We start from the raw sequence: 47,379 nt of genomic DNA, 5'->3' as shown, positions 1-47,379 counted from the left end.
ATTGTATACATATTACTGTTTTTCTGATCGCAGATATTATAGAATAGGACAATAAAGGGGGAAAACTTATGAACTATTTAAAGAAATTTGTAGCTAACATGGCAATCATGGATGGTCGCACATCACGTCGTGAATTCTGGTTTACAATCTTATACATTTATCTCTTTGCAGCACTTTTTGGAGTCGCTGTTGGTTTAATTGGATTAATTGTTAAATTACCTACACTCTTGGGCGCAGCTATCATCGTGATTCAAGCAATCATTTTCATTGGGACAATCTCGATGCAAGTTCGTCGTCTACATGACACCAATAAATCTGCATGGTACCTACTCGTAAATATGATTCCAGTTATTGGACAATTCGTGTTTATCTTCTTCTTAGTAAGTCCTGGCGATGACCACATGAACAACTATGGTTACCCAAACAACTCACAAGAAGCAACATTCTAGTAAATTAAAAGGCACTCGACGAACGTCAAGTGCCTTTTTTATGCGTTATAGTAAATTTTCTTTGGTTCAATTGGAATGTTACGTGATTCGAGTAATTCTTCGACCGTAACGAATTTATACCCTTCAGCCGACAATTTTTCAAGCGCACATTTAGACCCTTCAACAGTACTTGAATACAAATCGTGCATAAGAACAATACCACCATCATGTGCATATTCTACCACTGTATCACAGACTGATTTTCCATCTTTGTAACGCCAGTCATTTGAATCAACCGACCAGTTAATAAATGTAACATTTGAATTTTCACGAACATACTCGTTTGCGTTTCCGTATGGTGGGCGTACCATAATTTGGCCATCATACCCTGAAGCATCTCGGATAGCCTGCTCCGCACTCGCAATTTCTTGTTGGATTTGCTCCGGCGTCGCTTTATTTAAGTTTGGATGTGAAAATGTATGACTTGCAATTTGATTTCCAGAATCTAGAATTTGTTTCACAATGTCTGGATAGCTTCCCACACGACTCCCAACAGTAAAGAACGTCGCTTTACCATTATAACTAGCAAACAAATCAATCAGCGCCGAAGTATTCTCACCATGAGGCCCATCATCATACGTAAATGCGATTAATTTCTCATTACCATCGATACCTTGATCAAGGTATGCAGATGGAACATCGGCTGCTGTCTTATCAGTTTCAAACGGTGGTTCATTAAAGAAATGGGCTGACTCTTTCAAGTCGTACTCAACTTTTCGATCATCTGAAAACAGACACATTTTCTGATCATTGAGGAGCCAATTTGTTTTCCCATCTAACGTTGATGATGCGATAACTTGATTACGAGGCATCACTGGTTCCAGAATTTTTCGATAATCACTCATAACTTTGCGATCACCTTTATCGACAAGTAAATCTATCGGACTGACTTCTTTGTCCAATTTCATGTCAAAAACGCGGCTTTCGACATTGGTTAAGGTTCCATCAAGTTGTTGATAAAAAGTTACACTTAGATATTTGTCTTTAAATGTTGAAACAGCATAGTCCTGAAGAAACTCGATGTCCGTACGGTCACTATCTTTGAATGTTTCTTGATTGCGTGTTTGGGTGTTTGTTAGTACATCATCCACAAATGTATCCGCTGACTTATATCCAGTCTTTGGATAATGGTATGCAAAATACCCCTGATCCATTGTTTGTAAGTCTTTTAAATGTGTTCCAACTTGCTTATTATCAGAATCCACGTTTTTGAGATGACTTGGATATTTAGGGAACAAACCACTTACAAAATAGATACCTAAGCCCACAACCAACAGGATTGATAATGCAAACGGAATCGCAAATTTATAATTTAATCTGTAACGTCTTCGCTTTGCCATTTATCATTACCTCTTCTTAACAATCGTATCATAATCGTCGTTGAATTCTAACCCCCAGCAATCGAATAAGTACTGGTTTTTTCAAGAGTTCACCATCTTTTCAAGAACTTCTGGCGCTTTGTTAGGTTTCTTCACATTATCTTTACAATATGACGAAATACCAAAATTACACATAATGTTATCGGTGGTAATTGGTTGATTTTTCATTTTCAAAAAGGTATTATGTTAGTAACAACTTCAAATAATAGATAAGTTGTTACTGCATCCGTCGTAGATGGCTTCATAATTTCCTTCTTAACCACTTATGAAGAACACACTACGATGTTACGCACTATCTCTCTTAAAAGAAATGGGTTCCCGTCCATTTCTTTTTTTGCGTTCAAATACCCAAAGTCAAAAATATGGGCTATACTATACGCATGACATTTACAGACAGATTAATAACATGGTATCGCGCGAATAAACGAGACTTACCGTTTCGTCGTGAGCGTGATCCCTATAAAATTTGGGTCAGTGAAATCATGGCTCAACAAACACAAATTGCAACGATGCTCCCTTACTATGAAAAATGGGTTGCCAAGTATCCTACTGTTCAAGATTTAGCAGCAGCTGATATTGATGAAATCCTCAAAATGTGGGAGGGATTGGGTTATTATCGTCGTGCCCGTAACTTACATGCAGGTGCACAGTTTGTTGTGGAACATTTTGATGGTGTTCTACCCGCAGATAAACAGGCCCTAATGAGCATTCCTGGCATTGGTGACTACACTTCAAGTGCGATTGCTTCAATTGCTTTTAGCTTGCCAGAAATAGTGATTGACGGCAACGTTAAGCGTGTAATGGCACGATATCTTAATTATACCGAGAACGTGAATGCGCGTGCAGCCCATAAGGTCTTTGATGCGTTCCTTAAAGAAGAGCTCATTAAGGATGGTGCGGATCCTAACGAATTTAATCAAGCATTAATGGAGTTAGGTGCCCTTGTATGTACTCCTAGCAACATAACCTGCGAAGGGTGTCCATTTGAGGAAATGTGTGCTTGTTGGCGTGGTGAAGTCGTTGGGCAAGTCCCATTTATTCCCAAAAGTAAGCCTGTGAAAGCGTATGATAAATCAGTCTTTATCCTCGTTAAAGATGGAAAATTGCTTATTTCGAATGAGCATGATGATGGTTTAATGGAAGGCCTCTTCCGTTTACCACAGGTTGATGGTCACCAAGATTTGGAACCTACCACAACACTTGTCCATAAGTTTTCTCATTTACATTGGAATATTGAAGCTTATCTTGTTGATACGTTAGACATTGGAGATCACAATTGGTTCTTTGTGCCACTTCAAGAAATCGTAGATACCTATCCTCTCGTGACGGCTCATCGCAAGATTCTACAAAATCAGAAGATATTATAAAAAGAGTTCACCAATGGTGAACTCTTTTCTAAATTATTTTTAAAGCTTCAAGTGCGTAAGCAATTCCCGATTCATCGTTGGAACGTGTTACAAAATGGGCCATATCTTTAACTGCATCGACTGCATTACCCATTGCGACAGCATGACCAACATAGGATAAGAACGACTTATCGTTATGTCCATCACCAAAACCAATCATCGTATCTGGATGGTACCCAAGAGGCTCTAATGCTTGTGCTAATGCGTTCCCTTTATCAATCCCCTGCGCTGTATATTCGAGGTAAAATGGTGCGGAGAAAACACAATTGAGTTTGCCTAAAAATGGCGCAACAAGCGCGTCGTGATGCTCTTGCAGATATTCTGGTGTCGCACTTACCAACACCTTACTTAACGTAAATGTTGCCACATCGCGTAAATCTTGAATTGGCTTCAGCTCTAGGTAGCACATTTCTGCTTCATGTTGAACCATATAGCCATTTTCATTATTCGTGTATAAATAGGTTCCATCATCAAACATCATACTGACGTCAAATTGTTCGAGGTGATCAATAATTGAAAGTACTTCTTCATGAGATAATGGTTGATGAAAGAGAACCTCATCAGTTGCCGGATTTAGAACCTTGCTTCCATTGTATGAAACAATCATGCCACCATAGTTCGCAATATCAAGTTCGGCCGCAAGTGGAAGCATACCACTTGTCGGTCTTCCCGATGCTAAAACAACACGTGTCCCATTTTGTTGAGCCCTAATCAAGGCTTTTTTTGTAGTCTCATCCAGTGTTCCATCAGACGAAATTAGTGTACCATCAATATCTGTAACGATTATTTTAATATGTTCCATAGATCCTCCACATAATGCATCTATTATAGCTTATTTTGCATATAAAAAAAATCATGGTTTCCCATGATTATTTACTTGATAAATATGTAAGCAAATAGGTTCCACTTAAACCCAAAGAGCCAACACCGAGGGCTAGGAGACCCCATTTCGATGCATCTTGAGAAACACCCGTCAATGCATAATATGTTAGCAGCACGCCAAACAACGCATACAAGCCAATATTCATCATTAATGCTTGTGGTTTTAGATTATCATTCATTACAAATCGTTCTTTTGGTACAATTGTGAGTCCTTGCAAAAAGCGTTTACGATAAATGATTTCCATGATAATGAGTGTTGCCAGACCAAACACCAATGATGCCGGCGTATCAAAAAACAGTCCATTTACTACAACAGCAAGTGCTAAGGTAATCGCAAAACGGCTTTGAAATACCTTTGCAAGTGCCTCTTTATCCTTGGGGACAAGATATACATTCTTATTAAAAAAATCAATAAACATAGTTTCTTCTGTTTTTGCCATTCGATGATTCTCCGTCTCTATATACCTATTCTACCTTATATTTTATAGTGTAGCACCAATTCATTTGTCTTTTTCAGTTTGCTTTTTGCATCTTTAACCAATTTGGTTGAGGCACACCCATTCCAATCCTATAATGAAGATGATAAAAAATATAAGAAACGGAGATTTGTATATGTTTAAACAAGATAAAGCCCATTGGGAAGCACTTGCTGGTTTCCATACAGCAAATGAAATTGCACAACAACCAGAAACATGGTTGAAGACTTTAGACATTGTGACTTCTAAACGTTCCGAAATTGAAGCGTTTATTAACCAAGTTACGGGTCAAGAAGATTTTGATGTTATTTTTACAGGAGCTGGAACTAGTGAATTTGTTGGAAACTCACTTGCACCAATCCTTCAAGCAGCTTATGGACGCAACTTTAAATCAGTTGCAACTACAAACATTGTAGTGACTCCTGAAGTGTATGTTCATCCAACACGACCTACATTACTTGTATCATTTGGACGTTCAGGAAACTCACCAGAATCCATTGCTGCAGTTGATGTTGTTAACGAAGTCAATAAAAATGCAAAACACTTAGTCATTACATGTAACCACGAAGGTAAATTAGCATTGCGTGATGATGAAAACATCTACTCAATCAAATTGCCAAAAGAAACCAATGACCAATCATTCGCAATGACCAGCAGCTTCTCAAATATGTTCCTTGCAGCTTACTTATCATTCAACATTGATAAATTAGAGAGCTACACCGATGCAGTTAACGAAGTTGTTCGTGTTGGAAAACATATCGAATCCGATCGTTTCCAAATTGTTAAAGATACAGTTGATAGTTTTGATTTTGACCGTATCGTTTATCTTGGAGATGCAGACCTTAACGGTTTTGCCCAAGAGAGTGCATTAAAAATGCTAGAACTTACAGCTGGTGAAACAGTAACAATGCATAACTCACCACTTGGTTTCCGTCATGGACCAAAATCAATCGTTAATGACAAAACTTTAACTGTTATCTACATGAAAGAAGCAGAATATGTTCGTAAATATCAAATCGACTTAATTCGTGAAATGAGCGGACAACGTGCGGGCAACAAAATTATGGTTGTCGATACACGCCACGATTCACAAATTAAAGACTTAGTTGATGTCTACGAAGTCATCGAATATAATGAAACTATGAATATGGATCTTGTTGGTTTAAATATGGTGATGTATGCTCAAATCTTCTCACTATACCAATCAATCAAGTTGAATAAATCACCAGACAACCCATGGCCATCAGGACTTGTAAACCGTGTTGTTCAAGGAGTTATCATTTATCCATATCATAATGGAGGCGCAAAATAATGATCGGTATCGTTGTCACAGGACACGGCGAATTTGCATCTGGTTTAACATCAGCAGTCGAATTAATCGCTGGACGTCAAGAACAATATGAGGTTGTAACATTCAACCAAGATAAAACACCGGAAACTTTATCTGAAGACTTAAAGGCAGCTATCGAACGTGTTAATACGGGCGAAGGGGTCTTAGTATTCACAGATTTAAAAGGGGGTACACCCTTTAAAGAATCCGCAATGTTATCTGCTTCATTCAGTAACATTGAAGTCTTAACAGGAACAAACTTAGCGATGTTATTAGAAGCAAGTCTAATGCGTATGGGAGATGTTGAAGTTCAAACGTTCTCACGTTCATTAGTTGAAACTGGAGCATCACAAGTTGATTTCTTTGAATTAGTTTTAGAAACATCAGAAGATGATTTTGATGGAGATGGTATCTAGGGAGGCTAACTATGACACCAATGTCAGTAGTTTTATATTCAAGCTTAACAGTTGGAGTGCTCTTAGTTTCATTCGCAATCATTTACTATATTACAACTGCGCGTAAGATTAAGCAGCAACACAGCCGTATGCCTGATATTCTTAATGAATTAAAACCAGGAGTAGAAATTGTATTCGCTGGAGGATTTGTCGGGAAACTTGTAAGTACCGATGATGAAAAAATCTTTGCAAAAGTACGTCTCAGTGATAATACTGTCGTTGAAATTGCAATGTATAGCATTACTAATATTTTAGATCGTTAATAAAAAGGCTGGAGTCTTCACGACTTCAGCTTTTTTTCTGCTCTGATTTATTTTCTTCTGTAATTGATTCGATGGATTCTTTATATATAGATTGTGAGAATTCACTGGGTGCTAAACCAAAGCGTTTTTTGAATTTTCGCGAAAAATAATGGATCGAACTAAATCCAAGTTTTAACGCAATTTCTGTAATTGGATAGCGTTCTTCTAGAATCATGTGCTGGGCTTTCGCCATTTTTAACTCGTTAATATACTGTTTGGGTGGCATATTGAGATTCTTCTTAAAAATGCCTTGTAACGTTGAGCGACTAATTGAAAACTGATCACAGATATCTTCAACCGAGATTGGTTCGAAAATATTATTATGAATGTAGGTACTAATTTCGTTCATCAACTCATTTTCAAAATTTTCTTGAATTGGATTGTTGGTCGTGACTTTTGTTTGATCTTGATTCTCAAGTTGAATCAGAAGAATTACTAATTCTTGGAGATAAGAAACCATCAGATCGCGTGAATAGGGAACATTATGCGATTCCATAATAGTCGAGTGACGAATGAATTTATCAGTCAATTGGTACAACTCTGGAGTACAGTCAATGATTCGATCTTTAAGATGCGCCATATCCTTTGTACGAATATTCATATCAAACATAATTGTGAGATAGGATGACGATTTATCGCCTCGAATATATTGTTTATGAAATTGACCTGGAAAATAAAGCATGATTTGTTGGCTGGATAGAATGTGCTCAACTCCATCCACTTCAACTCCTAACTCTCCCGTATCCACATACGTTAATTCCCAGAAATAATGGGATTCGCCATCAAAGTGATAGTCTTTCCCTTTTACACTATAATAATATGAATAAATATCCGTAACAGCAAACTTTGGCCGAATCGGCTCATATGCCAATTGGTTGGGCAAGTCGATCCGCTTCAGCTCTTGAGCCATCGGTGTTTGATACGAGAAATCCACAACGACACTTTGCGTTAAGGGAATAACCGTATACGGTGTGTTCTCTTTCAACATAATTGGACGGTGGATAACAAATTGTTCGCGGCTTCCAAACTCTTCCTGAACTACCAAAATCGCAATACCTTCTAATAACTCGATACGAATTGGCACTTCACTAACTTCTAGATAGTCTGGATTCTTTCCTTCAATAATCCTACGATGTGATACATATTCTGACGGTTCTTCAGCAATCGAACCAAATTTAAGAAACTGTGGACTTGTTGTCTTTAAATACATAATTCACCTACCTAAACTTCTCTCTATGGCTCTATTATACAACATTGTGCTTTTTCATTAAATAATTACTGCCGATTAATCAAAAGTGCAAAGGATATGTAAAATAATGCAAATAAAAATGTACCTATCTATTGTAATATTACACTATAAGAGCGCTTACATCTCTTATGGGTATGAAAGGAGAGCATGAATTATGCCAAATATCGTTTTAACTCGAATTGACAATCGTCTCATCCACGGACAAGTCGCAACACAATGGTCAGGAGTTATTGGTGCTAACTTACTGTTAGTTGCTAATGATGAAGTTTCAACCAACAAAATGCGTCAAGGTCTCATGGACATGGCAGCACCAGGATACGCACAAACACGTTACTGGTCACTCCAAAAGACAATTGACACAATTCACAAAGCATCCGATCGTCAAATGATTTTCATCATTTGCGAATCACCTCAAGATGTCTTAACACTTGTTGAGGGCGGTGTACCTATTAAAAAGGTAAACATCGGAAACATGCACATGGCGGAGGGGAAACGCCAAGTAGCAACTGTTGTCGCTGTTGATGACAAAGATGTTGCTGCATTCAAACGTCTCCAAGAACTTGGAGTTGAGCTTGAAATTCGACGCGTTCCTCAAGAAGGTACAGAAGACGTCGCAAAATTATTTAAATAATACTCAAGGAGGAAAAGATTATGGATTTTGGAATTATTCCAATCATTCTCGTAATGATCGTTACATTTATCGCAGCGATCGACCAATTTAGTTTCCTAGAATCCCTCTACCAACCAATCGTATTATGTACAATTGTTGGTGCTATTCTCGGAGACATTAAGGCCGGAATGGTTGTTGGTGGTACTTACCAATTGATTTCAATCGGTAGTATGCCAGTTGGTGGAGCACAACCACCTAACGTAATTATCGGTGGTATCATGGCTACTGTGTTTGCGATTTCATCAAACATGGCACCTGATGCAGCTGTTGGTTTAGCTGTTCCATTTGCTTTATTTGGACAATATGCTGTTACATTGACATTTACATTAATGTCACCAATGATGGCATTAGCTGATAAAGCGGCTGAAGAAGCAAACCCAGCAGGAATTACACGCGTTAACATTATCTCAATGGCAATCTTAGGATCACTCTTCGCATTTATCGTTTTACTTGGAATGTTATCAGGACAAGTTATCGGTAAACAATTAGCAGAAGCTTCCTATAACCTTAGCTGGTTAATGGCTGGTCTTGATGTTGCTGGTGGTATGATGAAATATGTTGGTTTCGGTATCTTGATGAAGATTATGCTATCTGGCGAACTATGGGGATTCTTCTTCCTTGGTTTCGCATTTGCTACAATCGTCAACATGGTTCCTGGACTTTCAGGAGCAGCATTGCTTATCCTTTCAATGATCGGTGGCGCTATTGCTATCTATGACTTCCAACAAAATACAAAACTACGTAAATTAACACAAAATGCAACATTCGGTGGAGGTGAAGAAGATGGAATCTAATGTAACACACTACAAAGATTTAACTCCAGCACAACCGCTGGACAAGAAAACTCTTAACAAAATGGTTTGGCGTTCACTCTTCTTGCAAGCATCATTTAACTATGAGCGTATGCAAGCAGCTGGATGGCTCTATGGTATTCTTCCTGGATTAGAAAAAATCCATACAAACAAAGAAGACCTCTCAGCATCTATGACGCATAACCTTGAGTTCTTCAACACTCACCCATTCTTAGTTACATTTGTTATGGGTATTGTTCTTAACTTAGAACAAAACAAAGCTGATATCCCAACAATCCGTGCCGTACGTGTTGCTGCAATGGGTCCTCTTGGAGGTATTGGTGATGCTCTATTCTGGATGACACTTGTTCCTATTACAGCTGGTATCACAGCTAACATGGCAATTGGTGGACAGATTATGGGTCCTATCTTGTTCTTATTAATCTTTAACGCGGTACAATTTGCACTTCGTTTCTGGTTAATGAACATGTCATACCGTCTTGGTGCACAAGCAATCGATGTCTTTACAGAAAATGCTAAAGAATTTACACGAGCAGCTGGTATCCTTGGGGTATTCATTGTTGGTGCGATGGTTTCTATCTTCGGTGGAACACAAATTCGTATCTCAGTAGTTGATGGTGACATGGTAACAAACGTTCAAAAAATTATGGACGGAATCTTACCAAAACTCTTACCATTACTCTTAACAATGTTAATGTACTTCTTACTTAAGAAACGTAACTGGACTCCTACAAAATGTATCGTACTCTTATTAGTTATCGGAATTGGTGGAACTGCAACAGGTATCTTAGCTGGTGATTCAAAAGCTATCAACCCTGAAACAAACGAAGCAATCCCTGGTGGCTATAACCCACTTCTAAAATGGTATGACTACGGTGTAGAGAAACCTAAAAACTAAAAACATAGTATTTCAGAAACTCTCCTTTCAAAAATACTAAAAAATAAGAAAGCTACAGATTGATGATCTGTAGCTTTTCTTTGTCGTTATTAAGGTGTTTGGATGAGATTCCAAGTTACCGTTGCGTTGTATGTTCCAACACGGGCATCGCGCGTATCAAGGTTTAGTGTGACTTTGTCATTAGACTTGGAGTCTTGTGCAAGCCATGTTGTAATCCATGTACCCATACCGTGGTCTGCTTGTGCGCCCATGATATCAACATAGTCACTATCTTTACCTGATGTAAGTTCGATCTTGTTTGATGTGATGGGTGCATTTTTATCGACGCTATCACCTGTCTTTACTGCACCATTTTCAAGTGTTAGCTTTGCATTGGGAAGCGTGTGTGTTCCGTTTGTAAATTCACCAAGACTTGCCTGAAGGTTCCAACCTTGACCTGTTCCACGAACATCCGTTACTTGGACGAATGGTTTTTGAGTCGTTGAGTTCATGGTTGTGACTTTACGGTTTAGTTTCTGTTCACCAAATGAAATATTGGGTACATAGTCAATGGTAAGGAATCCAACATTTCCAGTTCCTTCACCACCATCCCCAGGTTCTAATGGCTTCGTTGGATCGGTTGGATCAACAGGCTTGACTGGTTCAGTAGGTGTTTCTGCTACGAATTCTACACCAACATTCGAGGTTGCTCTAGTTGCTTCATTGCCGTCTGCAAAAACTGCAGTCGGGACCATCATTGCCATAATTAGTGCGGGAATCAATAATTTCTTTTTCATTTCATTTTCTCCTTATATGTTTATATTTGTTATTTAAATCTAGTTTAATTATAGATATTTGTGATATCTTTTGTGGCTTTTGTTACAAATACACTTGCATTTGTAATGAAACAACAATTTTTCACAAGTTGATTGTACCTAGTTAAATGTTAAGATCCATTCTAACTCTGCTGTATAACCTGCGTTAGCGTAAATTCCATTTGCTCCAGTGAGTTCAAGCAAGACACCAAGGTCTTGATCAAATTGAAGTTCTGTCACGGCATCATATTGATCTGGTGTTTCATAGACAACAATTGGCTTGTTTGTGATGGCATTGCCGTTATGACTTGAATTGTTTTTGAAGATTAGACTGTTATTGAGTGTCGATCCACGACCTGCGGTATCTGTCATTTCTTGTTTTGCTCTGACTTCCAATTTCCAACCTGTTCGCTCATAGCGCGTATCTTCAACTCGAAGTGTCATTGCTTCATCGCGATGATGAGTACCTGCAGCATTTTTAATGTCAATGCTACCGAATTGGATTGAACTTGGATAGTTTACGAGATCGACACTTCCATAAATGGTGTAGTCTAATACTTCGACTATTTGAAAACGACCATCGGTAATTGTGATTGTATGGTAATCGACACTAAGGGGTTGGTCAAGTTTACTGAAATATTGGCCATCAGCATCTGCAGTTCCCTGTAGTTGCTCTGTTTTATTGTAGTTCAAAACAATTTCCGCATTAGGATTTGTTTTAATATTGAGGACCGATAAATCATCGTTAGCCTGATTGCTAAATGCGATATGTCCTATCGCGTAGATTGCATGTTCCGTAAATGTTCCGGCTTTAATGTCCATTAGACCATTCTCGTTTTCAAACGTATTTGTGTATATTTTGATTGAACCATCTTTATTTATACTGAATTTTAAGGTTCCCATACGATTATCAGAATTGTAAATTTTGTAATCGGGTGTTCCTGTTGCATTAACTTCATTCCATACGTTGATTTGTTGACTGTTGATTTCAATAATTGGTGTTTTTGCTTTATTAATGAGGTCCACTTTATGATTTGCTTCTGCCACAAACCAACTTGGTTTCATGCCTTCATCTGCAATCGTGATGCTGTTCGCAACATCAAAGATACCGACATATTCCATATCATTCAGGTACAGCTCAATTCTAGCATTGACAAACTCTACATCCTTTGCGGTAATCATATAATAACGTGATGATGTTGGTACTTTTCCTTCCGCATCCACAAGAATATCTGAGTCATTCACCGTAAATTTTTTCCCAACGAGAACACTTCCAATTCGAGGATTATCCGAGTCTGCAAGAATTGTGCTTCTATTTATCGTTAGGTTTGAAGCTGTATTGATGGCATTTCTATCAATTTTATCTGCATTTAGTTCGAGTGTCGAATCATTAATAACTATATCTTTTCGAGCTGCAATAATATTACCTGTTGCTGTACCGACATTCGCAACAATTGTGGAATTTTCGATAAGAATACCCGTATCATATGGAGTTGTTGATTCTGTTTGGTCAATGATCCCCCCCGATACATACACACTGTCAATCATTACTTGTGACTCATTTGTAATTTGGACTCTGTTTTTAGCAACTATGGGTTGCCATGATATTCCACCTTTTATATTCACATTCGCGTGATTCATAGCAAATTCGTCCGCGCTAATAATTGCTGATGTTCTCGTAGTCTCATCTATGATGACATTTAATGATGCATTTTCAATCGTAAGTGCTTTGACATTCACGATTGTCAACGCACTTGCGCCCTCATTAACTATCACTTCAATGTCGAGGTTCGCACCTCGTTTCATCACGATTGAATTTGCATAAATTGCACGATAGTCTGTCTGAATTGTCGTTTGAGAATATTCTTCAAAGATTAGATTCGAATCCGCAGTATTAAACGTTGTACTATTGTTATTTGATAGCCCTCTTATGAGTGTTTCTCCTCTAAAGATAATCGTTTTCGATCGAATCAATTCTTGTCCATATCGTGATGCCATCGTTGCCGAAACATTATGCAAGATGCTTGTTCCTTTTGTATTTTGAGCAAGTGTTGTCCCGTAAAAGTTTACATTTTCATAGATAAATGTCGTGTTCTCATAGGATGAATACATTAGTCCATATTTACCATTTGATGTTATGGTCATATTTTTGAAATGCATCGTTGTCTCTTTATTATCTCGTGCTTTAATCGCAAGATTAAAAAAGTCGTCGTTAGCAGGTGCTGTTAAAGAGTGATTCTCATTTGTTACTGGATCTTTACCATCAAGAATAAAACTATATCCTGATGGTACCGTTAACGCTTTAGTAATCAGAAAGTCATCGTTCATGATGTAAGTATCGTAGATTCCATTACCACGATTCGTAACATATGCATGAAATTCATCATACGAGCTCACAATTACTTCATTCTCTTTAAGAACTCGCGTTTCTGAAGTCACTTCTAAATCCTCAATTAATACTGATTCTTCGTTAGGTGTTTCCGCTACTGATATCTCGATTTCCGTTGTTTTATCTTCGAAATTCTCTTTCAATGCTTCTTCAGTTTCACTCGGTTCTTTTTTTCCCACATCACTTTGTGTTACATTCTCTGTCAGAACATCACCACTATTAACTGTTGTTGTGTATTTTTTTGTTTCTTCAGCATTGATCGAAGTTGTAGTACCACCCATAAACATAACTGACACTACTAATGCTGTGCTTAATACAAATAAAGTTACTTTTTTTAGTGATGTTCTCATTATATATCTCCTTTTATATATGATTGTTTTTATCCTTACGTCGCTTCCATACTAATAGAATAATGATAAATAGCATGATTCCCATAATACTTAGTAAGAGCCAAGTAAGCATATTCGAATTTTGGTTAAAGTTCACGACATTCTGGTTTGTATTGGCCGATGCTTCTTCTGACACCACCAACGTATCGCTAAAATGCCAACTAGAAGTTTCATGCTTAATTTCTAAGTCCATTGCATACGTACCAGGTTCGATTGTTTGTTGCTCACTGGTGTATACGACTTTAAAGTTGGTATTGGGTGATATTGAACCATTTTGCTTATTCACACTTGCTACCACTTTATCTGTTTTTGTATCACGAATTGTTCCATTCAAGGTAACACCGTTCATTAAAATTGGTTGATCATTTTGGATTACTGAGACAAAACGTGCATTGAGATCTATTACTTCAGTCTCTGTTTTAATGTAATTGAGATTACTCATTTCAGTACTGTCATGCATCCGGGTCTGAACACCTAATGTATAAGCAACACGATTATTTAATGTTACGCCTTGCGCTCCTGTTTCTTTCTTATCAGAATCTGTATCTGCGATAACTGTAATCCCACCCAAGCGAATACCATCGAAGTCAACACCGTCTGTATCTATATCGATGTGTACAATTTCCGTTGCGTGTGGGGCGACTTCGACTGATTCTTCGCGAACTTTCGTAAAGCTTGTGAGCGGTGTTGTCAGTGAGGCATCTGCTTCCTTGATAGTACTAAATTGTTTTGATGCATTATTGTTTGTAGTCGCATCTGCGAGTAATACTGTCGCAACCATTGTTTCGTTCCCTTGATTGATGACTTCGAGTTCAAGTGTCTGTTTCATGTTTGGTTCGAGTTTAAGGTCAAAGTAGCCAACATTTTGATTTATTTGATTATCAGGGATAATAGGATTAATTGAGAATTTCTCATAGGCATCTGCACGGACTGTGCTTATATTTCCCACCATAATCATTAATGCTATGATAAATGTTACTACTGTTTTATTTTTCTTCATGTCGCTTTCCGTTCCCTTCCGATTGCCGTTGTTTATATTTTGTTAATATATAAACCTTTTGTTTTTAATTTCGATTGCACGCAAATAATATCAATTTGAGGGATTTTATGTATGAAATGTCACAAAACAACATTAATATGTAATAAATACCAATATTTTTGCGATGTAAGCGTAAATCATTATTTTCCAAATAATTCAAACGAAAAGTTTATAAACGGAACCAAAACCAGACTTTGCACATAAAAAAGACTCCCTTGCGGAAGTCTTTTTAACTTTAAGAATCTATTATGCTTCTAATTCATCAACATGCGTTGCGAACTGATAGTCATCTAAGTAAAGTTTGACATAGTCTTTAATCAATGACAATGGATCATTGGATACTTTACCATCTTTGATACGACGGTATTGGTAAGGCATATATTGTGATAATAATGTCATTGGAATTGGTGTTGCTTCTAAATTAGCAACAAGTTTACTGATAGCAGCTTGCACTTCAGGTGTTGGCAAGTAGTAACGTGCACGGTCGGAATAGCTATATTTACGTTTGATTGCAAGTTCTGCATCCGTTCCGTGGTAATGTTTTTGCCAGTTTCCAGGACTTGCTAACATTGTTTCTTCAAGAACATCAATAAAGCGTGAAGGATCTGTTGTAATTTGATCTTCAATATGTGAGAGGGCAAATAATGCTTCGCGTAACGCAAAGGTCAATGCCGGTCCAACTTTGAGAATGGCGATTCCATCTTCAACCATTTCACGTAAATGTTCTGGTGTTTGGTAATCGGTTGAGTGACCTTCAAATACAAAGTTATCAAACTCATCACGTAATGTTGCGGTTAAAACTTTCGCATTTTCACGGTTGTATTGGAAAAGGTCTTCGTCACCAAATTCAACTCCAGGTTGAACAACAATACCGATTACAGCATCAAATACTTTTTCGACACCATATTCTGTGAATGTTTCTTTAAAGACACGGTATGTTTCTTTAAAGTCTTCTGGACTTGTAACTGCTAATGTTTCTTCTTTTTCTTGCGCACCCCCTGGGATTGGAACTTCACTACCAATAATGAAGGCTGGGAAGATTGCGTCTGGGTTTTCTTTTAAAAGTTCATCATACGCTTCTAGTGATGCTTTAGCCATGATTGCTGAACGACGTGCAATCGTTTCGTTTGATAGCATCTCTGTTGTGCTGTCATCAGCGACACGCATTGATGTATCCAAATGGATTTTTGTAAAACCGGCACGTACATAATCATAAACAAGTTCGACTGCATTTTTCATAGCTTCGTCTTCGTTTAAATCTGTCCATGTCAGCGGACCTAAGTGGTCTCCACCTAAAATAATACGTGACTTATCATAACCTACTTTATCAGCCAAACCGTAAACAAATTCACGATAATCTGCAGGTTTCATTCCTGTATAACCACCAAATTGGTTAACTTGGTTCGCTGTTGCTTCAATAACTACTGATGAGTTGTGTTCTTTTGCGAATTCTAATGTAGCTTCAAGTACAAGATCGCTCGCAGTACATGCTGAATAAACCCCAACTGGGCGTTTATTGCTTAATAAAAACAATGGATTTTTTTTCATACTTTCACCTCGTACTTTAATTTTAGCACAGTTCAATTTGCACTATGTTGTGGTAAATAATAGGGTTGTTGCATTTTTCGACATAAAATACGATTTTGTCATTAAAAATTCAAAAGTATGAATTTTTTTTACTACTTCGGATAATGCTTTTCATTCAGTGACATGATATATATAAGTTAGAAATGGAGTGATACGATGTTATGGATTAAAAATGTTTTATTGGAAAAGGGATATGTTGAGTATCCTTCCCTCGGCTATAAAACTGACACAGAACTTAGTGTCTTAGGTATTGAGCACGGAAAAATCGTTACTATTTCTGATACATTGCCAGATAATGCTACAGAAATTTTTGATGCCCAAGGGTATCTCGCAATTCCCAGTCTTGTCGACAATCACATCCACTTGGATAAAGGCCATCTGGGTGGTCCTTGGCAAGCTGTGGTACCGATGCAAACTGTCGCAGATCGAATTCATGAAGAAGAAGGATTTTTAGAATCGTTTTTAGTGAATACACCACAACGTGCACAAGAATTGATTGATCTTGTGAGTAGTTATGGCGCTACTTTTCTAAGGGTACATGTTAATGTTGATCCAGTCGTTGGACTGAAAAATCTGCAGTGCATTCGTGACGTGTTAGAAAGCAATGCACATCGCATGGACTTTGAACTTGTCGCTTTCCCACAACACGGCACACTTGCAACTGAAAATGACAAATGGTTAACACACGCCATGCAACAACCCGGTGTTAATGTAATCGGTGGTCTCGACCCCGCCACAATTGATCGTGATATTGACGCATCTTTGACGGTATTGTTTGAGCTTGCGCAAACATATCACAAAGAGATTGACATCCACCTTCATGACCACGGTACTCTCGGTATCTTCGAGATTGAGAGAATTGTTGATTATACTGAAAAGTATGGATTAGAAGGTCGTGTCCAAATTAGTCATGCTTATGCGTTAGGGGATGTTTCTTTAGACATGGTTGCAAAGATTGCCCAACGTCTCGCTACATTCGACATCGCAATTAACACTACGGTTCCGATTGATACGTCTGTACCACATATTCCAACACTTCAAAAGGCTGGCGTCCGCGTTCATGTCATTAATGATAATATCAACGATCATTGGAGCCCTTTTGGGACGGGTGATCTCCTCCAACGTGCAAGTCGTGCAGCTGAACGTTTCAATTTGACTGATGAAATATCACTATCACAATCACTAGGACTTGTGACCAAGGGAATAACCCCGCTCACGCCTTCTGGCGATAGAGTTTGGCCCAAAATTGGGGACTGTGCGAATATTCTCTTCGTGAAGGCTGAATCTTCGGCACATGCGATCGCACGTGTTCCCCGAGAGCGTGTCTTGATGTTCAAAGGTGCATTTATGACGCCACATTTCAGAAAATAGTCGTCGTATAAAAGAGTATCTACGGATACTTTTTTTGTGGTCACATCGGCAAGAAAAAACCTCTAATGTGGCACCATTAGAGGTTTATGTTTTTATAAGGAATTAAGACATGTTAGCAACAAAAGTAATAGGATTTTATTTTAATGCCTCAAGGATAAAGTTCATCATAAATAATGCGGTTGAAATGTAGACAATTGGATGGACTTTACGTGCACGACCTTTCGCTACTTCAACAATGATATAAGCCATAAATCCAAAGGCTAAACCGTTTGAAATACTGTATGTAAGTACTGTCATAACAACTGTAAAGAATGCAGGTACTGCAGTTTCAAAGTCACTCCATTGAACATCACCAAAGGAAGCACTCATGAGGATCCCAACAACAATCAATGCAGGCGCAGTCGCCGCTGCAGGTATTAATGAAACGACAGGTGCAAGGAAAATACTGAGACCAAAACAGATTGCAGTAACGACCGATGTAAACCCGGTACGTCCACCTGCTTCAATTCCAGCTGAACTTTCGACAAAAGTTGTCGTATTTGAGGTACCAAAGATAGCTCCAACTGATGTTGCGATGGCATCTGCAAACATCGCTTTATCCATTTTTGAAGAAAAACCTTTCCCCTCTTCAAGCGCACGTTCATCTTCAGCAGTAAAGATGCCTGAACGGCGACCCGTACCAATGAAAGTACCAATTGTATCAAAAGTATCCGTTAAGCTAAATGCAAATACAATCGGGAATACTGTCATTAAACTATGGTTTGTAAAGAGGCTGACAATCCCTTCATTTCCCAACGCTTTACCAAAGATGCTTCCAAACTCTGTAAAGATTTCTCCAAAACTCACAGTTTGTGCTGCACCGCCAAGATTAACAACGCCCATTGGGATACCAATTAATGTTGTAAGTACAATTCCAATAAGCATCGCTCCCTTTACTTTGCGAAGCATTAATACAAGGATCAAGACCAATCCAATTAATGCCAACAAGATATTTGGGTCACTAAAATTCGATAATGCAGGAACCCCTGCTCCGAAGTTTACAAAGTTGATGTTCAATAGACCAATATAGGCAATAAACAATCCAATACCAGCTCCGATTGCTTGTTGCAATGTTTCTGGAATCGCTTTAATGATATGTTTCCGAATGCGAGTGACAGTAATCAAGATATTAATGACACCACATACAAACACAAGCGCTAATGCTTCATAAGGTGTAAACCCCCCAATGATAACAACAGTGTAGGTGAAGAACGCGTTAAGTCCCATACCTGGTGCTTGTGCATAAGGCACGTTCGCAAACAACCCCATAACCATGGTCCCTGTAATTGCTGCGAGGATTGTTGCAATGTAAACACCATTGATCGGTAATCCAGCTTCGGATAAGATCTGTGGGTTTACAAATAAAATGTAGGCCATCGTAAAGAAGGTTGTAATCCCTGCTAATACTTCTGTACCTACGGTTGTATTATTGTCTTTGAGTTTAAAGAATTTTTCCATTTATTCTTTCTCCCTTTCGTCTCAAATGATTAAAAAACCAAATAAAAAAGATCGGGAGAAAACGATCTTGAGAGTTTTCACCACGATTGTCGATACATTTACGGTGTATCGGTAGAGACTACCCGACCATATTTCGGGTATTAAATTCGGCTAATTAATACACTTACAGTATATGAACACAACTATTGATTGTCAAGTGAACCTTTGCGAATGATAGAAAAAACTGCCGCAGCAGTTTAATCGAGATACAAAATGTAGAAGTGCGTTGTGATTCCAACGGCCGGAACATTTTCGAGGACCGCGTACTGTGTAAACCCTAGTTTTTCGTAGAATTCAGGCCCTTGAAAGTTCAGTGTTGATACCGTAATCGATTTGCAGTTATGGGCTTTCGCATAATCAATCGCTGATTTCACTAATTTTGATCCGATCCCTTGGCCGCGGTAGCCCTCCTTAACTGCAAGCATGCTTATTTTAAGCCGCTGATAAAATATTTTTCCAGTAATCCCACCAATGTATTCGTTGTCGATCGAATAGACATTTGAGAGCGCTTCGTATTTTTGTGATGGAAAGACGGACAATGCGGCATTATGCTCATCAAGTAGGACATTTAGTAGTGCTGAATTTGTATCATAATCTATAGACTTAATCATAGTAACCACCCCTTATATAACTATTGTAGGCAATCTTTTCGTTAATTTCTATGCTTTACGCATAGATTTCACATGAATTTTTATACGATAAAAAGAGCGCTTTCGCGCCCTCTCATTATGCTAATTCGTTTTTTGATGTTCCTGTATTAATGAACTCTTGTAAGTTTTCATATGAGTACTCCACCATATTGCTAACGGCTTCATCTGTATATGATCCAACATGTGGTGTTACAAGTACACGTGGGTATAAGTTCATGATACGTGTCATCAGCGCATCAACCTCAGTTCCACGTAAATCTTTATTAAAGTAAGCTGTTTCGTTTGCGAGGACATCTGTACCAAATGCTTGAACTTTTCCTGATTCAACAGCATCTAAAATTGCATCGATATCTTGGAGTTCACCACGTGACGTATTGATTAAAATTACACCATCTTTCATTTTAGAAATTAAGGCTGCATTTAAGAATTCGTCATTTGAACCTTTGAAGTAAGGCATATGCATTGAGATGATGTCTGATTCTTTAAGAAGTGTTTCAAGGTCTACTTGTGTACATGTATCACCTAAGTAATCTTTCTCCACAACATCATATCCGATTACGTTTGCGCCAACCCCTTTGAAGATTGTTGCTGCCGTAAATCCAATTTTACCAAGACCGATGATTCCGACTGTTGATTTACGGATTTCTTTACTAAACATAAAGTCGTCGATTTTGAAATTTCCTTGTTGCGTGTTATTTGTTGTATACGATGTATGGCGTGCAAGTGTCAATGCCATGGTTAATGCAAGTTCAGCAATCGCATTGGGTGAATAGAAAGGCACATATGCAACTTTCAATCCGAATTCTTTCGCTGCTTCTAAATCAACATGGTTGTATCCAACTGTACGTGTTAAGACATACTTAACGCCATAGTTCTTATAGATTTCTAAGTTTTTACGATTTCCTGGGCAATTTCCACGAAGCATAACTGCATCACAACCTTCTGCAAGGTGAACAGATTCATCGTTTAACATTGCTTCAGTTAGTACTAAGTCATAACCAAATTTTTCATTCAATGATTCAAAGAATGGTTTTTCTACTGGGCGTACCCCATAACATAAGAGTTTCATAATTTTATCCTTTCAAAATTAAATAATACCTGCTGTACCAAGAGCTGTTAAGATAATTAACCAAACAATAATAGCAACGATAGATAAGACGGTCGCAACGAGCGATGCATTGGATGCAAAGAGTGCTTCTTTATCAAAGTTGATTGCATAGCTAACACAAACAGTTGCTGGTGGTGTTGCTAACATAATGATAATTCCTGTAATTGCGACAGAGTCTAAAGGCAAGAATCCGATTTTTTTGAAGATGATCATCATGACTAATAAGATTGCTGGGATAATGACAAGTTTTACTGCTGAATAAATCCAAACTGCTTTGTCTTTCACAGCATCTTTTAATGAAATTTTTGCAAGTGTCATCCCGATTGCCAACCATGCTAATGGTGATGATAGTGATGCTAAGTAACCGACTGATTTCATGAACCATGGCAATGTTTTATCCAAACGTAAGAATGCACCAGTCCATGCTTTATCACCAGTACCAATTGTTACTTGAGGTAAACTACCTTGGAACATCCAAATTGCAAATCCAATAAATGTTGCAAGAATGATTGGGTTCAAAATGATTTGTTTTAAGTTTTTCTTTTCGAGTTTTAATCCAGAGAAGAGAATAAATCCATATGAGTATAAGAAGACACGGTAAGCAATGTTAAATAGGTTTGCGTAAAGTGTTCCTTCTGTACCTAAGAATGCTGAAATAATAGGAATTCCGAAGAATGTTGTTGATCCAAAAATTGTGATTCCACGAATGGCATCTAATTTGTCCCCTTTATAGATGAACATGTAACCAAATGTGATGATGATTAAGATCACGTATGCGACAAAGCCGAAGATAAATGTATTGAGTCCGACTGTAAATGTCTCAGGTTTAATTTCTGTCATAAATGCTTGGAATGCTAACGCTGGTAACGCAACATTTAGTAAGACTGCTGTTAATGCTTTAGACGCTTGGTCTGTAACTTTATTTGATTTTTTCAAGTAGTATCCTAAAAGGATAATTGAAATTGTTGAAAAAATCGCCCCTAGAAATGCTTGATCCGAAAGGACCTGTTTCATAATTTCCATATTCTATTTCCTCCATTGTTCTCATCACAACTTCAAGTTCCGCTTTGAAGTGCTTCGAGATATTAATCATAAGAGATAAATAGGTATATATATAGGGTGTTTTATCGATTTTTATCATTTTATGTCATTTTCAGTGCATGAGTGGTATCCATATTATATAGTATGTGAAATATTTAACTAAGGTAACAAGTGCAACCCTTTACAAAAAAAGATACTATTTTACAGTATCTTTCATCATTAATGGTTTCAACAAACGCAAGCTGTTAAGGATAACAAGGATTGTGCTTCCTTCGTGCCCAACGACGCCAAGCGGCAATGAAATATCGCCCATAAAGTTAGCTGACACAAGCAGTAATATCACACTAAACGAGAAAACAATATTTTGAATAACAATACGACGGAGTCGTTGTGACAAGGTATATGCGTAGCGAATGTTCTCGATGTTATTGTGAACAAGAATGATATCTGCAGCCTCAATCGCAATGTCAGTTCCACCACCCATCGCAATTCCAATCGTTGCATTCGCAAGAGCTGGCGCATCATTAATCCCATCACCAACCATCGCAACATCACCATATTCCTCAATTAAAGCATTGATAATATCTGCTTTTTGGTTTGGAAGTGTTCGCGCTATAACACGTTGGACTCCTACCGCTTCTGCTATCTTGTTTGCAGTTTCTTGGTTATCACCGGTAATCATGACGGTTTGAATATTTTGTGCGTTCAACCAAGAAATTAATGCGATTGCATCTGGACGCAAAGTATCTATTAATCCGATAATACCAACAATTGTTGTTCCTTCTTGAATATAGACTAACGTTTTCCCTTCCGCCATCCAAGCGGCTTCTAAAGCAGTCATTGTTTCGTTAAGAGGTTCTGTCGATTCATTACGCCCAACTTTGTACTGTTTGCCCTGAAATGATCCGCGAACTCCAAAACCTGGAAGTTCCTCAATATCCTGTACATCAACAGCGCCTGTATGCATTTCTTTGACGATAGCTTGTGCAAGTGGGTGGGTCGAATGACGCTCTAACGCAACGACGATGCCACGTAACATTTCATCGTTTAGATGAACATCTGTGACGCGCATTTCGCCTTCTGTTAACGTTCCAGTCTTATCAAAAGCAATCGCTTTTAAGTCCATGAGATTTTCGAAATGAATACCTCCCTTAACTAAAATACCATGTTTTGCACCATTTGAGATTGCAGCAAGGGTTGCTGGTGTGACCGAGGCAATCAATGCACATGGTGAAGCAACGACGAGTAAAATCATGCCTCGATAAAAGGCAGCTTCAAACGGCACATTCATCAACAATGTCGGAATTGCAATAAACAATGCAACAACCACTAAAACCCCTGCAGCATAATAACTTTCAATTTTATCAATGAAACGAGCTGTTTTTGACGGATAATTTTGCGCATCATCAACCATTTTAACGATTTTCTGAAGCATTGTATTCCCTGGTTCTTCGTCGACTTCAATCGTAATTGGACTCGACACATTCAATGTTCCACCGAATACACGATCTCCAACTGTTTTATTACGAGGAACTGATTCTCCTGTAATCGCCGCTTCTTCGAGTGCGGTTTCTCCGCTTACAATTTTTCCATCAATCGGCACACCTGCACCACGAGCAACAATGACTTTATCGCCAATTTTAAGCGTTTCTACTTGAACCGTACGTGTACTTCCATCTTCGAGTAATTGTTGCGCCGTTTCTGGTTGCATCGCCATTAGCGAATTGATTTCACGTTTGCTCTGATCCAATGTCATTGCTTCAAGAGCACCCGATACCGCAAAAATAAAAATCAGTACCGCACCTTCGGAGTAATAACCGATCAAGCAGGCCCCTAATGCGGATAAAATCATCAACAGTTCAACGTTTAAATGTTTATTTTCTAGTGTATCTTGAATCCCTTCAAGTGTTTGTTTGTATCCCCCGATTACAATCGCTAACACAAAAAATACAGGACTGTTGGTTACGAATCCTAGTACTAGGAGTATTCCACATGTAATCGTATCCCAAAATTCTTTAATATAATTCATACATCTACCTTCTCTCATAATTGATATTGATAATGATTATCACTATATGTAGATTGTATCACACGATCTTTTGCTTTTGAAGTGCGAACCATTAATTATTCAACTTCACAAAGTATTTACTTCATGGGTATGATAGTTTAACCCTCACTATGTATGAACCATTAATTTTTGCATTAATGAATTGCCGATTTGATTTTTCTTCAGCATTCCGAACAAAAAAAAGATAGGAATCCTATGATCCCTATCTTCCAATGATTATGTCACTCTCTGGTGAATTTTCTTTGTGGAGCGACGAAATTTCGTCACACTCTGTTGGCGCTAATTCAAAATCAAAGACATCAAAGTTTTCGGCTTGACGATGAACGTTTGCTGATTTCGGAAAGACGACAAATCCTGTTTGAATTTGCCATCGCAACACGATTTGCGAAACAGACTTTCCATACTTCTGTGATAACGCAACAAGAATCGGTTCTTCTTCCAACGCACCGCGCAACAAAGGACGCCATGCTTCCATGATAATGCCATGGTCGTAATTATAAGCATACGCTTCAGCTTGAATCATATACGGATGCCGTTCCAACTGGTTGACCATCGGCATAACAACCGCATCTTCCATTAAAACTTCAAGTTGGTGATTACTAAAGTTAGAAACACCAATTGCCTTGACCTTACCTTGTTTGTATAAATGCTCCAATGCACGCCATGTTGCCTTCGAGAGTGGATGAGGCCAATGAATCAGGTACAAATCAAGATAATCTGTTTGTAGATTTGCAAGTGTGCGTTCAAACGCTTGCAGTGTTGCATCGTAACCTTGATCTGTTTCCCACACTTTGGAGGTCAAGAAGAACTCTGAGCGCGGGACACCACTATTTTTAACTGCGGTTCCAATTATGAATTCATTGTCGTAATAAGATGCTGTGTCGATATGGCGATAACCCGTCTGAATGGCATGCATAATTGCGGCTAGCCCATCTTCACCAGTTAATTTATAGGTTCCCAAACCAAGAACCGGAATAGAAACCCCATTATTTAAAGTTTGATAAAGCATGATACATCATCTCCTTTTTAAACGATCAAACCACGATTCTTTCTTCGTAAGTTTGCGAATATCGTCCATGTGATATCGTATCACGCGAGCACCTTGAATCATCGTAAATTGCCCACGACCGATCTCAAAGATACCAACTTTATCAAGGGGAATATTGATATGTACATCGGCTTGTTTTTGTACTAATTGATCTGCTTCAATCCGCATAATATCCATGACACGAGTCCCTAATCCAATCATTGAATCGAAATCTTTGAAGGGTTCATTCGAATGCATCGTAATCGCTATAGTGCGATCAACACCGTAGTCCTTAATCGGAACAAGGGGCAAATTCTGACGAACGCCACCATCGACAAGCATCATATCTTCAAACGGCGTTGCCGCAATGACGAACGGGAACGAACACGATGCTCGTACAGCCGTTGAAAGCTTGATGTTATCAATTACAAGCGTTTCGGGATCGGAATTTTGATAAAGTTCCGGATGAGACACAAACATTATCGTTCGTCCAGTGATAATATCAACAGCATTAATTGCAAGTGGAATTTTCGCGTCTTGAATCATATGGAGTCCAAGTTTCTCTAGATAGACATCCAGCACATCTTCTAAGTCTTGACCGTCGACAAGACCACCTACCAGTTTGTCTTTTGAAAATGGCAGGAGCTTCATGGATGGACGACTCATAATCTTCTTATCTTGAATTTCCTTCTCCAATTCTAAAGCCACATCTTTAACCGTTTCAATGTCTACACCACTGGCATACAATGCCGCAATAACAGAACCCATTGACGTTCCGGATATCGCATCGATTTCAACACCTTCACGATGTAAGGCTGCTAGTATCGGAAGTTGAGAAAATGCACGAATACCGCCCCCCGATAATGCAATTCCAATTTTTGTCATGTTTATCACCTCTGCTTTTAATTATACCGCATCTTCTATGATACAATTACAAAAAGGATGTGAAACTATGACACTTACACTTGAACTTGTATTACTCATTTTAATTGCATTGGGAATGCTCTTACTCCTAATCCGTAGCTATATTAAAACTGATAATACACAGAACCAACAGGAGCTTCTCAATCGTAATTTCAATAATCTAACGGATCGTTTGGACACAAAGATAAATGATTTGAATCAGAGAAATGTCGAGTTTGAGCGGACAATCACTTCAAGTTTAATACAATTTCATGACCGCACCTCAGCTACCATGGGAACTCAATTCGATAAGCTCCAAGAGTCTGTTGAAAAACGATTAATGCTCATGGATCGACGGATGTCTGAAAGTCTTGAAGAAGGATTTAAAAAGACCAATCAAACCTTCACGAACATTGTTGAGCGACTTAGCAAAATTGATGAGGCACAAAAGAAAATCGATGCTCTTTCATTTGAAATTGTCTCGTTACAAAATGTTCTTACTGATAAAAAGACACGCGGTGCTTTTGGTGAAGTGCAACTTGCCCACATTCTCGCATCAATCTTTGGCGAGAAAAACGACAAAATTTACCAACTTCAGTATACCTTCTCTACAGGTTCACGATCTGATGCTGTCTTGTTTGCACCTGAACCTTTAGGAACACTTGCGATTGATTCAAAATTTCCGTTAGAAAACTACCGCCGGATGGTCGACGTAAATATTAGCCCCGAGGCCCGCACGCTTGCCACCAAAACATTTGTGAGTGATGTGAAGGCACATATTGATGCAATTGCCAACAAATATATCATTCCTAACGAAACCTCCAACCAAGCTATTATGTTCGTCCCTGCAGAAGCAATCTTTGCGACCATCAATGCATATCACGAAGATATTATTGACTATTCTCAAAAACGACGGGTCTGGCTTGCTTCACCAACAACACTGATGAGCACCTTGACCACCATTCAAACAATTCTCATTAACCTTGAACGTGAGAAGTACGCAGCTGAAATCCACGACCACTTGCGGAAACTATCCGTTGAATTCGATCGCTATCGGAACCGTTGGAACAACTTATCACGACACATGGACACACTCCATTCCGATTTCAAACAACTCGATATTACCACCGAGAAAATCACCAAACGCTTTGATGACATTTCAAATGTGGATGTTCAAAATACGGAAGCCATTTCCAACGAATAGAAAAAAGCTTGCTTCAGTGATGAGGCAAGCTTTTCTTATGCAAAAATTGCAAATAATAAAACGACATATCCAATCATTACGATGGGTGCAACGATAAATTTAATCTTTGAGCGTTTTAATAACGCTTCATCTTTTTCATCCTTGCCTTTAAGACGATCACCGTATGCGGATATCATGACAGCAATACATGCCATGAAAATTAAATATCCTGCCGTCGACATATAATTATAAAAAGTAACGCGATCCATGTTTAAACCCTCTTATCTACATTGCAATCAACACACAGAATGAAATACCATTCATCAATGCGTGAAGCAGAATACTATAAACCATACTGTCTGTTTTAGCATAAACCCATGCCATCACCAGTCCAGCCCATATATAACTCAGCGACATAATCCATTCAACTTTTACACCTGCAAGAAGTCCTGGGATAATATGAAGCAAACCAAAGATGACACCCGTCACAATATAGGCAAGAATTTTATGTTTACCATATATTTGGCGGAAATAAATACCACGATATGTAATCTCTTCAACGATTGGTGCTTGAAGTACAACCATGAAGAAACCATAGATAGGTACGGAACGGATGATTGTTTCAACCATTTGTTGGTTGACTGTTGATTCCGTAACGCCCATTGCTTGGGTAATCATTGCGGTCACAATATTACCTAGATATACAAGCCCTAAGCCCATGAAAACATATCGGTATTTCTTATCACTATTTTTAAAGTTTTGCCATGATTCATAAATAACCACCCGCATCTTGTACACCAAATAGTATATGCTGATTAAACCCATCACAATTTGCGAATACAAGCCGATATTTTCAGTTCCGCCAGCCGCCATTGATATCGTTACAAACATGGCACTGAGTACAATCTCAAAAAGGAATAGCTGTAAGATTGTGAGGGCCGCCCGGCCCAAACTAAAGTTTGAGCCATCTTCAATATGTTCATAGACTGAAAACGACAGTGGATCCTGGAAAAGGCGCATATACAGCTCGTATCCGCCGAAAACCAAAAATACCGAACCTGCAATAATTGTACCTAAGAATGCGCTCATGTCAGCATTGAATGGTAACAGTGCTGCTAGCATCGCAGCACCAACATAAAAACCGACCATGTAAATCCAGATACTTCTTGTTCTTTTTTTCATCATAAGCCCCCTATTGTTGTTTTTTTGAAAAAAGTGTTTGTAGTCAAACCTGAGTTAGCCTATAAACACTTGTTTAACGCACGTTAACGAAGACAACGTGTTGATTACGAAGATAGCGCCGTTCAATCCGATCACTTAATGTTGAAAGTTGAATGTATGGCATAATCCCTGTCGCTTCATGAATCATTTTTGCAGTTCGGTTGGGACCAAGTAACTGAATAGTATCCCCAAACTTTACCGATTCATCAACGCGAATCATTGTCTGATCCATGCACACTTTACCAATGATTGGATACGTGTGATTGTTGATGGAAACAGGAACGCTATGATTACGAACGTCAAAGCCATCCGCATACCCAATAGGCATCGTTGCGAACATCTCGTCCACTGATGCAGTGTAGGTATAGTCATACCCCACCGTTTCCCCTGCTTGGATATGATCCAAATGAGTTACGGATGCATTGAGTGTAAGGATGGGTTCCAAATCAGGCATATCAACGCGATATCCGTACAACGCAATCCCCAAACGTGATCCATTAATCCATGCTTTATCTGCAATCAGCGCAGTTGGCGCATTGCCTACATGAATCCATTTGATCGTTTTCTCTAAAGAGGTCACAATCGTTTCAAACGTTTGCAGTTGACGGCGCCCTATCTCAAGATTTTCAGGACTTTGAAAGTGCATATAAATTCCTTCAACGTCATGGTTTGCAACGATATCACGAATGACTGCTGCATTCTTAATACCATAGCGGTTCATCCCCGTGTTTACTTCGATATGTAATCGAAGTTGCATATTTAATGCATGGATTGATGCATACCATGCTTCAGATGGAACAGTATACACAAATTGCGGATGATGATGTTTCTGAATCACCGCCGCAGAAACATAGCTAAAGATAAGGATATCTTGGGTAATTCCCGCTTCTTGGAGTCGAAGTGCCTCATCGAAGGAGGATACGCATAAAAAAGGTGTCCCTAACGCTTCCAGTTCGCGCGCAATAACAATATCACCGTGACCGTATGCATTAGCCTTCACTACGCCAAATACTTCTGTATTTGTATAAGCTTGGATCCGTTTATAATTACGTTCCAGTTTATCCAAATCTATTTCTGCCCATGTTTCTCTAAATCCCATTAAACAACCCTCGAATATATATAAGATACATACAGTGCCAACGCACGGTATAAAAACCATAAAACTGATGAAATACTTTCTTTTAACATTGAACTAAATGTTAAACGGATGGATTCCATGTTGATGAGTCCTAAAATTCCAAACTCTGAAATAATATCAGAAAGGATAATTGCAAGTAATGTTGATAATACCGCTACAATTGCGAATTTTAATTGAATGCCTCGCCCAACGCGATTGATTAGCATTGCGATTAGTAAGCCCACACCTGTAAGAACGATCGCATGGTTAAAGACATATTGTCTGAAGTAACCACTAACCACCCCTAAAAGCACTGCCGAAATCACACCAGCAATGATGGACATCGTAAAGCGATGTTTAACAGATGCTGTTTGATTGTTGAATAGTACCATAAGCGCCTCTTTCCTTGTGTTTTCATTGTATATTTTACACTATTTTTTATGCAGTGACATCATTTCACGATTAACTTGTCGTATGCGATGCGTTTACTGCCATTTAGAAGGGTTATTTCCCCACGTTCGATATAACCGTTACGTTCTAAGAAACTACGCATCTTTCTATTTTGAACGTGCGTATCAATCCGATAATACGGAATCCCAATTTCTGTTTCGATTGCTTGGAGAAATTGACTTCCAAGTCCACCGCGTTGATGCGTTGATGAAACGACAAAGCGGTGAATGACCGCATACGGTGCATCATAACCCCAAGCACCATGGATTGTTGCATATGTCGACTCTCCCATTGTGGAGACCATACCGCTCGCCAGAACGGTCTCATCCTCAACATAAACAAATGATGTTCCAGCATCAATATCCTGTGTCAGTGTTTCTATATTAGGATACCCATCTTGCCACTGATCAATACCCGCTTTCTTCAGCATCGCTGAAGCATTTCGATACATTTCCACAATCGCTTCGCGATCTGTGTCGGTTGCTTTTCGAATTTGATATGTCATTTTTAACCTCGCGTAAAGACATTCGTCGCTTTGATTGTTATAATAAGGACATGAACAATATTAAGAGAATTTCCTATGTCATTGTAGGATCATGTTTATTTGCAATGTCCGTTAACTTATTTTTGATTCCTGCCTCCATTTATAATGGTGGGATAACAGGTATAGCCCAGTTGCTTCGTGATGGGATTATGAATACATTCAATATTCATCCATCATTCGATATCTTTGGCCTCATCAATTTAGGTCTTAACATTCCAATTTTTATCTTTGCTTGGAGTCGTTTATCCCCTAAATTCGTTCAATTAAGTTTACTCAGTATTATAACACAAACTGTAGCGCTGACGTTAATACCCATTCCAAAATCGCCATTAGTGGAGGATGTCTTTATTGCGATTGTATTAGCAGGAATTATAGGATCATTTGGTGCATCTCTTGCCTTTCGGGCAAAAGCATCCAGTGGTGGTTTAGATGTTATCGGATTCTACTATTCCCAGAAAAAAAAGGGAAGTCTTGGTAAAATCTACTTAATTATTAATAGTATTATATACTTAATCTGTCTCGTTGTTTACGATGTTCAGACTGCAATTTATTCGTTGGTATATTCCTTTGTGTTTTCGTGGGGCCTTGATCGTTTCCATGAACATAACTTGGAAGCCAGTGTCATGGTCTTTACAAAAAACAAAGATATTAAAGCACATGTTATCTCTGAGATTCACCGCGGTGTTACACACTGGGAAGGTTTCGGAGCCTATACAGGAACGAGCATGGATGTCTTTGTTACGATTGTTGCACAATCTGAGTTGAGTGATATTAAACGCTTAATTCGGCACCATGATCCAAGTGCATTTGTGATTGTTACCAAAAACCTTAAGGTTGATGGTGGTTTCGAAAAACGTCTTATTTAGAAGTGGAGCCTATTATGAAAAATATTCCAGAATATAATGGTAATTTAAGAAAGCACATTCTCCGTGTTCCTGATATTATTGATACAGCAAGCGGCATTCGTGTGTTCGGCCGTGTTATTAAGTCGCTCGTTTTCACAACGGATATCGCCATTATCCGTAATTGCAATGCTGATGCGGTCATGGCAGTTTATCCGTTTACACCGCAACCGATTATTACGGATGCAATTGTTGCTTCGTCAGACAAACCCGTCTTTTCTGGCGTTGGTGGTGGTACCACTCGTGGACCTCGGGTCATTGGACTCGCTATGGATGCAGAGCGTCAAGGAGCACACGGTGTTGTCGTGAACGCACCGACCTCGAATACCATTATCCGTCTTGCAAAACAGAGTCTTGAGATTCCCATCATTATCACCATTACCGATATTGATACAGATATCTCAGCACGGATTAATGCTGGTGCAGCAATCTTAAATGTGTCTGCTGCCTCAAAGACTCCAGAAATTGTCCGTCACATTCGTGCGTCTTATCCGGATGTTCCAATTATTGCAACCGGTGGTCCAACTGAAGCGTCTATTCAAGAAACAATTGAAGCCGGTGCCAATGCGATTACCTACACACCACCTTCAACTGCAAGTCTCTTTAAAGGAATTATGCAATCGTATCGTTAGTGTACCTCCTGTGCACTTTAAACCCGTATAATTGATTAATATGCTATGATGATATTAGAAATTAGGAGAGATTGATATGAAACTAACAATTACAAACGAGGCCGCAAAATGGTATATCGAAGAAATGGGATTAGTTCCTGGCGATAGCATCAAATTCTTCGGTAAAGTATACGGTCCACATGGTGGATTTTCATTCGCGATTGCTAAAGAGGAGCCTACCAACCCACTTATGCTTATCACGGAAGAGGGCGTAAATTTCTACGTCGAACAATTTGATGAGTGGTTCTTTAACGATAAAGAAGTTAACATCAAAATGCGTGCAGATGGTTACGAACCAGAATATGAAGTTATTGTAAAATAAGGGCTCTCGCCCTTTTTTATTTATACCTATTTGGTACAATATTGGTATAAGGAGTTTTACTATGACACAACAGACTTTACAAGAAATCATAATTAACCGTGACCAACGTTTTAATATCCCGTCACTCTTTCTTCAACAAGCCAAACGCTTTCGCGAAATGATGTTGCTCTACGAATGCGCCGTTGACGAAATCACAACCAAATTAAATATTTTAGATAAAGAATTAGGTTTTGTATCACAACGCAATCCCATCTCGGCCATTAAATCACGCGTCAAGCGTCCACAAAGTATTGTAGATAAGCTTATCCGTGACGAAAAACCTGTGAACGTCGAATCGGTTCGCGAAAACCTCAACGACGTTGCTGGCGTTCGTGTTATTTGTTCTTACATCGATGATATTTTTGCACTTGCTGAAATGATTCAGAAACAAGACGATATTCGAATTATCGAAGTCAAAGACTATATCACCCATCCTAAAGATAATGGATACCGCAGCTTACACATGATTGTTGAAGTTCCGGTCTTTCTCTCATCAGGGAAAGAATATGTCCGCGTCGAAATCCAAATCCGCACGATAGCGATGGATTTTTGGGCAAGTCTTGAACATGAAATTCGCTACAAGAAATCACACAAGCATTTAGAAAGTGTCGCTGAAGCATTAATGGACTGTGCCAATACGATTGCCGAAACAGATCAAAAAATGCTCGATATACGCTCACTCATTGATGATGGTGACGAAAAACACGAAGAATAATAATCACGAAACCAGAAAGATCACTCACTTTCTGGTTTTTTTCAGTTATTTTTACTGTCTCTATTGTTTTTTTAGGGTTTATGAATTGTAAGCGTATTGCAATATTATGTAGAATATAGAAAAGGAAGTGATTTATGAAACGCCATACCCTGAATTTCTTATTATTCTCAAGTATTTTACCGATAGTACTTGCGGTTTTGATAGCTTCGCCTACGGAGCTTTTTAATGGTATTATCGCAATTATTCAGACTCAAGACATTCTTATCACAGATTACATTGCAATTGGAGGGTTGGGAGCCAGTTTGCTTAATGTAGGGCTGATATCATTACTTGCTGTTTGGATGATTCAATACTCGGGAGCAGAAATTAATGGTACAGCGATTGCTTCAGTCTACTTAATGGGAAGTTTTGCCTTTTTTGGAAAAAACATCTTCAATGTCTTACCGATTTTGCTTGGTACCTACCTTTATTCTAAGATAACAAAAGAGCGCTATTGTGACATTGTCCACATTTCGCTACTAGCTACGAGCTTTGCACCGATTGTCACAGAATTGTTGTTTTATATTCCAGCCCCCTTATCGATGCGCTTATCACTGAGCATGATTGTTGGGATCTCCGCAGGTTTTATTATTAAACCAGTATCTCGTCATCTATTTAAAGTTCATGAAGGATTTAACCTTTATAACACTGGATTTTCGATTGGAATATTGGCCACTTTATATGTATCCATTATGAAGTCGTATGGTTATGAGCCGGTAAAGCGTTTAATTCTTGATACAGGCAACACGTTGCCTTACGCATTATCACTCTCAGTACTCTTACTAGCGATGTTTATGTATGGGTTTTATCTTGATGGATTTTCATTTAAAAACTACCGTCAACTGTTAAAGGAACCAGGTTATCTGGACCATGACTATCTCAAAATGTACGGCCTTTCTACAGTTCTCATTAATATGGCCATTAACGGTTTTATTGTGATGGGTTATGTCCTATTTATAGCCAAAGCAGGTTTGAATGGTCCTTACATTGGCGCTATTCTTACCGTTGTCGGATTTTCTGGGTTGGGGAAACATGCCCGTAATATTGGGCCTATTTTAGTTGGTGTTGTGTTGGGAAGTTTGACCCAAAACTGGACGTTAGATACACCAACGATTGTCTTTGCTGCATTGTTCGGAACAGCGCTTGCTCCGATTGCCGGACATTTTGGTTGGGGTTGGGGAATCCTTGCAAGTTACATCAATTCCTCAGTAGCCTTGAACTCAGGACAGATGCATGCAGGTATGAATCTATATAACACAGGATTCTCTGTTGGAATTGTTGCGGCAGTCTTAGTTCCAATCATGCATCGCTTTGCACCAGTACCGCCAGATTTAGATAAACAGCTTGAATACGATTTAGACGCATAGACATGATAAATGTCGTGCGTTTTCTTTTGAGAATTGGTATCATACTCGTATGTGAGGTGATGAAATGTTTGGTTCTGTCTATTTAAAAAACTTCCGTTGTTTCGATGAAACGACCGTTTCTTTGAAAAACAAGCGTGGATCGTTCAAACAACAAGTCAGTGTATTTGGAGAAAATTCAAGTGGTAAGACGTCGTTTCTTCTAGCTTTTGGATTTCTAAGACGGCTCACCGATGGATATCGTGTCAATGATATTTACCGGACCCGTACGCACTTCCGACATACACCCAAAGTAGATCCATTTGACTTAAAGCGAGAAGTTGCAAAACACTATCGAAAACTAGCATGTGAAGACATGGTCTTAGCCTTCGAAGTCTCCATTAAAAACCAAATATTTGTATATACAGTACAATTTGACAACAGTCATAATCTCATTCAAGAGTCGCTCATGAAACGTGTCAACAATAAAGAAAACATTATCTATAAAGCTGATCGCTCCGGTATTGTTTTTGGCCGCAGTATGGTCTTAGTCCGCGATATTGATACCATCAATGCTTTCCACAAAAAATCATTTGGCGAGTATACAATGTTATCCATTCTTAATTATATTTGTTACGAACACAAAGACATTGTCTTTAAATCAACACTTTCTGACTTCATTGAATACATTGCGCATATGCGTGTTGTAATTCCAAACCATTATATGCAATTAGACTTCCATAACTTTGTCTGGAATTCCAATATTTCAGTTTTCGGTGGGCGTGCAGATATTGAGTTGAAACAGTTTATTCTAAGTTCTTTACCCGTATTAAATAATACGATCAAAAGTATTTTTCCATTGGTTGATTCTGTGGACTATACCTTCATTGAAATCGAGCCTAATTTATGGCAATACGACCTTGTTGTTTCCAAACGAACAGATTTAGGTATCGTAAGTGTTCCTGCGAATGAACTTCCAGCAGGATTAACACATGTCTTATCAATGTCGATTAGCTTCGTGGAACTGATGTTGGGAAATACCGTCATTTATGACCAATTTGACCACTATCTCCATCAAATGCCAATGCTGAACATTATCGAAAACATTGTTTCTAAGTTTTCTGGGCAAAGTATTCTAACCCTTGATTCTTTAGATACGATGAATCATTTAGAACCCCCTTCTGTTTATGTAACCAATATCAAAGACTATAAGTTTACGGTTACCGGAATTGAAGAGATTTCTCCAACGCAACCGAACCATAACGTACGTAGTCGTTACGAATCGGGTGTGTATGGGCATCCATTAAAAACAGAACCGAATACGTTATACGTGCTAATCGACGACTATACAAAAGTTGTCCGATGGACACGTAACAAAAACAATTACTAATCATTGGGAACGTCATAATTGTTGTTTAGGACATTAATGCACAACGCTTCCTAAAGTGGTGTAGACTAATACTATCATCGAAAGATGACGTTTTACCCCACCATTTATATGACTTAGTACAGAACGTCTTCGACATCTGACATGTATTAAGCTAAAAAGATCCGCCCCCGGATCTTTTTCTGCGTTACCCCATTTAATATGTTTATTTCCTTACATTATGTATGAATAACACATTTTTGACTGTGGAAACGAGACACATTACTACTTTTGCATCCATCAATTAGATATAATGAGCCTTGTGTCTAAAGGAGAAAATACAAATGAAGAAGAATAGATTTCTGGCGCTAGCCTTAGCGCTACTTGTCGCATTCTCTCAAGTATCCGTACTTGCTGAGGATAAAACAACCCACGAAATCGCCCCCACAGTTCTTTCTGAAACTAGTCATGATGCAAACACAAACAATACATCAAATATAGATTTAGATCCTGCTGTGGATACACCCCAACCACAGAAGGGTGAGATTTCTACCGATGGCGATGCAGTTCAAAATGCAACTGAAACATCGACTGAATCCGTGAAACCTCAGCAAGCTGCATCACGTTCCCAACGTGAGCCTAAAGATTGGTCAAAAGCAATCTTACCAGGTACCGCGCCAATGCTGACGTTATTACATACTAAGAAAGAGAATGTTATCGACAATAATGGTGAGCTCACCTATCGAGACAGTCAAGAAATCACTGATTTTGATCAACCTCTAAACATTGAAAATGGCGATGTCCTTAGTTTCAAAATCAATTGGAAAATTGATGAAGCAATTGCGAACTCTGATGACCCTGTCTTACCGCACGATTATCTCGAGTTTGAATTACCCAAACATTTTGCAAGTACTGCAAATCTGTTTATAACTGAATTTGGAACGTATAAAATTGAAAATGGTAAAGTACGCTTTACATTCAACGAAGCACTCAATTCAGGATCAACATCGAGTGGTTTACCAGAAGGAAAACTCAATTTAAATTTACGAGCAGATCTTAATAATGTTGATTTAAATGTTCCCTTCGACATTACCATTCCCTATACCGATGAAAAAGTCTTAACCTTAAATCCGCGTTTGGATGTGAAAGACGATGTTACCAAAAAAGTACTTTCAGCTGAAGCAAATGGCCAAACAATCACTTGGGAAATTGATATAAACCGTAGTAGTACATCAATTACCAATGCTAAGCTTCTTGAAACACTCCCCGAACATAGTTCATTAGTATCTGTGACAAAAACCGAATTAAAACCAATCTTAAAAAACGGCAATTTATCATTAGAACCCGTTTCGAATACAACAACACCTCTTGATGTAGCGTCTCAAACAGGACGAAATGTCGAGATTAGCTTAGGCGATATCGATAAACCATATCGAATTCATGTTACTACCAAAACTGATGACGCATCGATTGACCAAAGCAAAGAGTTCGAAACACTCATCAACCATGCCAAACTTACGGGTGAAGGAATCAAACCTGGATCTAAAACAGAAGATTCAGCATCATTCAAATATACACTTCCTGAAAAAGTAACTAAAGAGCATACAGCAGGTGTTGAAAATTCCGGAAGAGATTCATGGGCAGTTGCGATAAATCCTCATAAAGTCACTTTAAAAACTGGCACAGTCTTTAAAGATACACTTTCAGGCATTGCAAGTACTTATGATTCATCCAGCTTCAAATTTAAAGTTGGAACAAAAACGTATACTCTAGCTGATTTAAAACAAGATAGTACAAACCCGAATAAATATACATTTACGGGGGCAGATACTACAACACGTTTTAGTTTTGAATTGAACAATAGCAGTAAGAACCCCCACTTCGAGCTAACCTACCTAAGCAATTCATCAGAACGTGTAGATATTACTTACGATACGATTGTGACACTTCCCGAAAAAGGAAACAGTGACAACGTAACAACCCAACCTGATGGCAATGTCACCAACCAAATTATTGGTAAAACAGGTGATACAATCATTGGTAGTGGTGGCGGAACCGGTGCTGGATACTATGGTCGAATTATTTCGAAATCAAGACCAGTGATTGATTATGCAACAGAGACAATGACATGGACCGTCGAAATTAACAATAAAGAATATCTTCACGATAAGATTCTTGTGAGTGATATGCTACAAGGAACCCATAACATCTTCTCGATTGATACTGACTCACTTAAACTTGACGGTGTCCCTGTATCAACCACGACGCACAGCTCGCTAACATTTAGTAAAACTGGTGACAATGTAACTGGATTCTCATTCGAGATTAACCCAAACAAGCCAACCAAACAACGTTATGTGCTCACCTACACAACGAAGTTTGACGCTCGTAAGTTTGAAACAAGTGAATCAATCGGTATTGCAAATAATGCCGCTGTCGAATTATCAAATGGCAGCACAACCTTAATTGATACAACACGCGTTTCTGACTCAATCAAAACAACAGTTTCACACAATGGTGAGAAACGTGGTCATTTTGATTTCAACGATCCGAAGAAAATAATCAAATGGGAAAACTATCTCAACTTCAACAACCGTCCGGTAAAAGATGCTATTGTATTCACTGATGTGCTTCAAAACAATCAAGTTTACCATCCTGAATCACTTAAATTCTTCCGTTATACGGTTGACTCAAATGGTCGTACGGTTTTAGGCGACGATATCACCAAAGATCTTTCGATCACCCCCACTGTCGATATCGCTAAAACAATCAACGAAGACCAAACCGAATCACGAACAACAACACTAACTGTTCGAATCGATGGCGCTAACCTAAAGGCATTAGGTTCCGACCAACGTATCGCAATTATATTCGAAACCGATATTAAAGATGTAGAAGCACCCCAAGAAGTCATCAATACCGCTCAGGTAACCTACGATGACTACCCCACCGAAATTACTGCGAAAGTCAAAGTCTCTGATGGACATCACGTTGTGAAGTCCAGTCCAGGAGCGATTGATATCGATGCGTCTGGAAATGTCAAAATTCCATGGCAAATTGACATCAACCAACGACGTTCAAAGTTACAAGAAACTATCCAAGTTCAGGATTTATTGAATGACACACACCTCTATCTTCCTGAAACATTGAATGTTTATAAAGTCGTTTACGACAGTACGGGACGAGAACTTCCAGAACAAGCTGAGCTTCTTGAACCCAACCAATACTCTGTAACCTATCTAAACTATGCTACCGATGGTAAGACAGTTTTAGATGGGCCTATTAATGAACCCCACAGACAAGGATTTAAACTCGAAATACCCGTAACCAAAGGAAATGAATACGCATCATTCAAAGTCACATACCAAACAGAATCCATTGTTTCTGAAGGTCGTGTTGAATGGACAAATAATGTATCGATGGAAGGAATCATCACAGACAGTGGCTCAAAAACTGTAACGGACTCCAGCCACAATTCCTATACATATGGAAGCGGTAGTTCTGGTGTTGTGAATCTCGAACTCGAAATTTTCAAAATATCAGAAAGCAATATTACTGACAAGAATGGAAAACCCCTCAATGGTGGCGACCCTCTTGAAAATATTCAATTTAAATTAATCACACCTAACGGACGAACAATCCGTGAAGCATCAACCGATAAGGATGGAAAGCTTGCGTTTAAAGGCCTCTACCCTGGAAAATATCGTATTGAAGAAGTTGCGCCATATCCTGGATATGTTTCAATTGCACCCCGTGACATCGTACTCTCAGCAAATACTGAAGCAGAACGTAAAAAGCACGAAACAGTTGTTAATTATCCACTATCCATCGAAGTTCTAAAAGCATCTGTGGATGGTACTGCACTTGCCGGCGCAACATTCGAACTGTATACCTATTCTGAAAGTAAAGGTTATACTTTATTCCGTTCCGCACAAACATCTGATGCACAAGGCCGTATCGTCTTTACAAACGATATTAATCCTGCTTCAGGAGTTGCAGCAGATCGTAATAACTTACTTGAAGATGGCGTTACATATTATCTTAAAGAAACACAAGCTCCTAATGGATTTATCCACAATGATGCATACATCCCTGTAACAGTCAGCGTCAACAATAACGGTCTCACCACCGTCAATGTTATTAACCACAAAGCGAAACTAAACTTTACGAAAACAGACGTTCTTGGCAATACACTAAGTGGTGCAACATTCGGATTATTTACCGATGCGAGCGCAACACAACAAGTCTACGAAGCAACATCAAATACACACGGACGTGTATCCTTTGAAAATGTTGCTGTTGGTAACTATTATTTAAAAGAGACTCAAGCAGCACCTGGCTATGTTCTTGATAATACAATTACACCCGTTGTTGTCGACCTTCACGCACCACTTGAAGTTGAACTTGATTCACGAATCAACTACCAAGGATCCGTTACATTAACAAAACACAATGCGAACAGTGACGTCCTAGAAGGTGCCGTCTATAAACTCTACGATGCATCTAACAACCAAATTGGAGATACGTACACAACGGATATCAATGGCTTGATTTCAGTTCCAAACTTAGCTCCAGGTACTTATTCATTTGTAGAAGTAGTTGCACCAAATGGTTATCTCTTAAATACAATTCCTGTTACCTTTACAATCGCACCAAGTGCTACCGGTGAACCAACCCCAGTCGTTACAAACCATATCAACTACAAAGGCTCAGTTTCACTCATAAAAGAAGCTCCAACAGGTCAAACCCTTGAAGGTGCTGTCTACAAACTCTACGATTCGAGCAACAACCAAATTGGAGATACATATACAACTGATATTAATGGTATTATCTCTGTATCTGATTTAACTCCTGGTACATACTCATTTGTAGAGATTACAGCTCCGCATGGCTATCTTGTGAATACAACACCAGCTGTCTTCACAATTATGGCTCAGGCTGAGGGCAACCTTACAAATACGGTCGTAAAACATGTAAACTATCAAGGATCCGTTTCATTCACAAAAGAAAACGTAAATGGCGATGTCCTCGAAGGCGCTGTTTATAAACTTTATGATTCAAACAACAAACAAATTGGAGACACTTACACAACGGATATCAATGGCTTGATTTCTGTTGAAAATTTAGCGCCTGGCATTTACGAATTCATTGAAGTAAGTGCACCGCATGGTTACCTTATTAACACCGAACCAGCAACCTTTACCATTGCTTCTGAAGCGATTGATACACCCATCGCTATCACAGCTCACCATATCAATTACAAAGGTTCTGTTACACTCACAAAGGAAAATAAAGATGGCAACGTCTTAGCCGGAGCAATCTACAAACTCTACGATGCCAATAACAACCAAATTGGCGATACGTACACAACGGATATCAATGGCATGATTTCTGTTGGAAACTTAGCTCCCGGTAACTATTCATTTGTAGAAATAGTTGCACCACATGGTTACCTACTCAATTCAGTTCCAGCAAGCTTTACAGTTGCTTCTGAAGCCGTCGGAAACCAAACAGAAACAACAGTAACTCACGTTAACTATAAAGGAACGGTTTCTTTAATTAAGGAAAGTCCAAGTGGTACTGTTCTTGAAGGTGCAGTTTATAAACTCTTCGATGCAACGAACACCCAAATTGGGGATACGTATACAACGGACATCAATGGTATTATTTCCGTTGCAGACTTAGCTCCTGGTTCGTATTCATTCGTGGAAATTCAAGCACCACAAGGCTACCTCATTAACACAACACCTGTTTCATTCACGGTTATGGATGAAGCAGTGGATAACTTAACAAATACAATTGCACGACATGTAAACTACCAAGGATCCGTTTCATTAACAAAACAAAATGCAAACGGGGATGTCCTCGAGGGTGCAAGTTACAAACTCTTTGATGAGACAATGAAGCAAATCGGGAATACGTATACGACAGATATCAATGGCTTGATCACTGTCGAAAACTTAGCTCCAGGTACTTATTCATTCGTGGAAATATCAGCACCTAAAGGTTATGTCATTAATACAACACCTATCACTTTTGTGATTGATGCTGAAGCAATTGGCGCACCAACACGTGTAGAAACATCTCATATCAACTACAAAGGCTCTGCTGCATTAGTCAAACAAGATGCAAGCGGCCATGCACTTGAAGGCGCAACATATAAACTCTACGACGCTACAATGAAGCAAATTGGCGATACCTATGTTACGGATGAAACAGGCTTAATTGCTGTTTCTGACCTCGCACCAGGAACCTATCAATTTGTAGAAGTCGCAGCACCTAACGGATATATTATCAATACCGTTCCTGCTGAATTTACCATTCAAGCTGAAACCAACGGTGAACCAACCCCAGTCGTTACACACCATATCAACTACAAAGGATCTGTTTCACTAATCAAAGAAGACGCTCATGGCAACCGTCTTCAGAATGCTGTTTATAAACTTTACGATGCAGATAAGCAACAAATCGGCGATACATATACGACGGATGCACAAGGTACGATCTTAGTTTCTAATCTTGCCCCTGGAGCTTATACATTCGTTGAAGTAACAGCACCAAACGGCTTTATGATTAACACTATTCCAACAGCATTCACAATTGAATCTGAATTGGCTGGTGAACCATCTCTTGTCGTTGCACACCATATCAATTACCAAGGGTCATTAACAGTTACTAAAGTTGATCCTAAAGGAAATATTATTGGCGAAGCTACATTTGAGTTATTGGATGCATCTTTAAATCCTGTCGCAACAGTAACAACTGTTGATGGTGTTGCGCACTTTGAAGACTTGGCTCCTGGAACCTACAGCTTACGCGAAACGATTGCACCGCAAGGTTATGTACTTTCGAAGGAAATCATTACCATCGAAATTCCTGAAACTTATGCCGGCGAATTTGAATCAATTAATATTGCATTTGAAAATGATGAAGAACCAATTGTTCTTGGCGAAAGCAAAGAACCGAAGAAACCATCTGAAACACTCCCACAAACTGGTGTTTCTAATACTGTTCTCTTCTCTGGTTCTGCACTAACCTTAATGGGATTCTGTGCTTTAATCATTGCGAAACGACGCAAATATTCTAAAAATTAGTTATTTTTAGACTTACACCCTAGAGGTGTAAGTCTTTTTTTTAATCACTCGATGATATTGGTTATCACTTTACTTTCATTCTCGAACAAATAAGTGCATAATAGATATAGGAATGAAGGGTTGTAGCGTTTAACGACATTCCAAACCTTGGTAAACCAAGAACCTTTCAATGAAGCGAAAATAAAAAGCAAGATATCTTGCTTTTTATTTGTATTCGGAACACAATGAAATAAAGGAGTGATATCATGAAAATAGGATTTATTGGAATTGGAAACATGGCACAGGCAATCATTCACGGAATGCCGAACAAGGAAGATATCATTATTAGCGCACGAACGCATGATGATACGCTGTTTAAAGCAAATAAACTGAACGTTACCCCTGCTGCCAATCACCATATGTTGGTTATCGAATCAGATATTATTGTGATGTCGGTCAAACCAGAAATGTTCAATGCCATTTTTGAAGAAATAGGGCCCTATTTACGAGGCAAAACCATCGTGTCTATCGCAGCAAAACTTACGATTGAGAAAATTCAAAAGCAAGTTGGCGATATTCCTGTGATTCGCGCAATGCCTAATTTAAATGTTGCCATCCAACAAGGCATCACTGCCATTACTGCCTCTGATAATGTTGACAGTCAAGTTGCAACATATGTTCGCGAAATGTTTGATAATTTGGGTTCAACCGTGCTCATCCACGAATCGCAGATGAGTGGCTTTATCGGTCTTGCAGGAAGTTCACCCGCATTTGTATTTAAGTTTATTGATGCAATGGTTAGTGAAGCGATGCAAGAGGGGTTTGCTTACGACGACGCATTAAGTATTGCCAGCCACGCTGTATCCGGAAGCGCAAACTACTTACGTGTTAGTGGAGTCGATGCTCAGATTTTAACAGAGCGTGTTTGCTCACCTGGTGGTACAACGATTGAAGGTGTCCGTTCACTCGACGCCAATCATTTTGAAGATACTGTCCGTAAAGCGGTACGCGCAACCATTAACAAAGATAAACAATAAACAAAAACTCCTATGATGGGAGTTTTTTTATTGGATACAGTGCACTATGCAAGTCTTCTTTCTTCGTATAGTGCTAGAATGTAAATATAGGAGGATCTTTATGGAAAAAATTTCAATTACAACTCGGATTAATCAACCTATTGACCTTGTTTGGGAGGTTTGGAATGATCCACAGCACATTATGAAATGGAACCAAGCATCCGAAGACTGGCATACTGTCCGTGCCTCGAATAATCTAACTGTTGGTGGACAATTATTGTCACGAATGGAAGCAAAAGATGGAAGTATGGGTTTTGACTTTTGCGGGACATATACTGCCATAATCCCACTCTCACGTATTGACTACATTTTGGATGATGGACGTGAGGTTTCGGTCATCTTTTCTGAAAACTACGACTCTACTACTGTAACTCAAACATTTGACCCTGAAGCGACAAACCCTGCTGCCTTTCAGCAAGCGGGATGGCAAGCCATTCTAGATAGTTTTGCCAATTATACTGAAAAACTTTAAGGTTTTTCAGCTCGATATGCATACTTAATTGTGTGCTCTATTATCTCATGATATAATAGCTCTACGGGGTCGTCATGGTTTCGACAGGATTTCGTTTGATCTCAATTGCAGTGGTGTGGCTACCTAAAGGCCAAAAAACTTATAACTGGAAACAACAGTTTACAATTCGCTGCTTAATTAGCGTTTAACGCTGCAGCCAGATACTATGCGTTTTAGCCTTTGGGCAAATAGTATCTAACAACCTACAAAGGATAAGGTGTTGCATTGCTCGGTGTACCACACGAAAATCTAAGAGCGCATCAAGGTTAATGGTTGGTCTTATGTCCTTGCCTTGATTATTTACACGAGACTAAACTGTAGACGTTGAGATGTGGGACACTTTCTGGACGCGAGTTCGACTCTCGCCGACTCCACCAAAAAAACATGAACTAACGCTTGAGGTAGATAAAACGCTGCTACAAGCGTTTTTTTATTAGCGGCTCGCATTAAACTGAGAAACCAAAAATATTAAAACATCTTCTTCATAGAACGCTTTGTTTACATCTTAGCGTTACCCACGTCTTACCCTGTGATCAATGGCTAATTATGTTTCTTCAGTTTTGCGATCGCTGATAGTTGTTGATTGGTAATTTGATGATTAAAAACTTTTTTAGATTTTGATGTGAGACTTAGGAGCAGAATATCTAACTGAAAGCCTTGAGTGATTTCGACAAATAGAGAGTATTATTAATGAATAGAAAAACACGACTTATTAATAATCTTCCTCTTAGCATCGAAGAAATGAATTGTCTTCGATTGCTTTGTTAACATCACACATTTTTTTGACTTGTCTAACAATTCTACAAAAAAACGCTGAAGCAATTTGCGAACAGCAAAATGTTCTTCATTATATAATTGGAACGTTTGTACTTTATACAATAATGTTCGCGTTAGTACTCAAGGGCATCGCGAGTTGATAAGCAACCCTTGAGTATTCTCGTTTAAGAACATGAGAGTAGCTGGACATAAACGTTCTTTTACAATTAAACAATGACAAAAACAAAAGTCAAAAAGCTTAATACAGTCTCAAAAAAGTTAATGGGTAAAAGATTAAGGGCCGAAAGGTTGAGGAGGTACAAAAATGTACAGAGAAAGTTCAAGTAGTAGGAATAAGAAATTGTGGGTCAATCTGACAAATAAATTCTTTGATGATGTATATGCTCTACAGATATATGGTGAGAGAGATTACGTAAGAGGTAATGGACAAAAGTACGCGCAATACTTAAATGACTTAATTAGCATTCTAAAAAATGAAGTCACTGGATATAGTGACCTAACTTACAATGAACAAGAACTTGTGTTTGGTGAAGTAACTTGCATTGTTGCATTGGAACGATTGCATCAAGAAGAAACAGTAACTGATGAAGACTTTGTAGAATTATGTAGCAACTTATTACAAGTTTATAAAAGGGAGGTGTGGTCATGAGCTACATCTTCTACCCACTATTTTTTAGCATTTTGTATATATGCTATTTAGGTGTAACAGGAAAATACATTGATAAGGAAGAGGATTAAATTATGAACTATACCGATGTTGTAGAACATGAACGTAAGATCGGTAAGCCATTAGGGATATTGCTGGAGGATCAACTATATTTCAAAAAAGGTACTGTAGGAACGTTTCAAACGTCGCAAATGACTATTCCAGAAGATGAGTGGATTCTGTTCACTCCAATAGCCATCGATGTAGATAAATCAAAAGACTATTATGAAGAATTAATGGGAGCTGAAGTAATTAGATACGCAGGACAATTAGAAGAAAGAGGAAGAGGAAATGATTTAAAATATTAAAATTCAAAACTTAAACGGACACCCACAAAATCCAAGAACAGAAATAAGCGACATTAGTGAATTAGTTGATAGCATCAAATCCCAAGGTGTTCTCCAGAACTTAACTGTAGTACCTGGAGATGATGAAATGTATACAGTTATTATTGGTCATAGAATATTAGATGCAAGTAAATTGGCTGGTCTGGTGGAACTACCTTGCATGGTAGTGGGAATGGACGAGAAAACTCAACTTATGACTATGCTCGTAGAAAACATTCAACGTCAGGACTTAACGCCACTTGAACAAGCGAAAGGTCTACAGCAATGTCTTGGCTTAAGGATGAGTGATGAGGAAATACGTGTTAAGACAGGGTTCTCAAAAAGAAAAATTAGAGAGAAAGGAAATCCTGAAGTTAAAAAATGAGAACGCTGAAAAGCAGTCAATTTATCCTTTGATGATTTGATTAAGATTAACCAGATTGATGATATCGAGAAAAGGGATGAATTGCTTAATGATTACGGTGGAAGTAATGAATTTTTGATTGAGGTTGATTTAGAGTTCGAACGTCAAGAGAAAGAGAAATGTTCGGAAGCACTGAGAAAGTATATGGTTAAGAAAGAACTTATTGAGATAACAGACTTTGACTACAGTACCTACAGTTATGGAGAAATGGTATGGCAACACTTAATAAACTCATCAAGATTTATTCTTCCTAATTCTGAAAGGTTATGAATTGCTTCCGCAACTCTCTCAATATCTCTACTATCCATTCTATGTATTTCCATAT

42 protein-coding genes, 1 other RNA gene and 1 riboswitch are annotated in these 47,379 nt (G+C 38.6%); of the genes, 23 read left to right on the top strand and 20 right to left on the bottom strand.

The window, feature by feature from the left end; all coding sequences use genetic code 11:
* Window positions 1–68: 68 nt before the first annotated feature.
* Complete coding sequence (locus GVV20_RS06010) at window positions 69–449, top strand: DUF805 domain-containing protein (protein WP_159740261.1); 381 nt, start codon at window positions 69–71, stop codon at window positions 447–449.
* Window positions 450–487: 38 nt separating this feature from the next.
* Here the strand turns inward: GVV20_RS06010 and GVV20_RS06005 are convergent, their stop codons facing one another.
* A complete protein-coding gene (locus GVV20_RS06005; RefSeq protein WP_159740262.1) occupies window positions 488–1,828 on the bottom strand; it encodes a polysaccharide deacetylase family protein in 1,341 nt (446 codons plus the stop codon).
* Window positions 1,829–2,229: 401 nt separating this feature from the next.
* Here GVV20_RS06005 and mutY point away from each other — a divergent pair, with 401 nt between their 5' ends.
* Window positions 2,230–3,234 carry an A/G-specific adenine glycosylase gene (mutY, locus tag GVV20_RS06000; protein ID WP_236261784.1) on the top strand — a complete coding sequence of 335 codons (1,005 nt, stop codon included), beginning with the start codon at window positions 2,230–2,232 and terminating at the stop codon, window positions 3,232–3,234.
* Window positions 3,235–3,262: 28 nt separating this feature from the next.
* On the opposite strand, the gene GVV20_RS05995 is transcribed toward mutY, so the two are convergent.
* Window positions 3,263–4,075 carry a Cof-type HAD-IIB family hydrolase gene (locus GVV20_RS05995; RefSeq protein WP_159740263.1) on the bottom strand — a complete coding sequence of 271 codons (813 nt, stop codon included), beginning with the start codon at window positions 4,073–4,075 and terminating at the stop codon, window positions 3,263–3,265.
* Window positions 4,076–4,142: 67 nt separating this feature from the next.
* Window positions 4,143–4,595 carry a hypothetical protein gene (locus tag GVV20_RS05990; protein ID WP_159740264.1) on the bottom strand — a complete coding sequence of 151 codons (453 nt, stop codon included), beginning with the start codon at window positions 4,593–4,595 and terminating at the stop codon, window positions 4,143–4,145.
* A 172-nt stretch (window positions 4,596–4,767) separates the two neighbouring features.
* Here GVV20_RS05990 and GVV20_RS05985 point away from each other — a divergent pair, with 172 nt between their 5' ends.
* The 3 genes from GVV20_RS05985 to GVV20_RS05975 are packed head-to-tail and all read left to right on the top strand — an operon-like array spanning window position 4,768 to window position 6,679.
* Window positions 4,768–5,943: an SIS domain-containing protein gene (locus GVV20_RS05985; protein WP_159740265.1), complete on the top strand. Its 1,176-nt coding sequence runs from the start codon at window positions 4,768–4,770 to the stop codon at window positions 5,941–5,943.
* The gene (gene agaF, locus GVV20_RS05980) at window positions 5,943–6,377 is read left to right on the top strand and encodes a PTS galactosamine/N-acetylgalactosamine transporter subunit IIA (protein WP_159740266.1); all 435 of its coding nucleotides are present in this window, start codon (window positions 5,943–5,945) and stop codon (window positions 6,375–6,377) included. The genes GVV20_RS05985 and agaF overlap by 1 nt, the downstream gene beginning before the upstream one ends.
* A gap of 11 nt (window positions 6,378–6,388) precedes the next feature.
* Window positions 6,389–6,679: a preprotein translocase subunit YajC gene (locus GVV20_RS05975; protein WP_159634578.1), complete on the top strand. Its 291-nt coding sequence runs from the start codon at window positions 6,389–6,391 to the stop codon at window positions 6,677–6,679.
* 25 nt (window positions 6,680–6,704) lie between these two features.
* Here the strand turns inward: GVV20_RS05975 and GVV20_RS05970 are convergent, their stop codons facing one another.
* Complete coding sequence (locus tag GVV20_RS05970) at window positions 6,705–7,928, bottom strand: helix-turn-helix domain-containing protein (protein WP_159740267.1); 1,224 nt, start codon at window positions 7,926–7,928, stop codon at window positions 6,705–6,707.
* A gap of 193 nt (window positions 7,929–8,121) precedes the next feature.
* Between GVV20_RS05970 and agaV the strand changes: the two genes are divergently transcribed.
* The 3 genes from agaV to GVV20_RS05955 are packed head-to-tail and all read left to right on the top strand — an operon-like array spanning window position 8,122 to window position 10,347.
* Window positions 8,122–8,598: a PTS N-acetylgalactosamine transporter subunit IIB gene (gene agaV, locus GVV20_RS05965; protein WP_159740268.1), complete on the top strand. Its 477-nt coding sequence runs from the start codon at window positions 8,122–8,124 to the stop codon at window positions 8,596–8,598.
* 20 nt (window positions 8,599–8,618) lie between these two features.
* Window positions 8,619–9,431, top strand: coding sequence for a PTS mannose/fructose/sorbose/N-acetylgalactosamine transporter subunit IIC (locus GVV20_RS05960; RefSeq protein WP_159649071.1), 813 nt, complete (start codon window positions 8,619–8,621; stop codon window positions 9,429–9,431).
* The gene (locus tag GVV20_RS05955) at window positions 9,421–10,347 is read left to right on the top strand and encodes a PTS system mannose/fructose/sorbose family transporter subunit IID (RefSeq protein WP_159740269.1); all 927 of its coding nucleotides are present in this window, start codon (window positions 9,421–9,423) and stop codon (window positions 10,345–10,347) included. The genes GVV20_RS05960 and GVV20_RS05955 overlap by 11 nt, the downstream gene beginning before the upstream one ends.
* Before the next feature lie 89 nt (window positions 10,348–10,436).
* On the opposite strand, the gene GVV20_RS05950 is transcribed toward GVV20_RS05955, so the two are convergent.
* From GVV20_RS05950 to GVV20_RS05935, 4 genes are all read right to left on the bottom strand, one after another.
* Complete coding sequence (locus tag GVV20_RS05950; protein ID WP_159740270.1) at window positions 10,437–11,123, bottom strand: WxL domain-containing protein; 687 nt, start codon at window positions 11,121–11,123, stop codon at window positions 10,437–10,439.
* Between the two features lie 138 nt (window positions 11,124–11,261).
* Window positions 11,262–13,880, bottom strand: coding sequence for a hypothetical protein (locus tag GVV20_RS05945; protein ID WP_159740271.1), 2,619 nt, complete (start codon window positions 13,878–13,880; stop codon window positions 11,262–11,264).
* A 13-nt stretch (window positions 13,881–13,893) separates the two neighbouring features.
* The gene (locus tag GVV20_RS05940) at window positions 13,894–14,919 is read right to left on the bottom strand and encodes a DUF916 domain-containing protein (RefSeq protein ID WP_159740272.1); all 1,026 of its coding nucleotides are present in this window, start codon (window positions 14,917–14,919) and stop codon (window positions 13,894–13,896) included.
* 285 nt (window positions 14,920–15,204) lie between these two features.
* Complete coding sequence (locus GVV20_RS05935) at window positions 15,205–16,506, bottom strand: class II D-tagatose-bisphosphate aldolase, non-catalytic subunit (protein WP_159740273.1); 1,302 nt, start codon at window positions 16,504–16,506, stop codon at window positions 15,205–15,207.
* A 195-nt stretch (window positions 16,507–16,701) separates the two neighbouring features.
* Here GVV20_RS05935 and GVV20_RS05930 point away from each other — a divergent pair, with 195 nt between their 5' ends.
* Complete coding sequence (locus GVV20_RS05930) at window positions 16,702–17,916, top strand: amidohydrolase (RefSeq protein WP_159740274.1); 1,215 nt, start codon at window positions 16,702–16,704, stop codon at window positions 17,914–17,916.
* Between the two features lie 135 nt (window positions 17,917–18,051).
* Here GVV20_RS05930 and GVV20_RS05925 read toward each other — a convergent pair whose 3' ends face one another.
* The 7 genes from GVV20_RS05925 to GVV20_RS05895 all read right to left on the bottom strand — a co-directional run bounded on the left by GVV20_RS05925 (window position 18,052) and on the right by GVV20_RS05895 (window position 26,231).
* Window positions 18,052–19,413, bottom strand: coding sequence for an NCS2 family permease (locus tag GVV20_RS05925; protein ID WP_159740275.1), 1,362 nt, complete (start codon window positions 19,411–19,413; stop codon window positions 18,052–18,054).
* 65 nt (window positions 19,414–19,478) lie between these two features.
* Window positions 19,479–19,581, bottom strand: a riboswitch (purine riboswitch).
* Between the two features lie 68 nt (window positions 19,582–19,649).
* A complete protein-coding gene (locus GVV20_RS05920; RefSeq protein WP_159740276.1) occupies window positions 19,650–20,063 on the bottom strand; it encodes a GNAT family N-acetyltransferase in 414 nt (137 codons plus the stop codon).
* Between the two features lie 115 nt (window positions 20,064–20,178).
* The gene (locus tag GVV20_RS05915; protein WP_159740277.1) at window positions 20,179–21,171 is read right to left on the bottom strand and encodes a 2-hydroxyacid dehydrogenase; all 993 of its coding nucleotides are present in this window, start codon (window positions 21,169–21,171) and stop codon (window positions 20,179–20,181) included.
* Between the two features lie 18 nt (window positions 21,172–21,189).
* On the bottom strand, window positions 21,190–22,233 hold the full coding sequence (locus GVV20_RS05910; RefSeq protein WP_159634610.1) for an AEC family transporter: 1,044 nt from the start codon (window positions 22,231–22,233) through the stop codon (window positions 21,190–21,192).
* 214 nt (window positions 22,234–22,447) lie between these two features.
* The gene (locus tag GVV20_RS05905; protein ID WP_159740551.1) at window positions 22,448–24,280 is read right to left on the bottom strand and encodes a heavy metal translocating P-type ATPase; all 1,833 of its coding nucleotides are present in this window, start codon (window positions 24,278–24,280) and stop codon (window positions 22,448–22,450) included.
* 241 nt (window positions 24,281–24,521) lie between these two features.
* Window positions 24,522–25,328 carry an aldo/keto reductase gene (locus tag GVV20_RS05900; RefSeq protein ID WP_159740552.1) on the bottom strand — a complete coding sequence of 269 codons (807 nt, stop codon included), beginning with the start codon at window positions 25,326–25,328 and terminating at the stop codon, window positions 24,522–24,524.
* Window positions 25,329–25,334: 6 nt separating this feature from the next.
* Window positions 25,335–26,231, bottom strand: coding sequence for a patatin-like phospholipase family protein (locus GVV20_RS05895; protein WP_159740553.1), 897 nt, complete (start codon window positions 26,229–26,231; stop codon window positions 25,335–25,337).
* A gap of 67 nt (window positions 26,232–26,298) precedes the next feature.
* Here GVV20_RS05895 and GVV20_RS05890 point away from each other — a divergent pair, with 67 nt between their 5' ends.
* Window positions 26,299–27,453: a DNA recombination protein RmuC gene (locus tag GVV20_RS05890; RefSeq protein ID WP_159740554.1), complete on the top strand. Its 1,155-nt coding sequence runs from the start codon at window positions 26,299–26,301 to the stop codon at window positions 27,451–27,453.
* A 35-nt stretch (window positions 27,454–27,488) separates the two neighbouring features.
* On the opposite strand, the gene GVV20_RS05885 is transcribed toward GVV20_RS05890, so the two are convergent.
* The 5 genes from GVV20_RS05885 to GVV20_RS05865 form a co-directional block, all read right to left on the bottom strand.
* Window positions 27,489–27,701 (bottom strand): hypothetical protein, encoded by a 213-nt coding sequence (locus GVV20_RS05885; protein WP_159740555.1) that lies wholly within the window; start codon window positions 27,699–27,701, stop codon window positions 27,489–27,491.
* Between the two features lie 16 nt (window positions 27,702–27,717).
* Window positions 27,718–28,614, bottom strand: a complete 897-nt coding sequence (locus GVV20_RS05880) for a CPBP family intramembrane glutamic endopeptidase (protein WP_159740556.1) — start codon at window positions 28,612–28,614, stop codon at window positions 27,718–27,720.
* A gap of 73 nt (window positions 28,615–28,687) precedes the next feature.
* Window positions 28,688–29,752: an alanine racemase gene (gene alr, locus GVV20_RS05875; RefSeq protein ID WP_159740557.1), complete on the bottom strand. Its 1,065-nt coding sequence runs from the start codon at window positions 29,750–29,752 to the stop codon at window positions 28,688–28,690.
* Window positions 29,752–30,162, bottom strand: a complete 411-nt coding sequence (locus tag GVV20_RS05870; RefSeq protein ID WP_159740558.1) for a hypothetical protein — start codon at window positions 30,160–30,162, stop codon at window positions 29,752–29,754. The genes alr and GVV20_RS05870 overlap by 1 nt, the downstream gene beginning before the upstream one ends.
* Before the next feature lie 59 nt (window positions 30,163–30,221).
* A complete protein-coding gene (locus GVV20_RS05865; protein ID WP_159740559.1) occupies window positions 30,222–30,725 on the bottom strand; it encodes a GNAT family N-acetyltransferase in 504 nt (167 codons plus the stop codon).
* A 50-nt stretch (window positions 30,726–30,775) separates the two neighbouring features.
* On the opposite strand from GVV20_RS05865, the gene GVV20_RS05860 reads away from it, so the two are divergent.
* The 13 genes from GVV20_RS05860 (at window position 30,776) to GVV20_RS05800 (ending at window position 47,015) form a co-directional block, all read left to right on the top strand.
* Window positions 30,776–31,630, top strand: a complete 855-nt coding sequence (locus GVV20_RS05860) for a YitT family protein (RefSeq protein ID WP_159740560.1) — start codon at window positions 30,776–30,778, stop codon at window positions 31,628–31,630.
* A gap of 14 nt (window positions 31,631–31,644) precedes the next feature.
* A complete protein-coding gene (locus GVV20_RS05855; RefSeq protein WP_159740561.1) occupies window positions 31,645–32,298 on the top strand; it encodes a hydrolase in 654 nt (217 codons plus the stop codon).
* A 76-nt stretch (window positions 32,299–32,374) separates the two neighbouring features.
* The gene (locus tag GVV20_RS05850) at window positions 32,375–32,659 is read left to right on the top strand and encodes a HesB/YadR/YfhF family protein (protein ID WP_159634638.1); all 285 of its coding nucleotides are present in this window, start codon (window positions 32,375–32,377) and stop codon (window positions 32,657–32,659) included.
* Between the two features lie 61 nt (window positions 32,660–32,720).
* The gene (locus tag GVV20_RS05845) at window positions 32,721–33,413 is read left to right on the top strand and encodes a GTP pyrophosphokinase (RefSeq protein WP_159740562.1); all 693 of its coding nucleotides are present in this window, start codon (window positions 32,721–32,723) and stop codon (window positions 33,411–33,413) included.
* Between the two features lie 134 nt (window positions 33,414–33,547).
* Complete coding sequence (locus tag GVV20_RS05840; protein ID WP_159740563.1) at window positions 33,548–34,819, top strand: DUF1576 domain-containing protein; 1,272 nt, start codon at window positions 33,548–33,550, stop codon at window positions 34,817–34,819.
* Between the two features lie 64 nt (window positions 34,820–34,883).
* Window positions 34,884–36,185, top strand: a complete 1,302-nt coding sequence (locus GVV20_RS05835; protein ID WP_159740564.1) for an ATP-binding protein — start codon at window positions 34,884–34,886, stop codon at window positions 36,183–36,185.
* Between the two features lie 320 nt (window positions 36,186–36,505).
* A complete protein-coding gene (locus tag GVV20_RS05830; RefSeq protein ID WP_159740565.1) occupies window positions 36,506–43,255 on the top strand; it encodes a SpaA isopeptide-forming pilin-related protein in 6,750 nt (2,249 codons plus the stop codon).
* Between the two features lie 245 nt (window positions 43,256–43,500).
* Window positions 43,501–44,271 (top strand): pyrroline-5-carboxylate reductase, encoded by a 771-nt coding sequence (gene proC, locus GVV20_RS05825; protein WP_159740566.1) that lies wholly within the window; start codon window positions 43,501–43,503, stop codon window positions 44,269–44,271.
* Between the two features lie 100 nt (window positions 44,272–44,371).
* Window positions 44,372–44,782 carry an SRPBCC family protein gene (locus GVV20_RS05820; protein WP_159740567.1) on the top strand — a complete coding sequence of 137 codons (411 nt, stop codon included), beginning with the start codon at window positions 44,372–44,374 and terminating at the stop codon, window positions 44,780–44,782.
* Window positions 44,783–44,847: 65 nt separating this feature from the next.
* Window positions 44,848–45,198, top strand: a transfer-messenger RNA (tmRNA) gene (gene ssrA / locus GVV20_RS05815).
* 704 nt (window positions 45,199–45,902) lie between these two features.
* Window positions 45,903–46,247, top strand: a complete 345-nt coding sequence (locus GVV20_RS05810) for a hypothetical protein (RefSeq protein WP_159740568.1) — start codon at window positions 45,903–45,905, stop codon at window positions 46,245–46,247.
* A 92-nt stretch (window positions 46,248–46,339) separates the two neighbouring features.
* Window positions 46,340–46,612 (top strand): hypothetical protein, encoded by a 273-nt coding sequence (locus tag GVV20_RS05805; RefSeq protein WP_159740569.1) that lies wholly within the window; start codon window positions 46,340–46,342, stop codon window positions 46,610–46,612.
* Entirely contained in the window at window positions 46,608–47,015 is a 408-nt protein-coding gene (locus GVV20_RS05800) for a ParB/RepB/Spo0J family partition protein (protein WP_159740582.1), read from the top strand. The genes GVV20_RS05805 and GVV20_RS05800 overlap by 5 nt, the downstream gene beginning before the upstream one ends.
* The last annotated feature ends 364 nt before the right edge of the window (window positions 47,016–47,379 follow it).

The organism is Erysipelothrix aquatica (assembly GCF_009828775.2).
In the GTDB taxonomy this organism is placed as follows: Bacteria; Bacillota_I; Bacilli_A; order Erysipelotrichales; family Erysipelotrichaceae; genus Erysipelothrix; species Erysipelothrix aquatica.
This window is presented reverse-complemented; position numbering and strand designations above follow the sequence as displayed.

Bases quoted from the DNA above. Each gene is read 5' to 3' on its own strand.
- GVV20_RS05945 (WP_159740271.1), bottom strand. From the start codon at position 13,880: ATGAGAACATCACTAAAAAAAGTAACTTTATTTGTATTAAGCACAGCA.
- GVV20_RS05970 (WP_159740267.1), bottom strand. From the start codon at position 7,928: ATGTATTTAAAGACAACAAGTCCACAGTTTCTTAAATTTGGTTCGATT.
- GVV20_RS05995 (WP_159740263.1), bottom strand. From the start codon at position 4,075: ATGGAACATATTAAAATAATCGTTACAGATATTGATGGTACACTAATT.
- GVV20_RS05860 (WP_159740560.1), top strand. From the start codon at position 30,776: ATGAACAATATTAAGAGAATTTCCTATGTCATTGTAGGATCATGTTTA.
- GVV20_RS05810 (WP_159740568.1), top strand. From the start codon at position 45,903: ATGTACAGAGAAAGTTCAAGTAGTAGGAATAAGAAATTGTGGGTCAAT.
- agaV (WP_159740268.1), top strand. From the start codon at position 8,122: ATGCCAAATATCGTTTTAACTCGAATTGACAATCGTCTCATCCACGGA.
- proC (WP_159740566.1), top strand. From the start codon at position 43,501: ATGAAAATAGGATTTATTGGAATTGGAAACATGGCACAGGCAATCATT.
- GVV20_RS05870 (WP_159740558.1), bottom strand. From the start codon at position 30,162: ATGGTACTATTCAACAATCAAACAGCATCTGTTAAACATCGCTTTACG.
- GVV20_RS05975 (WP_159634578.1), top strand. From the start codon at position 6,389: ATGACACCAATGTCAGTAGTTTTATATTCAAGCTTAACAGTTGGAGTG.
- GVV20_RS05950 (WP_159740270.1), bottom strand. From the start codon at position 11,123: ATGAAAAAGAAATTATTGATTCCCGCACTAATTATGGCAATGATGGTC.
- GVV20_RS05845 (WP_159740562.1), top strand. From the start codon at position 32,721: ATGACACAACAGACTTTACAAGAAATCATAATTAACCGTGACCAACGT.
- alr (WP_159740557.1), bottom strand. From the start codon at position 29,752: ATGGGATTTAGAGAAACATGGGCAGAAATAGATTTGGATAAACTGGAA.
- GVV20_RS05850 (WP_159634638.1), top strand. From the start codon at position 32,375: ATGAAACTAACAATTACAAACGAGGCCGCAAAATGGTATATCGAAGAA.
- GVV20_RS05885 (WP_159740555.1), bottom strand. From the start codon at position 27,701: ATGGATCGCGTTACTTTTTATAATTATATGTCGACGGCAGGATATTTA.
- GVV20_RS05955 (WP_159740269.1), top strand. From the start codon at position 9,421: ATGGAATCTAATGTAACACACTACAAAGATTTAACTCCAGCACAACCG.
- GVV20_RS05900 (WP_159740552.1), bottom strand. From the start codon at position 25,328: ATGCTTTATCAAACTTTAAATAATGGGGTTTCTATTCCGGTTCTTGGT.
- GVV20_RS05855 (WP_159740561.1), top strand. From the start codon at position 31,645: ATGAAAAATATTCCAGAATATAATGGTAATTTAAGAAAGCACATTCTC.
- GVV20_RS05910 (WP_159634610.1), bottom strand. From the start codon at position 22,233: ATGGAAATTATGAAACAGGTCCTTTCGGATCAAGCATTTCTAGGGGCG.
- GVV20_RS05960 (WP_159649071.1), top strand. From the start codon at position 8,619: ATGGATTTTGGAATTATTCCAATCATTCTCGTAATGATCGTTACATTT.
- GVV20_RS05925 (WP_159740275.1), bottom strand. From the start codon at position 19,413: ATGGAAAAATTCTTTAAACTCAAAGACAATAATACAACCGTAGGTACA.
- GVV20_RS05890 (WP_159740554.1), top strand. From the start codon at position 26,299: ATGACACTTACACTTGAACTTGTATTACTCATTTTAATTGCATTGGGA.
- GVV20_RS05905 (WP_159740551.1), bottom strand. From the start codon at position 24,280: ATGAATTATATTAAAGAATTTTGGGATACGATTACATGTGGAATACTC.
- GVV20_RS05920 (WP_159740276.1), bottom strand. From the start codon at position 20,063: ATGATTAAGTCTATAGATTATGATACAAATTCAGCACTACTAAATGTC.
- GVV20_RS06010 (WP_159740261.1), top strand. From the start codon at position 69: ATGAACTATTTAAAGAAATTTGTAGCTAACATGGCAATCATGGATGGT.
- GVV20_RS05820 (WP_159740567.1), top strand. From the start codon at position 44,372: ATGGAAAAAATTTCAATTACAACTCGGATTAATCAACCTATTGACCTT.
- GVV20_RS05930 (WP_159740274.1), top strand. From the start codon at position 16,702: ATGTTATGGATTAAAAATGTTTTATTGGAAAAGGGATATGTTGAGTAT.
- GVV20_RS05985 (WP_159740265.1), top strand. From the start codon at position 4,768: ATGTTTAAACAAGATAAAGCCCATTGGGAAGCACTTGCTGGTTTCCAT.
- GVV20_RS05830 (WP_159740565.1), top strand. From the start codon at position 36,506: ATGAAGAAGAATAGATTTCTGGCGCTAGCCTTAGCGCTACTTGTCGCA.
- GVV20_RS05990 (WP_159740264.1), bottom strand. From the start codon at position 4,595: ATGGCAAAAACAGAAGAAACTATGTTTATTGATTTTTTTAATAAGAAT.
- GVV20_RS05840 (WP_159740563.1), top strand. From the start codon at position 33,548: ATGAAACGCCATACCCTGAATTTCTTATTATTCTCAAGTATTTTACCG.
- agaF (WP_159740266.1), top strand. From the start codon at position 5,943: ATGATCGGTATCGTTGTCACAGGACACGGCGAATTTGCATCTGGTTTA.
- GVV20_RS05915 (WP_159740277.1), bottom strand. From the start codon at position 21,171: ATGAAACTCTTATGTTATGGGGTACGCCCAGTAGAAAAACCATTCTTT.
- GVV20_RS06005 (WP_159740262.1), bottom strand. From the start codon at position 1,828: ATGGCAAAGCGAAGACGTTACAGATTAAATTATAAATTTGCGATTCCG.
- mutY (WP_236261784.1), top strand. From the start codon at position 2,230: ATGGGCTATACTATACGCATGACATTTACAGACAGATTAATAACATGG.
- GVV20_RS05940 (WP_159740272.1), bottom strand. From the start codon at position 14,919: ATGAAGAAAAATAAAACAGTAGTAACATTTATCATAGCATTAATGATT.
- GVV20_RS05880 (WP_159740556.1), bottom strand. From the start codon at position 28,614: ATGAAAAAAAGAACAAGAAGTATCTGGATTTACATGGTCGGTTTTTAT.
- GVV20_RS05865 (WP_159740559.1), bottom strand. From the start codon at position 30,725: ATGACATATCAAATTCGAAAAGCAACCGACACAGATCGCGAAGCGATT.
- GVV20_RS05805 (WP_159740569.1), top strand. From the start codon at position 46,340: ATGAACTATACCGATGTTGTAGAACATGAACGTAAGATCGGTAAGCCA.
- GVV20_RS05895 (WP_159740553.1), bottom strand. From the start codon at position 26,231: ATGACAAAAATTGGAATTGCATTATCGGGGGGCGGTATTCGTGCATTT.
- GVV20_RS05835 (WP_159740564.1), top strand. From the start codon at position 34,884: ATGTTTGGTTCTGTCTATTTAAAAAACTTCCGTTGTTTCGATGAAACG.
- GVV20_RS05935 (WP_159740273.1), bottom strand. From the start codon at position 16,506: ATGAAAAAAAATCCATTGTTTTTATTAAGCAATAAACGCCCAGTTGGG.